Below are 56,545 nucleotides of genomic sequence, written 5' to 3' on the forward strand. Positions count from 1 at the left end.
GTGAGCAGAGTTGGAGCGATGGCCACGGTCAGAACGGCGGCGACCAGACCCCCGGCCAGGGCCACCGGCGTCCAGACAGCCTTCGGGCGGCGACGACCGGCCGTAGGCGCGGGCGGGATCAGATTGAGTTCGCCGAGCAGTTCGGCCCGCAGATCCCGCGTCTCGCGCAGCAGAGCCTTGGCGTCCTGATAGTCGGCGAGGTTCCGCGGATCGGCCGCCAGCCAGCGCTCGAAGGCCGCCAGGGTCGAGCGCGGCGCGTCGGGGCGGCCCAGGCGCACGACCCAGTCCTCCGCGGTGCGCGGCTTGGCTTCGAACAGGCTGGCGAGACGATCGAGCATCTTGGCGGTTAGGCTTTCCCAAAGAGCGGCGCGGCCCGGTCCTGCCCGGGGCGTATCTTCACAACGATCGTCAAGCCGAACACCTCAGGTCCCCCGCGCGGCTTTCAGCCGTCGTAGCGCTTCGGCCAGGTGCTTTTCCACCATGCTGACCGACACGCCCAGGCGATCGGCGATCTGGCGATAGCTGAGATCCTCGAAGCGGTGCAGCAGGAAGGCGTCGCGGCAGCGCGGCGGCAGCTCGCGGATGGCGGCGGCGACGCCGGCCAGGTCCTGGCGGGCGATCGAGCGGCGGTCGGCGGCGGGATCCTCGCTGGGGGCGTTCTCCCAGGCCGCGGTCGTGTCGTCGGTATCGAGCCACAGGGTGCGGGCCCGCTCGCGGCCGGCCTGCTTCCAGTGGTCCTTCAGAAGGTTCTTGGCGATGGCGAACAGCAGCGGCCGGCTGTCGGCCTGGCCGATCTCGTGGCCAGCGCGATGGAAGCGCGCGAAGGTCTCCTGGACGATATCCTCGGCGTCTTCCAGCGACTGGCCGCGCCGTTGGAGGAACACCACCAGTTCGGCGCGCAGGCCCGTCATGCCGCTTCCCCAGTCGCTCCCCTTGCGCGGACGCGCCGAAGCGCTCCCCCCGGCGAAGGGGGGAGCGCGCCCGGTGATGGCGTCCAGCGGGCTCAGAAGTTCATCCGAAGGCCGAGCGAGAAGCGTCGTCCCGACTTCTCGTACATGGTCGGGAAGGACGGATCCATCGTGTAGCCCTTGGTGACCTCGTCGGTGACGTTGATCCCCTCCAGGCTCAGCTGGATGCGCTCGTTGATGTTGTAGCTGATCGAGATGTCGGTCTGGCCGTAGCCCGAGCGCCAGATCGGATACATCTCGTAGCCGATGCCTTCGACGTACTTGCCCTTGTAGTTATAGGATACGCGCGCCTGGAACTTGTCGTTCTCGTAGTAGAGCGTGAAGTTGTAGGCCTTGTCGGCCAGGCCCACCGGCGGGGTCGGAATACCGATCAGCGACTGGCCGCTCAGCGAGCTGTCCAGGATCGTGTAGTTGGCGTTGATCCCGAAGCCCTTGGCCGGCTCCCAGAACAGGCCGAACGGCACGATGGCGACCATCTCGACGCCGTCGACATTGTACGAACCGGCGGCGTTGATCGGCTGGTAGACGTCGAAGTCGTAGACGCCGTCGATCGTGCCGTTGGCGTTGTACTTGGTGACGCCCTTGACCGTGCCCGTCAGGGCCTGGCGGACGACGCCCTCGATCTTCTTCTTGAAGTACGAGACCGCCAGCAGGCCGCCTTCCGGCAGGTACTTCTCAACGCCCACTTCGTACTGTTCGGCGAAGGTCGGCTTCAGGCCCGGATTGCCGTCGGTAAAGCGGAACGAGTTGAAGCTGGCGGTGCGCTTGTAGGCCAGGTCGGTCAGGGCCGGACGCATGAGGGTCTTCGAGGCCGCGCCGCGCAGCACGATGCTGTCGGTGATGTCGGCGGTGAAGTTCACGCTGGGCAGCAGCTTGTTGTAGCTGCCGTCGCTGGACACTGGCGCGGGGGTGTAGGTGGTGCCGCCGGTCGTCGTCTGCACCTGGTGGTAGCCCGACGAGGTGATCGAGGTGTCGACGTAGCGGACGCCGCCGTTCACCGCGACCGGCACGGGGCCGACGTCGAAGCCGAGGTCGGCCATGGCGTAGACGCTCGTGACCTTCTCATCGACCTTGTAGTAGTCGCCCGGCGTGAACGGCGTGGTGAAGCCGGCGTAGCGGAAGGTCTTGCGCGCGTAGTCGTTGGAGATCTGGCTCCAGTTCAGGTCGCGGACCGTGTAGTCGCCGCCTGGAACCAGATCGCCGATCGGGGTCAGCGGGCTGTCGGCCATGGTGCGGGTGTTGAGGTAGGCGCTGCTGCCCGGGCCGGGGCCCTGGATGTTCAGCGCGCCGTAGCGGCGCTCCTTCGATTTGTCGGTATAGCGGGCGCCGATCTGGATGGTCTTCAGCGCCGGGAAGAAGCCGATGGCGAACTCCTTCGTGTAGTCCGCCTGGGCGGCGTATTTGTCGTCGGTGATCTTCTCGAGGGTCGTCTCATAGGCCTCGAACAGGTACTTCGACGGCGAATTGTACATATCGATCGAGGCCGGGTTGGCGCTCTTGATCGTCTCGCCGCCGGTGGCCGTCCAGCGGGTGCGCGACGGGGCGTAGGCCACGTGCTTCAGGTTCGAATAGTCGAGCGTCTTCTTGGCGCCCGAATAGCCGGCCAGGGCGTGCAGCTTCCAGGTCTCGCCGCGCCAGTTCAGCTCCGAGCCGAACTGGGCGTAGTCGGTCTTGTTGATCTGCTCCTTGCTGAGCATCTCGTGCTGGGTCGCGGTGTAGGAGACGTCGCGCAGCACGACCATGTTGTAGTCGGCCAGGGTGGTCTTGTCGTAGCTGTGGATGGTCTCCAGCGTGCTCTTGCTCGAGGCCGAATAGGCCGCCGCGTCGTACTGGTCCTCGGTGGCGTCATAGCCGCCCAGCATCAGGTCGAAGGCGATGTCGAAATTGGCCGACGGCTTGTACTGCAGCGAGCCGGTGCCGCCCCACTGCTTCTGGGTGTTCATGTAGGCGCGGTCGCCGACCTTGTCCTGAAAGATGATGCGGCCGGTCTCGTCGCGATTGGTGTTGCTCTTGACCACGACGCCGGCGTCACGGGCCAGGACGGCGGCGGCCTGCGAGGCGCGCGTGCCGCCGGCTTCCAGGAAGCGGAACATCGGGCGGAAGTTGATGCCCGAGTTGGAGTCGGTGCGGTTCGAACGGCGCGCGGCCGAGAACGACACCAGGCCGCCCCAGTTCCCCCACGTGTCGCTGGCCAGGAAGGCGACCTTGGGGTCGGTCTTCTTGGAGATCGAGTTGTAGGCGCCTTCGGTCGAGGCGATCAGCTTGCGGCCGCTGTAGTCGAACGGGCGAGCCGTCGAGATGTAGACCGAACCGGCGATGCCGCCTTCCTCGTCGGCGGCGCGCGGCGACTTCTGCACCGTCACCTGCTGGATGACTTCCGAGGCGAAGATGTCGAACTCGACGTCACGGCCGCCGCTGCCCGAGGCCGTCGCCAGGTTGTTGATGGTGACGAAGGTGAACTCGCTGGGCAGGCCACGGACGCTGACCCGGCCGCCCAGGCCCTTGTTGCGCTCGATGGTCACGCCCGGCATGCGCTGCAGCGCCTCGGCCAGGTTCTGCTCGGGGAAGTTGGCGACGTCGGTGGCCACGATCGAGTCCGAGAAGCCGGTCGTCTCGCGCTTCATGTCCACGGCCTTTTCCAGGCTGCGGCGATAGCTGCCGGTGACGACGACTTCCTCGACCTGGGCGTTGTCGGCGGCCGCCGCGGCGACGGCCTGGGCTTGTGCGCCCGTCGCCGAGAACAGGCCGATGGCGGCGCAGCTGGTCATCAGCCAGGCCAGGCGGCCCGCACGGCCGCCGTTCGAGTTCAGTCCGATCATCCGCTCAATCCCCGAGGTGTTGTTTGCGACGGCGGCAGGACCGAACGCGCTCGTTCGGCCTACGCCCCCGACGGCTTCAACGACGGCCCCGGACGCCCCCTCAGCGGCGATATGTGGATTTCATCAAAACTTCACGGCCGGGCCGTTGAGGTCGCTTTCGCCCCGCCTTGGGAGAGGATCGAGTCCAGCTCGGCGCGCGCCGCTTCCATGTCACGACGGAAGTACGGCGAGACGTGCTCGGCGGCGTAGATCGTGGCGCCCGACTGCATGCCGGCCTCGGCGGCGCTGACGCTGTGCGAGCCGCAGATCCACCGGCTTTCGGCATAGTCGCGGCCCCGGGCGTACAGCGCGTCGGCGCGGCTGGGGGCCAGTTCGGCCAGGATCATCGCTACGTGCATGCCGAACGCCGAGTGGCCTGACGGATAGTCCGGATTGCCGGCCAGGTGGGCGCTCTTGGCCTCGCAAATGGGGGCGTCGGTCTTGCCGATATAGGGTCGCTTGGTCCCCCAGTGGGTCTTGGCCACACCGACCACCGAGCGATCATCGCCGGCGCGCTCCAGCAGGGCGGCGAGGATCGGGGCCTGGGTCGGGTCTATCGTCACCCCCAGCGCCTCAGAGAAGTGCTTCCAGGTGGAGCCGTCGACATCATCGGTGGCCCGCTGCCAGCGAGCGGAGCCCTTTAGGGCCCGGCTCTGGTCGAAGATGGCCGCGTCGGCGATGGCGCGCGGCGAACCGGCGGCCGGCGGGGCGGCCAGGGTCCTGGTCAGGTCAGGACGCTGGGCCGGGTTCAGATAGCCTTGAGCCGGCGCCCCGGCCACGCTGTCGAACGGCGCGTCGCAGCCCTTGGTCATGCGGACGGGATTGCAGGTCGCCGCCTCGCCGCCGGTCAGGCGCACCGTGTAGCCGCCCGCGAAGCGCGGGTCGGCCCACAGATAGTCGGTCGAGACGTACTGCGCGCCGCTGGAGAACGCGGCGCTACGCATCGTGACGTCGTTCTTGCGCGCCTGGACGGTGTCAGCGTCGGCGCGGGTGCGGACGATGAAGCCGGCCTTCACGGCGGCGGCGATGCGGGCGCGATCGCCGACCGGGTCGTTGAGGGTCAGGTAGGCGGCGGCTGGCGAGGCCTCGTCGGTGTTGACGAACATCGCCCGGCCTTCCAGCGACTTGCGCGCCCCACGATAGGCCGTGACCGTCTTTGGGCTCTCGTCGAGGGCGAAGAACACCTTGCCCCGCGCCGCGCCTAGCGCCGGCCAGCCGTCGGCCAGCACCGCCTCGCGCAGGGTGGCGCGCTTGCCCTGGACCTGGTCGGGCGTGATCAGTTCGGCCTCGGCGAATACCGAGCGGATCTCGCCGTCGAGGGCGTCGAAGGCCTTCTCGTCAAATGGCAGGGCCTCGACGCCGCCGGGGAAGCTGGACGGACCGTCCTTGGCGTTCAGCAGGATCAGGATCGGGGCGTGATCGGGATGAGCCTTCGACCAGGCGCGGATCTCCGTCAGGCACGCGACGAAAGTCGGGCAGGTCGTGCGGAAATCGACGTCCTGCATGTGCATGACCTTGTAGCCAGGCTTGGCCATGGCCGCCGCCCAGGCGGGGGTCGGAACGATACCCTTGCCGAATGCGGTCTTGGGCTGGGCGAAGCGCCCGCCTTGCGGATCGCGGACGACGTCCAGCTCCAGCTGACGGGCGCCGGCGTCCAGCTCCTCCGCCAGCGGACGATGGCTGTAGTCCAGGCCCAAAGCTCCCGGCCCGGCCGACGCCAGCATGGCCGCCATCTCCTCGGCCGGGATCGCGGCCTTGTAGGAATTGTGCGTGCCGACCGCGAGGATGTCGTTCATCCGCGCCGCCTGCATCTGCGCGGCTTGGGCGCTGGGTTCGGCCGCCACGAGGGCCAGAAGCAGGCTCAGCATCATTGTCTCCCGGTACAGTTCGAGGCGGACCCGTACTGCGGTTTTGTGACAGTCGTGCGCGAGCGCCTCGGCCCGCGCTCTGTCTTCGACCGCCGCGTTTCAGGGCGCATCCGTTCAAAAGGCGGCACGTCCCGCAGAGCGGAAAGCGGCGGCTGTCCGTAGCCTGAACACGCCTATTTCGTCACGGCCGACGAGAGCATTTTTAGAAACAATGGATTTCCATCATTTCCATTTATGCGTCGATGCGTCGCGGCCAAAGTGAGCTTGTCAGAACAACGGGGCGGCCGGGAACGGTCCTCCATACAACCCAAAAAAGGATAGTCCCATGACCCTCGTCGCCACGCCCACCGCCGGCCCGCAACTGCTGACCCCGACCGACCACACCCTGATCATGATCGACTACCAGTCGCAGATGGCTTTCGCGACCCACTCGATCTCGGCCACCGAGCTGCGCACCAACGCCGCCCTGGTCGCTCGCGGCGCCGCCGGCTTCGGCGTCTCGACCATCCTGACCACGGTCGCCGAGAAGAGCTTCTCGGGTCCGATGTTCGACGAGCTCAAGGACGCCTTCCCGGGCGTCGCCGCCCTCGACCGCACCTCGATGAACACCTGGGAAGACGCCAATGTCATCGCCAAGGTCAATGAGATCGGCAAGCCGCGCATCGTGCTGGCCGGCCTGTGGACCAGCGTCTGCATCGTCGGCCCGGCCCTGTCGGCCCTGGCCCAGGGCTTCGAGGTCTATGTCATCGCCGACGCCTGCGGCGACGTCTCGGCCGAAGCCCACAACCGCGCCATGGATCGCATGGTCCAGGCCGGCGCGCGCCCGATGACCTCCCTGCAATACCTGCTTGAGCTGCAACGCGACTGGGCCCGTTCGGAGACCTACGAGCTGACCACCGGCATCGCCCGCACCTACGGCGGCGCCTACGGCCTGGGCATCACCTACGCCAAGACCATGTTCGGCGCGTCGGAAGGCCACGCCGCCTGACGTCCGTTTCGAGGCGGGGATCTACAAGACCCCGCCTCCACTTCCCGTTCACGGATGTCGGCCATGAAACCTTACCTGCTCTCCCTCGGTGTCGGCCTGCTCGTCGGCGTGATCTATTCGCTGCTCGGCGTGCGCTCGCCCGCTCCGCCGGCCATCGCCCTGCTGGGCCTGATGGGCATGCTGCTGGGCGAACAGGCGGTCCCGATCGCCAAACGGCTGATGACCAGGACCCCGGTCGTGGCCTATCTGAAAACCCCTGAGTGCGCTGGTCAGGTCCTGGGTCCGCAAGCCGCCGCGGGCGACGGCCCTGACCCCAAAACTCCGGAGGGCCAGGCATGACCCTCGATCGTCGACAAGCCGTCGCGCTGGGCGCGGCATTTCTCTCAAGTTCCGCTTTCGCTGAAAGGCGCCCCATGACCGATCTGCTGCTCATCAACGGCAAGTTCACGACCCTGGATCGGAGCAATCCGCGCGCCGACGCCGCCCTGGTCCGCGACGGCAAGTTCGCCGCCGTCGGCGAGGAGGGCGAGGTCCGCGCCGCCGCCGGCCCGAACCCGACGATCATCGACCTTAAGGGTCGCCGGGTTATCCCGGGCCTGATCGACAGCCACATGCACATCATCCGCGGCGGGCTGAACTACAACATGGAACTGCGCTGGGACGGCGTGCCGACCCTGGCCGACGCCATGGCCATGCTGAAGAAGCAGGCCGCCAATACTCCGCCGCCGCAGTGGGTGCGCGTGGTCGGCGGCTTCACCGAGCACCAGTTCGTCGAGAAGCGCCTGCCGACCCTGGACGAGATCAACGCCGCCGCGCCCGAGACGCCGGTGTTCATCCTCCACCTCTATGACCGCGCCCTGCTCAACCGCGCCGCCCTGCGCGCCGTCGGCTACACCAAGGACACGCCCAACCCGCCGGGCGGCGAGATCCAGCGCGACGCCTCGGGCGAGCCCACGGGCCTGCTGCTGGCCCAGCCCAACGCCACGATCCTCTACGCCACCCTGGCCAAGGGTCCCAAGCTGCCGCCCGAGTACCAGTTGAACTCCACCCGCCACTTCATGCGCGAGATGAACCGCCTGGGCGTGACCGGCGTGATCGACGCCGGCGGCGGCTTCCAGAACTATCCCGACGACTACGAGATCGTCGAGAAGCTGCACGCCGACGACCAGCTGACCCTGCGCATCAGCTACAACCTGTTCACCCAGAAGCCGAAGGCCGAGCTGTCCGACTTCCAGTCATGGTCCAAGCAGGTCAAGCCGGGCCAGGGCGACGACAAGTACCGCCACAACGGCGCGGGCGAGATGCTGGTCTACAGCGCCGCCGACTTCGAGGACTTCCGCGTCGAGCGTCCCGAGATGCCGGCGAACATGGAGAGCGACCTGGAGCCGGTGATCCGCCACCTGGTAGAGAACCGCTGGCCCTGGCGGCTGCACGCCACCTATGACGAAACGATCTCGCGGGCGCTGGACGTCTACGAGAAGGTCAACCGCGACATGCCGTTCGACGGCCTGCACTGGTTCTTCGACCACGCCGAGACCATCAGCGACCGCAACATCGACCGCATCGCGGCCCTGGGCGGCGGCATCGCCGTGCAGCACCGCATGGCCTTCCAGGGCGAGTACTTCATGGAGCGCTACGGGGCCAAGGCCGCCGAGGCGACGCCGCCGATCAACAAGATGCTGAAGGCCGGCATCCCCGTCGGCGCCGGCACCGACGCGACCCGCGTCGCCAGCTATAACCCTTGGGTCTCGCTGAACTGGCTGGTCACCGGCAAGACGGTGGGCGGCACGCGCCTCTATCCGCCGGCCAATCGCCTCGACCGCGAGGAGGCCCTGCGCCTGTGGACCACCGCCAATACCTGGTTCTCGAACGAAGAGGGCAAGAAGGGCCAGATCGCCGTCGGTCAACTCGCCGATCTGGCCGTGCTGGCCGACGACTACATGACGGTCCCGGAAGACGAGATCCCCCACCTGTCGTCAGTGCTGACCCTGCTGGGCGGCAAGGTCGTCCATGGCCAGGGCGAGTATGACAAGCTGGCCCCGTCCCTGCCGCCGCCGATGCCCGACTGGTCGCCGGTGCGGACCTTCGGCGGCTATCAGGAGCGCTCGCGTGGTCACGCCCGCGCCCTGGCCAGCGCCTGCGGTTGCGCCAGCAGCTGCAACGTCCACGGCCATGACCACGCCTCGGCCTACACCCGTGAAGCCCCGACCAGCGATGCGCGCTCCTTCTGGGGCGCCATGGGCTGCGGCTGCTGGGCGGTGTGACCATGGCCACGCCCGCTCCCCTCTCCGCCCTCCTGCGCTCGACGGCGTTCGGAACCCTGGCCCGCGCGGTCCTGACCCTGCCCTACTGGTGGAGCGGGATCGCCAAGCTGACCGACCTGCACGGCGCCCTGGCCGAGGCCGCCCACTTCGGCCTCAAGCCGGCCTGGCTGGTCGTGGCCGCCACCGTGCTGGTGCAGCTGGGCGGCTCGATCGCGCTGATCCTGGGCCAGGCCGGCTGGCTGGCGGCCGGCGCCCTGGGCGTCTTCACCGCCTTCGCCACCCTGATCGCCCACCCCTACTGGACGGTCGCCGATCCGGTGGAGCGCTTCCACGCGCTCAACACCTTCCTTGAGCACATCGGCCTGATCGGCGGCTTCATGCTGGCGGCGATCCTGGTCGAGCGGGAGAAGCGGGCATGAGCGCGCCGTCTCCCTCCCTGAGCGCGGCCACTGGCATCGGCATGGCCCTGGTCGGCGGCTATGTCGACGTGGTCGGCTTCGTCCTGCTGTTCGGCCTGTTCGTGAACCACGCCACCGGCAACCTCGTCATGCTGGGCGTCTCCTTGGCCGGCGGCGGCCAAGGCATAGCGACCAAGCTGCTGTCCCTGCCGGTGTTCATCGCCGCGGCGGCCGCGACCTATGTCCTGATCTGCCGACGCCGGGCGCACGGCCAGGCCAGCGAGGCGGCGGTGCTGCTGCTGCAGGCGGCCATGCTGCTGGTCTTCATGCTGCTGACCGTCGCGGCCCTGCCGGCCGACAACGCCGACCAGCCGGCGGTGATGCTGGCGGGCCTGGTGGGCGTCTGCGCCATGGCCGTGCAGAACGTCGGTGCGCGGGTGGTGTTCAGCCACCTCGCCCCGACCACCATCATGACCGGCAACGTCACCCAGATCGCCATCGACCTGGTCGACCTGCTAACCTCGAAGAACGGCCTGGATGAAGCCTTGCGCGCCCGGATCGTCAAGACCTGGCCGCCGGTCGGCGCCTTCGCGGTCGGCGCGATCGGCGGGGCGGTCGGCGTGATCCTGGCCGGCCCCTGGAGCCTGCTTCCGGCGGCTGTGGTGGTCGCGATCCTGGGCGGCCTCTACGCCCGCGCGCCGCGCCCGGTGCAAGCATGAGGGCGGCGGCTCTGGCGGCGGCCCTGCTGACCGGCCCTCTCGCCACTGGGGCGGCCCAGGCGGCCGAGCCGCCAGCGTTCAAGCTGGTCCGATCCGACGAGGACTATGGCTACCTGAAGTCCGCGCCGAACCTGACCGGTCTCGACCCACTGCGCTACATCCCGCTGGGCCAGGAAGCCTATCTGTCGCTCGGCGGCGAGGCGCGCGTCCGGGTCGACACGATCGACGCTCCGCGCTTCGGCGTCGGCGGCGCCGAAGCCGACACCTTCGAACTCTTCCGGGGCCTGGTCAGCGCCGACCTGCATCTGAACTCCGCCATCCGGGTCTATGGCGAGCTTGGCCTGCATCGCGACCTCGACAAGCGCGAGGCGCCGGCCATCACTGACCGCGACGGACTGGACGCCCAGGTGCTGTTCGTCGACCTCACGCCCGCCGAGCACTGGCGCCTGCGCCTGGGCCGCCAGGAGCTGAGCTTCAACCCCACCCAGCGCTTCCTCTCGGTGCGCGAGGGACCCAACATCCGCCAGAGCTTCGACGGTGGGCGGCTGACCTATGCCGGCAAGGGATTGAAGGTCGACGCCTTCTACACCCACCCGATCGCGATCGAACCCGGCGCCTTCAACGACAGCTACAACGCCAGTCAGGTCTTCTGGGGCGTCTACGCCACCGCGCCGGTAGGCAAGAGCGCCAGCCTGGACGTCTACAGCCTGAACCTCGACCGCGACCGCGTCCGCTTCGCGACCGTCACCGGCGACGAACGCCGCCGCAGTGTCGGCGCCCGGCTGGCGGGCAGGACCGGCGCGATCGACTACGAGGTCGAGGGCATGGCCCAGCGGGGCCGCTTCGCCGGCCAGGACATCCGCGCCTGGGGCGGCTCGGCCGGCGCGGGCTACACCTTCGCCGCGCCCTGGAAGCCGCGCCTCTCCGTACGCCGCGACATCGGGTCCGGCGACGACGATCCGGCCGACGGCAAGCTGAAGACCTTCAACCCGCTGTTCCCCAAGGGGGCCTATTTCAGCGAGGCGGGGCTGGTCGCCTGGAGCAATCTCTCGGCCTGGCGGATCGCCCTGGGCGCAGCGCCCACCAAGTCGGTCTCGGTCGAGGTCAGCCACACCGGTCGCCGCCGGCAGGCCGGCCGCGACGCCATCTACCTGCAGCCGCTGGCGGTGCTGTCGGGCGGCGGCGCCTCGACCGCCAAGGCGGTCAGCGAGGACTGGCAGGCCGACCTCGGCTGGCAGGTCACCCGCAACGTCAAGCTCTCGCTGGAGGCCGTCCATGCCGAAGCCGGCGCGGCGGTGAAGGCGGCCGGCGGACACGACGTCGACTTCGGCATGGCCATCGTCCAGTTCCGCTTCTAGGCCCGAAGGCCGGGGCCCTCTTCCGTCTGTCCGCCGACCGGCTTTTTCGGGCGTCGACGCTTGGGCGTTCCGGCCGGATTGCCCCAGAAGGTCACCACCGCCAGCGACCCCAGCAGGGCCAGAGTCAGGCCCGAGACGGTCATCACCAGTCGATAGGCCAGCCCGCCGACCTTGGCTGCGTGCAGCGGGAAGTCGGCATTGGCGATGCGCGAGCCCAGCGGCAGGGCCTGGGCGTCGCGGCTGGCGACCATCGCGCCGGTGGCCGGGTCGAACCAGGCCATCGAGCGGCCGTTCGGCAGCCACTCCGCCCGGTGACGCAGGCGGATCGCGACCAGCCCGCCCTTCTTCTGGGGCAAGGCGATGGTCCGCACCTCCGCGTCGGGGAAGCGGGCCTGGGCGGCGCCGATGATCTTGGCCCAGTCGAGATCCTTGGCCAGCTTGCCGCCCTTGATCTTCGGCGCCGCCGAGGCCTTTTCCATCACCGCCGGCGGGGTGAACGGCGCGCGCAGGGCGTTGGAGAACCACTTCAGGTTCATCGCCGCGCCCGTTGTCAGCGACAGGATCAAAAGCGGAGCGATCAAGGCTCCAAGGTCGCGGTGATGATGGACGATCGCCGCCCGCTTCATCATCCGAGGCCACGGGCGGAGATGGAACATCCGCCGTGTCGGCCACCACAGGATCAGGCCGGTGACCACGAAGCCCAGGCCCGCCAGGCCGGCGATCCCGCCGATGACCTCGCCCGTGTCGCCGTTGAACAGGTGGTGGTGGAAGTCGAAGATCCACACCTCCGGCCGCGACCAGTTGGAGGTCCAGGCCTGGACGATGTCGCCGTCCTGGTCGGCGTAGGCGGCCTTCTGCTCGGTCTTGTAGGCCAGCTTGTGCAGACCCATCCGCTCCGTCGCCAGCACGATCGAGCGTGGGCGATCCTCGGCGGCGAAGACCTTGGTCGCCATCGCCCCCAGGGTCGCCGCGTCCTGCCGCTGGGCGTCGGCGGCGTGGGGCACGGTGGCGCGCAGGTAGGCGTCCTCGTGCACCAGCAACACGCCGGTGAAGCCCAGGAGCGCCAGCAGGAGACCGATCAGGCCGCCCGTCCAGCGGTGCAGCAGGCGCAGGGTTGTCATCAGAAGCGCGTTTCCCAACCCAGCGTCGCGGTGCGGCCACGGCCGGCGTAGAACTTGTCCTTGGCCGGCAAGGTCGTGTCCGAATTGTACGAGATGTACTGCGTGTTGAAGAGGTTCTGGACGCCCAGCGACACGGCCCCGACCGGCAGCCGGTAGCGTACGAAGGCGTCGGCGACCGTGTAGCCGTCGAAGTCGTCCTTCACCAGGGCCGCTTGCATGTCGCGCTTGATGTACTTCTGGACCTGCACGCGCAGGGCCCAGTTGCCCGTCTGGTAGTCAGCCGCGACGTTCAGGCGATCGGGCGAGATGTTGGCGCCGTCCAGGTCGGTGTCGACCTTGCCGTCGGCATTGGTGTCGGTCTCGCCGCGCAGGCGGGCATAGCCGGTGGAGACATCCAGACCCTGGATCGGGGTGCGGGCCTTCACATTGACCTCCAGACCTTCGATCTCCACACCCTGGCGTCGGACGTCGAAAATGCCGCCGGCGTTCTTGACCAAAAGTTGGCCCAGCTTCGACTTCGACCAGAAATAGGCGACGCTGGCGTCGAACGGGCCGCGCTTCAGCTCGGCCCCGACCTCGCGGTTATTGGACACGATCGGTTCGATCGACAGGTAGGTGTCGACGTCGACATTGGCGACATTGATGCCGCGCAGAATGCGGCCAACGTCCGGCACGGTGTAGCCCTCGGCATAGCTGCCATAGAGGCGCACACCTTTCACGGGTTCGAACACGGCGCCGCCGTTCAGCAGGGTGGCGCTGAATTCGGGCTCGCCGCCGCCCACCTTGCGCGAGCCGTAGGAGGCCAGGGTGGTGAAGTCGTCGACCTTCAGCTGAACGTTCTCGAAGCGTACGCCGCCGGCCAGGCGCAGCTTGCCGTCCAGCAGGGCGTAGTTGCCCTGGATGAACGGCGCCAGGCTCTCGAACTTGGTCGGCGGCACCCAGGCGCGGCCCGTGTCGATCAGGAGTTGCGCCGTGGTGTCGGTCAGGGCGTCGAGGCCGGCCGTGGCGGTCAGGCCTTCGATCCCTGGTACGGCGCGCTCGTAGCTGATCCGCGCGCCCAGCTTGCGCGAGCGGTTCGACGACTGGTCGAACAGGGTGTTGTTCGGGGCGATGCTGACGTCCTGGAACGTGACGTTCACGTCGCCGCCGAAGGTGTCGCGCGAGCGATTGAAGAACAGCTGGGCGTTCAGCACGCCGCCATAGAGGTCGTCATTGACCAGGGCCGCCGACAGGGTCTCGACGCGGTTGGCCGCCGGCTTGCCGGGCTGGACGCCGCGATAGGCCGTGGTCGGCAGGCGGGTCAGGCGATTGCCGTCGGTCGGCGCGACGGCCGTCCCCGTGACGGTCACATAGTCGCCGTCGCCCTTCAGCTCGAAGCGGTTGCCGACGATGTCCAGGCGCGTGCTGGGCGAGATTTGCCAACCCAGGCGGCCAAACAGCGACAAGGTCCGCGAGTCCTGGACGTCGCCTTGGGCGTTGTCCATGCCGATGCGGCGGCCGTTGGCGTCGTAGAAGGCGCCGCGGGTCTCGTAGGCGACGCCAGCGGTGGCGTCGAACGCCCCTCCGCGCCAGCCGACCAGGCCGGCGACCTTCCCGCCCAGCGTGTCGCCCAGGTCATGGCCGGCCGAGGCCTGGACCAGAGCCCGGCCCGAGATGCCATCCTGCTTGGGCGGACCGACGGTGACCTGGTTCACGACGCCGCCGGTGGCGCCGATGCCCTGCAGCGCATTGGAGCCGTAGATCAGCTCGACGCGGTCGATGAAGAACGGGTCGATGGTGTAGCCGTCGCGCGAGCCGTCGCGGATCGGCGTCGACTGCGGGATGCCGTTGATGGCGTAGAGCGGCGAGCGGCCGCGCAAGGTTTCCCCGCCCCCGACAGCTTCTGGCGGGTGGGTGAGAACGACGGCGACAGGGTCGAGACGGCGTCGACGATCGAGCCGCTGATCGCGACCTGCTGGCTCAGCGTCGCCTGGTCGATCACATCGACGGTCAGCGGCAGCGCGCTGGCGGGCAGGATGGTGCGGGCGGCGGTGATCACCACCTGGTCCACGTCCGTATCGCGCGCCCCGTCCTGAGCGTGAGCCGCCGTCATGGCCAGCAGGCTGAGTGTGGAAAGCAGCGCGCCACGCAAGCCGGCGCGCGAAAAGTGAAGTCGCATGGTCATCCCCGTCGAAGTGACGGGCTATGGCCTAATTGCGATTGACTTGCAATATCGTGCAAGCACAGTGGGAGCGCCGCGTCCGACGGGGGAGGAGGAGTCGGACGCGGCGCGCGAAGCTCGCGGATCCCGCCGCCGCCGGAGGGGCCGGCGGCGGATTGGGCGTCAGCCTTGGCCGCATGGGGGGATGGGCCAGGCTTCTCGGGATCGGCGCTTCGGAAGCCGCTTGCCGGGGATCGGTCGCGGCCTCGAGAGACATCCTGCTCGCGCCGGCCGCCCCCGCCTATAATATCTACGCATGGGGCCTATCTTGGGCCGGTCGCCCCTAACCCATACCTTAGTATCATGGTGCGCGAGGGCGGAGACGCGCAGGTCTTGGTCGAGTGCAGTACCGGCGCGCCGACGGGCGGGCCGACAGTGAAGAGGACACGCCTTGGGTCACGGTCAGACCATCTCAGTGATCGACGACGACGGCGAGGTTCGGGCCAGCCTGCAGAACTTCCTTCGCTCGGCGGGGATGGCCGTGCGCAGCTTTGCGGGCGCGCGCGAGTTCCTCGACGACACCGGACCCAGCGACTGCGTGATCACCGACCTGCACATGCCCGACATGGATGGCCTGGCCCTGCTGGACGCCCTGGCCGCGCGGGGCGCGACGCCCCCGGTAATCGTCATGACCGCCTTCCCGACCGAAGCCGCCCGAGCGCGCGCAGAGGCGTTCGGCGTTGTCGAGTTCTTGACCAAACCCGTTGATCCGGACGTGTTGTTCGAGGCCATCGAGGCGGCCCTCCGCAAGATCTGATGTCTTGAGCGCCCTTGGGGAGGAGGCGAGCATGAAGAACACCGACACCAACAAGCCGCTGGTCTGCGTGATCGACGATGACGCCGAGGTGCGCGGGTCGCTGGACGCCCTGCTGCGCTCGGCCGACTTCCGTGTGGGGACGTTCGCCAGTCCCGATGAATTCATGGCGTGCGACGAGGCCGACTCCGCCGCCTGCCTGATCCTGGACGTGCGCCTCAAGAACGCCGACGGCCTGGAGTTCCAGCAGGCCCTGCTGGAGGCCGACGCCCGCGTGCCGGTCATCTTGATCACTGGCCACGGCGACATCCCCATGACCGTGCGCGGCATGAAGGCCGGCGCGGTGGACTTCCTGGCCAAGCCCTTCGTCGACGACGCCCTGCTGACCGCCGTCAGCGAGGCGGTGAAGCGCGACCAGGAACGCCGCGCCCGGGAACACACCGACGACAGCCTCAAGGCCCTCTATGCCAGCCTGACCCCGCGCGAGCGCGACGTCATGGGCCTGGTCACGGCCGGACTGATGAACAAGCAGATCGCGGCCAAGCTGGCGCTCAGCGAAGTGACCGTGAAGATCCATCGCGGCAACCTGATGCGGAAGATGCGGGCGCCCTCGCTGGCCGACCTAGTCCGCATGGCCGAGACTCTGGGCGTGCGCGACAGCGGCGCCGCACGATATGGTCACGCCTAGCCCCTCAGGGCGCACATCGGGAAAGCTGCATGGCGGGCTCTGAGCCTCGGCGGAACGTCAATCGCTGGCTGATCGGGGTGGCGGGCCTGACCGCCGCCGGCATCTTCGCGGCCGACCTGCTCACCGCCCTGCAAGGCGCGGTGGCGGTGCTCTACATCGCCGTGGTGCTGCTGGTCGCCCAGACGGGCGGACGGCGCCTGGTCGTTTCGTCCGGCGTCATCGCCGCGCTGCTGACCATCATCGCCTTCGTGGCCAACCATCGCTCGGGACCACTGGACGGCGCGGCTGTCCGGTTCGGCGTCAGCCTGGTGGCGATCATCGCCACGACCCTGTTGTCGCTGCGAGACTGGTCGGCCCGCCTGACCCTGGCCGAGCAGGCGCGGATGCTGGAGCTGACCCACGACACGGTCATCATCCGCGATTCCCAGGATCGCATCGTCTATTGGAACGACGGCGCCGAGGCGCTGTACGGCTTCGCCCGCAAGGAGGCGGTCGGGGCGTTCGGCAATCAGCTCCTGAACTGCCAGTTCCCCGCTGCGGTCGTGACCGAGGCCCTGGAACGCGAGGGCCAGTGGTCCGGCCAGGTCGTCCGCACGCGGCGCGACGGCTCGCGCCTTGTCCTGGCCAGCCGCTGGCTGCTGCGCCGTGATCCCGACGGCCGGCCTGTCGGCATCATCGAGACCAGCGCGGACCTGACCGAGCAGCGCCGCGTCGAGGCAGAGCGCGAGATGTCCGAGCAGCGCTATCGCGCCATGTTCAACGCCGCCGGCTTCGCGGCCTGGGAGTCGGACTGGTCGGCCGTGCGTCGTCGCCTGCTGGAAACTTCCCCCGACCTGACGCAGCTGGCCCAGCGCCTGCCCGACGACCCGAACGCGGTTCGGGAGGCGGCGAGCCTGGCCAATATCCGCGATCTGAACCAGGCGGCGCTGGATCTGTTCGAGGCGGCCAGCGCCGAGGGGGTAATCGGCGGCAGCCTGATCAGCAGCTATCCGGAGGAAGCCCAGCACGCCCTGCACGACATCTTCTGCGCCCTCGCCGAGGGGGCGACCATGGCCGAGAGCGAGACCCGGCTGACCACGCGCACCGGCCGTCCGATCGACGTGGTGCTGCGGATCACCCTGGTCGAGGGCGGCGAGCCCTGGTCGCGCGTCTTGGTCATGGCTTTCGACGTCACCGAGCGCAACGCGGCCCGCGCCAGGCTGGAGCACGCCTCGGCCGAGCTGGCCCACGCCGGCCGGGTCTCGATCCTGGGCCAGCTGGCCGCCTCGATCGCCCACGAGGTCAACCAGCCCCTGGCGGCGATCATCAATTACGGCAAGTCGGCCAAGCGCTGGTTGAACCGCGACGCGCCCGAGGTGGCCGAGGCCCAGACCTGCCTCGACCACATCCTGAGCAACAGCGGCCGGGCCGCCGATATCATCGCCGGCGTCCGCAACCTGTCGCGCAAGTCCGCCGGCCAGGTGGAGCCGGTCGACCTGGCCCAGTTGCTGCGGGAGTCCCTTTCCCTCGTCCAGCGCGAGGCCAAGGCGGCGCGGGCCACGATCCGCAGCGTGATCGCCGACGAGCTGCCCTCGGTGATCGGCGACCGCGTCCAGATCCAGCAGGTAGTGGTCAACCTGCTGATCAACGGCCTTCAGGCCATGCAGGCCTCGCGGCGGCGCGAGCTGGACGTCACCCTCTCCGCCGACGGCGATTTCCTGCGCGTGGCGGTGACCGACAGCGGCCCTGGCATCAGCGGCGAACCCGGACGAATCTTCGAGCCGTTCTTCACCACCAAGCCCGACGGCGTGGGCCTGGGCCTGTCGATCTCGCGCTCGATCATCGAGGGCCTGGGCGGGCGAATTTCAGCGGCCAACAACGTCGGTTCGGGGGCGACCATCGCCTTCACCCTGCCCCGCAGCCCCGCCGCGGCGAATTAAGTCGGCCACCCCATACCTAGGGGTGAATTCCTTCTCCGACGAGGGGCGCCAGACTGCTTGCACGGTCGGAAGCGCAACGCTGTCCGATCTCGCCACACAGTCTGGAAGGTCCGACGGCCATGCACATTTCCACGACCCCGCCCCCGCTCACCGACGCCATGGTCCTGGCGAACTTCATCCTGACGCCGGAGATCGCCGACCGGCTCGATGCCCGCCTGCGCGACGAGCTGGCCGAGCGCGCCCGCCGGGTGCTGCAACAGGCGCCGCCGGTCCGGACCGCGCCGCACATTGGGGGCCTCGCCCCCTGGCAAGCCCTGCGGATCAAGGCGGAGATCGAGGCGCGCTGCGGCGAGTCCCTGCGGGTCTCCGACCTGGCCGCGCGCGTGGGCCTGAGCACCAGCCACTTCTCGCGGGCCTTCAAGATCAGCTTCGGCGCGTGCGCCGGCGACTATCTGCGCGCCCGCCGGGTCGAGCGGGCCCAGCGCCTGATGCTGGAAGGCCGCCTTGGCCTGGCCGAGATCGCCCTGCAATGCGGCTTCTCCGACCAGGCCCACTTCTCGCGGGTGTTCTCTGCGACGGTCGGCATGCCGCCGCACCGCTGGCGCCGGACCCTGGCCCTCGCCGCCTAGGCCTGCCGGCTGAAGTCGCGACCAGACAAGACCGACCATGATCGCAGCCTCCGATCTCCGCGCCCTCGTCATGGCGCCCGACACCGCCTTCGGCCACGCGGCCGGCAAGGCTTTGTCGCTGCTCGGCTTCGACCAGAAGCCAGCCGGCGAGCTGTCGCTGCTGGTTCTGCCGGCCTGGACCGGCGACAGCCTGTCTGAGAGCCGCGCTTTCGTCGCCGAGATCCTGAAAGCCACCGGGGATCTCGCGCCCGCCTTGGCCCGCTCCGGGCGCGGCGTGATCATCCATCCGCTCTCGCTGAGCGCCCTGGCGCCGTTCGGCGACGAGAACGACGCGGCCCACCGCGCGGCCCTGGCGGCGGCACAGCTGAACCGGGCCTGGTTCGCACCGCTTGGCGTGCGGGTCGCGCAGCTCTTCATCGACAGGCTGGACATGACGAGCAACCGCGCCGACCGCTCAGCGCAGATTGATCCGGATGGTGTCGACATCGGCCTGCGCCACGTGCTGGCCGGCGCTGACCAAGCCTTCCGCGACCCGGCCGCATTGGCCGTCTGGCAAGCGGTCAACGGCGACTGGTGACGGCGAACACCAAGATTCGCGTCGGCGCGGCCGGGTCGAAATTGTCGTCGGACATCAGCACCAGGGTCCGATGGCCCTCGCGCGATGGCCCCCAGGCCATGGCCTCGAGATTGCTGGTCGGGACGTTCGCGAGGCGATCGAAGTTGACCACTAGCCGCTTGATCAGTGGCCGGACGGTATCGTCCAGCCGCTCGCGGCCGGCCACGTCCCGCGCCCCCCGCACGTCCACGACATAGAGCCGGCAGTGATAGGCAAAGCGCCCTTTGGCGTCCTCGACGCCGGACCGCTCCAGCACCAGCAGGCGGTTGGCGTCGAGCGCCAGGATCTCGCTGATCCCGTTGTCGCCGCGCCTGGCGGGCGCGGCCTGGATCGGGTCGAGGCGGTAGGCGTATTGGGCCGCGACCTTGCCCTGGCGATCCAGCCGGGTGATCCGCGTCAGGCCGCCGCCGCCGACCGTGCTGACCGGTCCGTCCTGAACGAGCGGCGCCTCCATCGAGAGCCACAGCCAACGCCCGTCCGGCGAGAAACTCAGCCCCTCCAAGGTCAGGTTCGGCCGCGCGCCGTGGCTGAAGCGGAACGGTGTCGGGATCGCCTCCTTGGCCGCGCCCGCACGGTCCATGCGCCGCACGGCCGGATCGAAGCCGCGAGCGGAGTCACCCTCGGTGGTCCACAGCAGGTCGCCGCCCAGCGGATCGATCCGCAGCGCCTCGGCGTCCGCCCGTTCGCCCGCCGCGCTGGCGGTCGACGGGAAGGTCGAGCCGTCCTCGCGGCGCAGCGGGACCTGGCGCGTGACGGTCAGCCCCTGGGCGTCCAGCCGCCCGACGAAGATCCTCGCCGGGGCCTTGTCCGAGCGGTCGTCGGAGATCATCAGCCACGCGCCCGAGCGTCGGTCGTAGTCGACCCCGGAGATCCCGCCGAACGGCGCGCCGTCGACGGCCAGGCCTTGAGGGACTTCGAAGCTCGCCAGCAACTTCAGCGCCAGGGCGAGGCCGAGCAGCGCGCTCACGTAAGGACACGCACGCTGTCGCGCGAGATCAGCTCGACATTGAACACCACCCGCCGGCGCGGCTCGCCCCGGGCGCTCATCCGGCGGATCAGGGCCTCGACGGCGGCGGCGGCCATGTCCTCCACCGGCATGTCGATCGTGGTCAGGGCCGGCGTGTGCAGCTGGGCCCAGGGGATGTCGTCGAAGCCCACGACCGAGACGTCGTCCGGCACGACCAGGCCCATGCTCCGGATGTGGCGCATGGCCCCGATGGCGATCAGGTCGGCGCCGGTGATCACCGCCGTGGCCGTGCGGCTCTCCAGCGCCTTGGCGACCTCGGGCTCCAGGTCCAGCGAATAGGCGTTGTGGACGTGCCAGACGAGGTTGCCCCGCTCGCGCACCGCGCTGATCGCCGCCTCGGCCCGCTGGCGGGCGCTGGAGGCGGCGTGCGGGCCGGAGATCACCCCGATGTTCACATGGCCCGCCGCCAGCAGGTGCTCGGCCGCCAGCCGCCCGCCGTCGGCATAGTCAGCCTGGATGACGTCGTAGCCCGGCAGGTTGCGGTCGAGCACGACGGTGGGCACGCCCTCGATCAACTTGCCGACCGGGCCATCGTCGGCGATCGGAAACCAGATCACCCCGTCGACTCCATGGTCGATCATCAGGTTCACGGCCCGCTCCTCGGCCTCGGCCGAGCCTTCGGTGTCCGTGAGAAAGACGCTGTAGCCGTGAGCCCGCGCGGCCTGGATCACCACCTGGGCCAGGCTGGGGAAGAACGGGTTGGTCAGGTCCGGCAGGATCAGGCCGATGGCGCCGGTCTTGCCGGTCTTCATGGCCTTGGCGCTCTGGTTGGGCCGATAGCCCAGCTCGGCCGCGACCTTCAGGATATGCTCTCGCGTCGCCTCGCCCACCGAGCCCGCGCCATTGATCGCGTAGGACGCGCTGGCCAGCGACACGCCGGCGGCCTTGGCGACCTCTTTCAAGGTGGCGCGGCGCGGTAAGTCTTCGCTCTTGGCCATGCGGGGTTTCCGGCGGGAGATAGCCAGGACGTGAAACCTTTCATGGCCGGCGTCAAGAAATGGGTCAAGGATCGGGGCGGGTCTGATGACCCGCCCCTTCCGCAGGCGCTTAACAAGGGGAGAAAACGCCCGCGAAATCCTGCCTAGAACCGCGCTTTCACCGAGAAGGTGTAGGTGCGCGGCGCGCCGACGAAGTAGCGGTCCAGGGTGCGGTTGTTCGGCGTGGCGGCGGTGTAGCCGAACTCCGGCTGGGTGGCCGTCGAGCCGCTGACCGCGCCGATGTATTCCTTGTCGAACAGGTTATCGACGTTGAACTGGAAGCGCAGGTCCGGAACCCCGGCCCGCTTCAGGTCATAGGTCGCCGTCAGCCCGACCAAGGTGTAGGCGTCCAGCATCTCGACCCCCAGCTCCTGGAAGGTGGTCGGGGCGACGATGTGGCCGCCGACGCGCTTGCCGACATAGCGAACATTAGCGTCGATCTTCAGCCCGGCCAGCGGCTTCCAGCCCACCTGGCCGTAGACGCTGTCCTTGGGGATATCGCGCACGCCGGCCCCGCCGATCACGGCGACGGCGGCCAGGGCGGCCCGCGCGGCGCTGCCGACAGCCGGGTTGTCGTGCTTGGCGTCCTGGCGCGAATACGAGCCATAGAGGTCGACCACGCCGAAGTCGTAGTAGCCGGTCAGCTCGACGCCCTTGGTCTTGATCCCGGCGATGTTGACGGCCTTGGTCGCGACATTGCCGCGCACGACTTCCTGCGGATCCAGAGTCGCGGTCGGGTCGCGCGGCACGATGCCGACATTGTTCTTCAGCGCGACGTCATAGGCCTGGATCGAGAAGGCCATGTTCGGCTTCACGTAGCGCAGGCCCAGGTCGACATTCTCGGTCGAGACCGGGGTCAGGTCCTTGGGATTGATCACCGCCGTCGAGCCCAGGAAGGCGTCCTCCGGGATGCCGGCGAAGTTCTTGGCATAGCCGCCGAACAGCTCCCAGGCGTCGGCCACCTTGTAGGTCGCGCCGAGCTTGGGATTGAGGTCCGAATGCTGCGAGAACTTGACGTTGGCCTTGTACTCCAGCGGCGACTTGGCGTCGTACTTGACGTTGTACCAGGTGACGCCGAGGTCGACCTTCAGCCGGTCGTCGAAGGCCCGCAGTTCGTCCTGGGCGTAGAGCATGGTGGTCTCGACCGACGCACTGCGCTCGTACTCGACATAGTTCAGCTTGCCGCGGTCGTAGGCGATGCTCTGGGCCGAGTTGAGGATAGGGTAGAAGTTCCGCTTCTCCGTGGAGTCGCCGCCTTCCCACCAGCCGCCAAAGCGCAGGGCGTGGGCGCCGAACCGGGCCTTCAGCTCGCCGGTCACGCCATAGCGGTCACGGTCGCGGGGCGTCACCCGCATGTCGGCCGGACCGCCGACGACATTGCTGTTGCGGATCGTAGTCAGGGTCGGCCGCACAGCCCCGCCATTGGCGTTGTAGCTGGTCACGGCGCGCGGATCGCCGCCCGTCAGGACCCGCTGGCGGTCCTGGTAGCGGAAGGATTCGCCCTTCAGGTTCTGGTAGTATGGATTGACGTCCAGGCTGATCGCGTCGCTCAACACTACGTGGCTGTTGGCATAGGCCAGCCAGTCCTTGCGCCAACCACCCAGCGCGCCGCCGAAGTCGATGTCCTTGGCCGGTATGCCGGTGACGGCGTCCAGCGCCCGATCGCTGCGCGGCGCGGTATCGAATTCGCCCTTGGTGACGATATTGAAGTCGTTGTCGGTCTGGTCGTTGTACGAGACGCGAGCCTTCACGAACGAGCCGTTGTCGAAGTCCTTCACGACCTTCAGCTCGTAGTGGTCACGCTCAGAGCCCCGGCTGGCGCGTCCGGCCCAGACGTCGTTTTCCTGGTGCGAATAGGTGAAGTAGCCCGAAAGGCCGGGCGCGATCTCGCCGCTGTCGATGCGGGCGTAGATGCGGCGGAAGTCGAACGAGCCGAGGCCGGCCTCGACCGTCGCGCCGAAGTCCTTGCGCGGAGCGTCGGTGACGAAGTCGATGAAGCCGCCCAGGGCGAAGCGCGACGGCGCGCCGATGTCGCCTGCGCTCTGCGAGACGGTGATCCGGCCGATGTTGCTGCTTTCGATGAAGCGCTGCGGCGGCGAGCCGCCGTTGAAGCGGCTGTCGCCCGTAGGGATGCCGTCCAGGGTCAGGCCGACCTGCTCGTCGCTGAGGCCGCGCATATAGATCTCGAACGAGAAGCTGCCGCCGCGGCTGTCGCCGGTCGACACCTGCACGCCCGGAACCTTGACCAAGGCCTGGGTGATCTCGGCGCCCAGCGGACGCTCCTGGATATCCTCGGCGCCGATCGTGAACGTGGCGCGGGCCAGGCCCGAACCGAAGCGCTCGGCGGTGACCACCACCTCGTCGACGGTCTCAGGCGCCGGAGCGGTCTGCTGGGCCATGGCGGGCGCGGCCATGACCAGGCACAGCGCGCTCGAAGCCAGCCAGATGGACGTCTTCATGTTCAAGCCCCCTTCAGGCGACCCGCCCTCGGCGGCGTCGATACGATTTAGTGAAACGTTTCATATCCAAGTTCAATGACAATTTCATCACAGGGGGCGGGCATTCGGCGCGTGCTCGATTTGATCACTCACTTTGCAATTGCTGAGAATTTCCGGGCAGGTCTGCGGACTCGGGAGGATAGCGCGCCGAAACAGCTCAGTCGTGCGGCGTGTCAATCCAGCGCTATTTCCTTGAAACGTTTCACTCTATAGAGTCACACCACCGCCGTTGGAGGGGACATGCCGGACAACGAAACCGCGCGGGCGCTGCTGGGCGTCGTCGCTTTTCTCGCCATCGGCTGGCTGCTGTCGGAGAACAAGCGCGCCCTGCCTTGGCGGCCTGTGCTGGTGGGCCTGGCCTGCCAGGTCACCCTGGCCCTGCTGCTGACCAAGGTTCCGGCCATCACCGCCGGCTTCGCCGCCGCCACCCACGCGGTTGACGCCTTGCAGGCGGCGTCAAAGGCGGGCTCCAGCTTCATGTTCGGCTATCTGGGCGGCGGTCGCGCGCCCTTCAGCATGGCCGATCCCAGCGCCGCCTTCATCTTCGCCTTCCAGGCCCTGCCGGCCATCCTGCTGGTCGGAGCCCTGTCGGCGTTGTTGTGGCATTGGAAGGTGCTGATCGTCATCGTCCGCGCGGCGGCCTGGGCGTTCGGCAAGCTGTTCGGCGTCAGCGGCCCGGTCGGGGTCTCGACCTCGGCGTGCGTGTTCCTCGGCATGGTCGAGGCGCCGCTGCTGATCAAGCCGTTCCTGCCGCGCCTGACGCGCGCCGAGCTGTTCATCATCATGGTCGACGGCCTGTCGGTGATCGGCGGCTCGATGATGATCGTGCTGGGCTCGCTGATCGCGGCCAAGGTGCCCAACGCCTTCAGCCACCTCTTGATCGCCTCGCTGATCAGCACCCCGATGGCCATCGGCATGGCGCGGCTGATCATTCCCGGCGAAGCCAGCGCGACGAGCGAACCGATCGTCCTGACCAGCCCCTATCGCAGCAGCCTGGAAGCCTTGACCTTCGGCACGCTGGACGCGGTGAAGATGGTGCTGAACATCGCCGGCCTGCTGATCGTCTTCGTGGGCCTGATCGCCCTGATCAATATGGGCCTCGCCGCGTTCCCTCATGCTGGAGCGCCGCTTACGCTCGGCGGGATCCTGGGCTGGCTGCTGACGCCGATCATCTGGCTGACCGGCGCGCCGCTGTCGGATCTCCAGGCCGTCGGCGCGATCCTCGGCACCAAGGTCGCCGCCAACGAGGTGGTGGCCTACAGCGACATGATGGCCCTGCCGCCCGGCGCGCTTAGCGACAAGAGCCTGCTGATCCTGACCTACGCCCTGGGCAGCTTCGGCAATGTCGGCAGCGTGGCGATCCTGATCGGCAGCCTGTCGTCCATGGCCCCCGAGAAGGTCGGCGAGGTCGTCGAGCTGGGCTTCAAGGCCCTGGCGGCGGCGTTCCTGACCACATGCCTGACGGCGACGATCATGGGGATGATCGGGCGCTAGACCGTCACTCCTGCCACCAGGCTGTCAGGAGCAGTGTGGAACGAAGGACTTGTTCAACCTGGAAGGAACAAGGCGATGACCGCGCAGATCGTATTCACCGAAATCCCCGCCTCGGATCCCGAACGGGCGTGCCGGTTTTATGCAACCCTGCTTGGCGGCGAAGTCGTCCGCGAGGATGGCGGTCCCAATCCGATCTGGCTGCTGCCGCACGCCAAGGACGGGCACGCCGCAGGACACATCTATCCGGGGCAACCGGCGACGGACGGCGCCGGCATGACCGCCCATTTCACGGTGAGCGACGCCCTCGGCGACGTCATGGAACGGGTCCGGAAAGGCGGCGGTGAGGTCGTATCGGACGTCATCGACATTCCGGTGGGGTCGTTCTTCTACGCCAAGGATACCGAGGGCAACAGCCTGGGGCTCTTCAAGTATCGCATCTGATCGATCGCCTGAGCGCCAACAGCGCGCCCGCCGCGGCGATCCCCGCCTCGGCGGCCGCGCGGGGCGGATCGCCCGCGATCAAGGCCGCCAAGGTGGCGCCGGCGAAGGTGTCGCCGGCGCCTGTCGCGTCATCGACGGACAGCGGCGCGACCGGCAGGTCGAAGACCTCGCCCGCCTCGACGCGGACGCCGTCGGCTCCGCGCGTCTCGAACAGGATCTGGCCGGTCGGCGCGGGGTGGGTCCGGCCAGCCTCCAGCCAGGCGCGTTCGCCGGCGTTGCAGAACACCACCTCGGCCCGCGTCGTCAGCCGCGCCACCAGCTCGGGCGGGAAACAGACCGGGTCGTCCTTGGCGATCCAGGCCAGGCGCGGACCTTGGAGGTCGAGCAGGCGCGCGGTGATCGCTGGCGGCCCGGCCGCGATCACCAGCCATTCGGCTTGGGCGGCCAGGCGCAGTTGATTCTCGGTGAGCGCGGCGGGTCCCGGCCGCAACAGGCAGCCATAGCTTCCATCAGCGTTGTAGATCAGGAGGCACCGCGTCGACGGCGCATCCGGCGTGACCGCGACGCCGTCCAGCGACCCGCAGGCCGCGCGATAGGCCTCGCCGTCGGCGTCATCGCCGATCCAGGTCAGGGGCGCGGCGGCCACGCCCGCCTTGGCCAGCGCCGCGCTGGCATAGAGCGCCGCGCCGCCCGCGCGCGGCCAGGCGGCCTCGCGCATCAGCCGCGTCCCCCGGCCGGTGAAGTCCCCCTCGACCCGCACCACGTAGTCGATCGTCGCGAACCCCGCGACCGCCACCCGCCTCATCTCGTCACCTTCATTTCAGCGACTTGACTGAAACGTTTCACTAGATAGTTTGCAACGACATTCTGACCTTCGGATCACCTCATGCAGCCGCCAAGTTTCATCGCGTTCACCGGCGTCGACCGCCTCGAATTGCTGCCGGGCCTCAAGGCGCTGTCGGCCCGCTATCCGATTGAGTGGGGCGTGCTGGTCGATCCGGCCCAGGAGGACACCGCCCTCTTCCCGACGGCCGCGATCCGTGACGCCCTGCTGGCCGAGCGCGACCTGCGCTGGGCGGCCCATGTCTGCGGCGACGCGGCCAAGGCGATCGCGGCCGATCCGCTGAGCGCGGCCCCGCCGCCCGCCGGCGTCCAGCGCGTGCAGGTCAATCACAGCTTCAAGGGCAGCACCCCGGCCCAGATCGCCGCCGCCCGCGACTACGGCCGCCGCCTCGGCGTGCGGACGGTGCTGCAGTGCTCGGGCGCCTTCCCGCTGAACCAGACCGGCGTCGACTGGCTGTACGACGTTTCGTTCGGCACGGGCGCGCGGCCCGACCGCTGGCCCGCGCCGCCGCCGGCTGAGGGCCCGTTCTGCGGCTATTCCGGCGGCATCGGCCCCGAGACCGTGACCGAGATCCTGGCCCGCATCGCCGCGCCTGACGGCGCGCTGTACTGGATCGACATGGAGTCGGGCGTGCGCACCGATGGGGCCTTCGACCTGGCCAAGTGCGAAGCCGTCTGCCGCGCGGTCTACGGATGACCACCACGCCGAGGCTGGTGATCCTCGACACCGATCCGGGGGTCGATGACGCCCTGGCCCTGCTCTATCTACGCGCCCGGCTGGACCTGCGGCCTCTGGCGATCACTACAGTGTTCGGCAACGCGGACGTCGAGACCACGACCCGCAACGCCCGGTGGCTGCGCCAGCGCCTGGGCCTTGAAGCGCCCGTCCATCGCGGCGCGGGCGCGCCCTTGGCGCGGCCTCGCGGCGTCTCACCCGTGCATGTCCACGGCGAGAACGGCCTGGGCGACATCGACCTGTCCGGCCCCGTCCTGCCGCCGCCTGATACCGGCGCGGCGCATGAGAAGATCGTCGACCTCGTCCGCGCCCATCCCGACAAGGTGACGATCGTCGCCATCGGCCCGCTGACCAACCTGGCCCTGGCCCTGCGCGCCGCGCCCGACATCGCCGGTCTAGTCGCCGAGATCGTGATCATGGGCGGCGCCTTCGCGCGCGGCAACGTCACCCCGTTCGCCGAGGCCAATATCCACAACGACCCGGAGGCCGCCGCCGAGGTGCTGGCCGCGCCGTGGCCCGTCACCCTGGTCCCGCTGGACGCCACCCTGCCCTGCGTGCTGACCGACGCCACCGCCCGCGACATGGCCCAGACCGGCGAAACCGGCCGCTTCGTCCACGACCTCACCCGAGGATATGCGGCCACCTATGCCCGACACGAGGGGCTGGACGGCTGCGTGCTGCACGACGTCGCCGCCCTGGTCCGCATCACCCGCCCCGAACTGTTCAAGGTTCGGTCGGCGCCGGTCTCGGTGATCCTGGACGGCGAACGCCTGGGCCAGACGGTCTGGTCCGAGCAGGGCCCTATCCGGCAGGTCTGCGTGGATGCCGACGGCCCCGAACTCGCTCGGCATTTCCAACAGACGCTAGCCTAGGTCCGAGCATCCGGTTTAGCTGGCGGGCGCGTCCTCTCGGAGTCGTCCATGCCTTTGCTTGCCCTGCTCGCCGCCCTCGCCCTGTCGCCCGCCGTCGAGGTCCCCGCCCAGCCGGCCCTGACCCAGGCGATCGCGGCCCGGGACACCGCCCTGTTCGACGTGATGTTCGCCGGCTGCGATCCGGCCGCCCTGACAGCCTTGGTCACGGACGACATGGAGTTCTACCACGACAAGGGCGGGCTGATGGCTCACGACGCCTTCATCGCCGACTACGCCAAGAGCTGCGCGGCCAGGCGCGCCCCGGACGCCTGGCGATCGCGCCGCGAACTGGTGGCTGGAACGATGAAGGTCTACGCCATCCCCGGCTTCGGCGCTGTCGAGGAAGGCGCGCACTTCTTCTACGAGCGCAAGGGCGATGGCCCCGAGCGGCTGGCCGGCAAGGCGCGGTTCTCGATCCTGTGGAAGCTGGGCGCCGACGGCCAGTGGCGCATGGCGCGCACCTTCAGCATCGACCACGCCGCCGTTCCATAAAAAAAGGGCCGGCGCTTTCGCACCGGCCACGAGGGGGAGGCAGTTCGAACCTGGCGACAGGGGTAAGGACCCGCCGCCAGGCCGAGGTTCGACTAGAAGCGCGCGGTCACGCTGGCGTAGACCACACGGCCCTCGACGTCATAGGTCGCCGAGAACGTGTTGTTGGAGGGAGCCGACGAGCCGACGATCGCCGGATCCTTGTCGAACAGGTTGCGGACGCCCGCCGTGAACGAGAGATCCTTGGTCACGTCATAGCTGCCAGTGAGGTCGAAATAGCTCTGCGCCTTGATCACCGGGGTGGTCAGCGTCGCCTTGTCCGGGAACGCGGCGCCGAGACGCTTGGGCAGCAGGTAAGTATCGACCGTCACCTCGCCGATATAGCGGTGGCGCAGGCTGAGCGTCGCCGGGCCCGAACGCCAGGTGATGCGCGAGGCGCCCTTCCAGCGGGGGATCGGCTGGCCGCAGGTCGGGCCGAACGAACCGACGCAGTAGTTCTTGGTGGCCGGCAGCGCCTGGACCGGCGTAGCGGTGAACTCGTCGGTGTAGGTCAGGTTGGTGCCGATATCGAACCGGCTGTCGCCGAACGGACCCCAGGCCAAGTTGAAGCGGTAGTTGGCGTTGATGTCGACGCCCGAGGTCTTCAGGCCGCCGGTGTTGCCGTTTGTGGTGGTGACATAGCCCGGCGCGGCGATCTGGCCGGTCAGGGGATCACGGGTGATCGCCTTACAGAATGCGCTGCTGGCGTCCTGGATGGTGTTGTAGCAAAGGCTCAGCGTGTTCGAGATGCCGCCGCCCAGGGGCGCGATGGCGCCGTCCAGGTTGATCTTGAAGTAGTCGACGCTGACCATCAGGCCGGACACGAAGCGCGGCTGCAGCACGACGCCGAAGGTCGTGGTGTCCGACTTTTCGGGGCCGACATTGGGGTTGCCGCCCGAGACCTGGCTGATGAAGGTGTTGGGCTGCACCGCCAGGGTGAAGACCGAGGCGGCCGGCACGCCGGTGGCCACGCAGATAGCGCGCACGGCGGCGGTCTGCTGGGACGTCGGCTGACGGCTCGAGCAGGGGTCGACCGCCGAAGGGCCGCTGGTGGTGTTGCCGCCAAACAGCTCGCCCACGTTCGGCGCGCGGATGGCGTGCTGGAACTGGCCGCGCAGGGTGATGTCGGAGATCGGCGCGTACTCGCCGCCCACCGAATAGGTCCAGACGCCGCCGACGCCCGGGAGGTTGTAGTCGGAGTAGCGGAAGGCGCCATTGGCGCTGGCGCGCTCGCCCAGCGGCGAGTCCTTCAACAGCGGGACACGGACTTCGCCATAGACTTCCTTGACGGACTCCGAGCCTTGGGTCGGCAGCGCGGCGTTGAAGCCGGAGACGTCGCCGGAGGCCAGGAAGCTGTCGGGCACGAACCGCGCCGAGGCCTTGCGGTATTCAGCGCCGGTGCTGAAGTCGATCGGGCCGGCCCACGTGTCGAACAGCTCGCCGGCCAGGCTGGCGGCCAGCACCTGCTGCGAGGATTCGGTGTAGTTGGTCGACGCTACCGAAATCGAGCTGATGCCCTGCGGCGACAGGTTGGCGCCGAAGATGTTGAGCAGCGGCGCGGCGCCGTTCACCGACAGCAGACCGGCCTGGACCTTGCTGAGCGAGATGGCCCCGCCGGAGGTGCTGGTGTCGGTGGTCCGCGTGTAGGTGTAGTAGGCGTCGTACTTCAGGTTTCTCAGATAGCTGTCGGAGACGCTGCCGAGGTCGCCGCGCAGGCCGATCGCCGTCCGGAAGGCCGAGCGGTCGGCGGTATTGGTGCGGTTGCCGATCTCCGGGACGCGACGGTTGATGTTCAGGATCGCCAGGCCGTCGCCCGCCGTCGTGGTCAGGGACGACGTGCCGTTGATCGCCCGGACGGTGCCGACTTCCAGCTGGTCGAGCTGGCGCAGAACGTCCTGAAGCTGCGGCGTCAGATAGGGATTGTTGACGTTCAGCAGGAAATTGCCGCCGAAGCCGCTGGGGGCCAACTGCATCGAGACGCGGTTGTTGCTGTAGTTGGCCTCGGCATAGCCGGTCACGTGCGCGTTGAACTCATAGTGGCCGGACATGTTAGCCAGCCAGCGACGCTGCGGGATGACGATGTAGTTGGCCGGGGCCAGATCGTAGTCATCGCCCGGCGTCGTGGCCGGTCGGGCCACCTTGCCAGCGTTGTCGAAAGTGAAGCCCCGCGAGCCCAGGCCGCTCAGGCCCGCGGCCGCCAGGGCGGCGGTCAGGGAAGCGCTCGACGGCGAGCCCACCGTGACGAAGCGGCCGTTCGGAATGGTGCCACTGCCGCCGAAGATCAGGCCCGGACGGCCGCCGGCCGTCAGACAGGTCTGACCGGCCGGAATGGCCATCGGCGTCCCAGGCCGCGTGTCGCTGTAGCTGGCGGCGGTGACGCAGCCATCGGCCATGGTGGGCATGGCCCACCCGCCCCGGTCGGCGCGCGAGTAGCCGCCGCGATCCAGGTAGTTCAGCGCCACGACGACATTGCCGCGATCCTCGGCGAAGTTCGTGCCGAAGGTCAGGTCGGCCGTGTAGGTCTTGGTCTTGGTGTGCGTGTCCTGACGCGCCTCGGCGGTCATTTCCACGCCATGGAAGTCGTCCTTCATGATGAAGTTGACGACGCCCGTGATGGCGTCCGAGCCATAGACGGCCGAGGAGCCGCCGGTGACCGTCTCGACGCGCTTGATCAGCGAAGCCGGGATCGTGTTGATGTCGGTGGTCTGGTCAGGCCCGGTGATCGTGAAGCGGCGACCGTTGACCAGGACGAGGTTCCGCTGCGCGCCGAAACCGCGAAGGTTCAGCGTCGCCGTGCCGCCCGGCACGGTGTTGGCCGTCGGGCCATTGTTCTGCGAACCCAGGAACTGCGGCGTGTCGTTCAGCAGCGTCTCGACGTTCTGCGTGCCCGACAGGCCAATTTCCTCGGAGCCGATCACCGTGACCGGGGTCGGGGCCTTGAACCCGCGCGCCGACAGGCGCGAGCCCGTGACGACCACTTCGGTGACGGTTTGGTCTTCGGCCGGAGCCGGCGCCTGAGTCTGCGTGGCGGTCTGCGCAGTTGCCAGCGCTGGCACAAACAGGGCGGCGGCGATCGCAAGCGCCGTTTCGCAGCCCATGAACAAACGTTGCTTGTGGTTGGCGTTCATCGTCCCCTCCCGAAGGTACCGCTATCATCTGCGGCCGTTTCGAAGACGCTTAAAGCGAAATTCCGACATGTGCAATAGGTGTCCACAAAATGATACAGATGCGATAGTCGTCGAGACGAGGCGCTGACGCGCCCGCGGCGTGGCTTAGGAGGCGGCTTTGACGGTTCTGGATCTATCCCGGCGCGCTATGCTGGTGGCGGCCCTGGCCGCGCCAGGCCTCGCTCACGCGGCTGACGACTGGGTCAAGGCGGACGCGATCCGGCGATCGGTGCGCCCACCGGTCTTCCCCTCGCGAGTCTGGAACATCGTGGCGGCCGGCGCGGTCGAGGGCGATGTCGAGGCGACCAGCGCGGCGATCGCCGAGGCCATCGCGGCCTGCGCGGCGGCCGGCGGCGGACGTGTGCTGGTGCCGGCGGGGCGTTGGCCGAGCGGCGCCATCCGCCTGCGCAGCCGCGTTGAGCTGCATCTTGCCAGGGGCGCGACCCTGGTCTTCAGCACCGACCCGGCCCGCTATCCGATCGTCCCCACGCGGTGGGAGGGGATCGAGTTGATGAACTACTCGCCGCTGGTGTTCGCCCACGGCGAACACGACGTGGCGATCACCGGGCAGGGCGTGCTGGACGGCCAGGGTCCGGCTTGGTGGTCGTGGAGCAGCGGCCCGCAATTTGGCTGGCGCGCCGGCATGCCCAACCAGCGCAAGGCCCGCGAGACCCTATTCGACATGGCCGAGCGCGGCGTGCCGGTGGCCGAGCGCGTCTTCGGCGAAGGCTCGTACCTGCGGCCGATGATGGTGCAGTTCCAGAACTGCGCGAACGTCCTGGTCGAGGGCGTCACCCTGCGCGACGCCCCCTGCTGGACGCTGCATCCGGTCTTGTGTCGCAACGTGACCGTTCGCGACGTCACGGTGATCGGCCATGGCCCCAACACCGACGGCTGCGACCCGGAGTCTGTCGACGGCATGGTGATCGAGCGCAGCACCTTCGACTGCGGAGACGACTGCATCGCTATCAAGTCCGGCCGCAACGCCGACGGCCGTCGCCTGGCCAGGCCGACCCGAAACATCCTGATCCAGGACTGCGTGATGAAGGATGGTCACGGCGGCGTGGTGATCGGCAGCGAGGTCTCTGGCGGGGTCGAGAACGTCTTCACCCAGCGCTGCCACATGGACAGCGAGGGCCTGTGGTACGCCCTGCGCTTCAAGAACAACGCCATGCGCGGCGGCGTCATCCAGGACATCTACGCCCGCGACATCACCGTCGGCCGCGTGGCCCGGGCCGCGATCATTTGCGACTTCAACTACGAGGAAGGCGGGCGTGGCGGCTTCACGCCGGTGCTGCGCAAGGTCCGGATCGAGCGGATGCGAGCCAGCGCCGCCGTCCAGGTGGTCGACCTTCAGGGCCTGCCTGGCGCGCCACTGGGCGACATCGTGCTCAGCGACTGTCGCTTCGACGGAGTGACCAAGGCCAGCGTGGTGACGCACACCCACGGGCTGAGGCTGGAACGCGTCACGGTCAACGGCCGGCGCGTCCCCTCCCCCGCCTTGCTCAGCGCGCCACCGACCTGACGTCGACCCAGTCGAAATCGGCCACGCCCGGCTTGGCCTGGGCCGGATCGCCGTAGCTGAACAGCGCCGGCCGCGCGCCCTTCCACCAGCTGAAGCGCGGCAGGATCCCGCCGCCCATGTCGACGAAGGTCCGGCCGCCGTCGCGGCTGTAGCTGTAGTGCGCCGCCTGGTCGGCCACGGCCACGCGCAGATCGACCGCGCCGCTGGGCAGCGCCGGCCCCAGGGTGTCGACGCCCCTCAGCGAGAAGACGACGCGGTTCTGGCCGTCCGTGCGGATCACGCCGATGGCGCCGATCCCCGCGCCGAACATGGCCAGCCCCGCCCGCTGCCCCTCGACCAGCCCCTTGGCGTCGAGGCGCGTGGTGATGATCGCCGAACGGCTCTGCAGGGACTGGGTCAGGGTGTTGCGGGCGCTGACCAGATTGACCGCCGGCCCGCCCGTCAGCCGCAGGAAACCGGGCCGCGCCGTCAGGCTCCAGCGCTGGTCGTCGGGATTGTGGTTCCACTCCCACTGCGGTCCTAGCCTCGCGGCCGCGAACCCGTCGGAGGTCTGCGGCGAGACCGCCGGGAAGCGTTTGCCGACGTCGGGCATGGCGTGCTGGGCGACCGGCTGACCGCCCGGCGCATCCGGCCCTGCGCCGGGGATCGGCTCGCCGATGAACGGCCAGTCGTCCTTCCAGATAACGGGCTGCAGGTGGACGATGCGGCCATAGGCGCCGGCGCTGTTGAAGTGGATGAACCAGCCCTGGCCCGAGGGCGTCTCGACCCAGCCGCCCTGGTGCGGCCCCTTCAGGTCGCTCTTGCCTGGGACCAGCACCTCGCGGTGCTCGTAAGGCCCCCAGATGGACCTGGACCGCATTACCGCCTGCGGCCCGGTCTCGACCCCGCCGATCGGCGCGAAGATGTAGTACCAGCCGTTGCGCTTGTAGAGCTTGGGCCCCTCCAGCACCGGCAGTGCCTTGGCGTCCTCGACGATGACCTTGCCCTCGTCCAGCACCGACTTGCCGTCCGGGGCCATGCGATGCAGCACCAGCGGCCCCGCGCCGACCTTGCCATGCACCAGATAGGCCTGGCCGTCGTCGTCCCAGAAGGGGCACGGATCCTCGATACCCGGACCGGCCACCACCGCCACGGGTTCGGTCCAAGGCCCGTCGACCCTGGTCGCGGTCGACATGAAGATCCCCTCATAGGGGGTGGCGAAATAGACGTAGAACTTGCCGTCATGATGCCGGATCGACGGCGCCCAGACCCCGCCGGCATAGCGCTGGCCGGCGGTGCGCTGGTCTCGCGGCATCCGCGCCCCGGCGTCATTGGTCGGCACGGGTCCCGGCAGGTCGTATTCCGGCGCGAAGGGCAGCTTGGGCAGCACGTGGCCGGCGATCGTCCAGTGGACCAGGTTCTTCGACGTCAGGATCGGCACGCCCGGCGAGAAGTGGAAGCTGGACGCCACGAGGTAGTAGGTGTCGCCCACCCGGATGACGTCGGGGTCGGAATAGTCGGCCGGCAGGATCGGGTTGCGATAGACGCCCGCCGTCGGCGGTCTCGGCGCCGCGAGCGCCGGCCCGGCCAGGACCAGAGCCGTCGCCGCCAATAGTCCCAGCCGTTTCACGCGCATCACGAAGTCCTCAGAACGATTGGGTCGTCGTCTCGTCGATCCGGCGATCGGGCAGCCAGCGGCTGCCGAACGAGCGGAAGCCGGTGACCTGGTCGAGCAAGAAGCTGGGTCCCTTGGGCAGGCGCAGCCGGAAAAGATCGATCTCCTCGACATCGTTCAGCCAGAAGGCCGGACGCGCGTCCGCCGCCTCGGTGACGATCTCGACATTGCTCATCTCGATATTGCGGGCGTGGCGGATGAAGAAGCCGCTGGCCGGCAGGTCGCCGAACATGTCCGGATCGGGATAGGCCTTGTCGGCCTCGGGAGGCCGGCGCTTGGCCAGCTCGGCCGAGCCCCCGCCCAGCGAGTGGAAGTAGACGTCGCTGATCTTGACGTCCTCGACCGGGTGACCGGCCACGCCGGCGATGATCGAGGGCTGGGGCGTCGCGCCATGGCTGACGATGTTCTGGATGGTGATCCGCCGCAGCTTGCCCACCGGCACGCCGGCCGGACCGCGCATGCGGCTGCCCAGGCGCAGGAACAGCGGCGGGAAGCCCAGGCCCCGCATGGTGATGTTGCTGATGGCGATGTCTTCGGTCAGCGCCCCGTCCATCGTCTCCAGCGCGATGCCGTAGCAGTGGTCGAACACGCAGTTGGTGATGGTGACGTTCTTGAAGCCGCCGTTGGACTCCGTGCCCAGCTTGATGCGGCCATAGCCGTGGAAACCCGGCGGCATCTTCTTCCAGGTCCCGTCGATCACCGAGCCCATCTCGTAGTTACCGGTCAGCAGGCAGTCGGAGATCGTCAGGTTCTCGGTCGGGCGGGCATAGCCCAGCGCGAACGAGCTCTTGGGGCAGATGCCGTCGTCCCAGGGCGAGTTGATCGTGCAGTTGGTGACGCGGACATTGCGGCAGCAGTCGATGTCCAGGCCGTCGCGGTTGGTGTCGACGATCAGGTTGTCGATCGTCATGTTGTCGACGCCGGTGGCCAGCAGCGCGAACCACCCGCCTTGCAGGATCTTGAAATCGCGCAGCAGCACGTTGCGGCAGTTCTTCAGGGCGATGGCCTTGTCGCCGACGCCGGGGCCGGAAATGTCCGGCGGATCGTCGGGGAACCGGTGGCCGCGGGTCAGGCCCTTGCCCCAGATCAGGCCCGTCCCGACGATGGACACGTCGTGTAGCCCCTCGCCGAAGATCAGGCTGTTGTTCCAGTGGCTGTGGCCATAGTCCTGGAAGGCGTTGCCCGCTCGCGGGCCAGGATCGTCGTAGCCGTTCGGCGCGACGCCATTGGGCGCGGCGGCCAGGATCACGGCCCCTTCGCCCAGGTAGAGCGTGATGTTGCTCTTCAGGCGCAGGGTGTAGCAGGCGTAGGTCCCGGGCGGGAAAAACACCGTGCCGCCGCCCAGCGACGCCACGTGGTCGATGGCCTTGTTGATGGCCGGCGAGTCGATCGTCGCCCCATCGCCGACAGCGCCGAAATCGCGAACGCTGAACAGGTGCGGCGCGGGTCCTCGCCCGGATCCGGCCGGGGTCGCGGCGTGCGCGGCTTGAGGAGGAACCAGTACGGCGCCGCCGAGCATGGCCCCCAGCATCAGCCCTCGTCGATCCATGGTCATCACGCCCTCCCACTGCCCGTTCGTCGGGTCTGGCGGGAGACAAGCAAGCCGATCGCGATGGTGTCAACGACAATTTGTTACCGGTAGCATCGACAATGCCAGCGTTGGCGCCCTATCGTGCCAGCGCTGGCCATGCTTGATCGCGACCGGGATATCGTGACACTGGCCTGGCTGTTGGGGAGCCGCCAGAGTCTATGATCAGGATCGATCCGGCCGCGAGCATGGCGGTGACCATCGACGACGTCGCCAAGGCGGCCGGCGTCTCGATCCGGACCGTGTCGCGCGTGCTCAACGACTCGCCCAAGGTCGGCGACGAGACCCGCCTGGCCGTCCAGACGATCATCAAGAATCTCGGCTATAGCCCCAGCTCTCGGGCCCGCGCCCTGGCCTCGGGCCGCTCGTACCTGATCGCCGTGGTGCAGGACGATCCCAACGCTCACGTGATCGGCGTCCTGCAGCGCGGCATCGTCGAGGTCTGCTCCCAGCACGGCTATGAGCTGGTCGTCCACCCGGTGCGCTTCAGCGACCCGGACGTGGCCCTGGACATCGAACGGTTCGTCCAAAGCTCCCGTGTCGACGGCCTGATCGTCTTGCCGCCGACGTCCGAGATCGCGGCCATTCCCGAACGGCTGTCGGCGCTGGGCGTGCCCGCGGTCGGCATCGCCTCGATCGAGACGCCGCGCTATCCCAGCATGCTGATCAGCCAGGAGCGCGCGGCCACCGGCGAAATGGCTCGCCACCTTCTCGACCTGGGCCACCGGCGCATCGCCATGATCGAAGGCCCGCCCCACTTCCGCTCGGCGCAGGAGCGCAAGGCCGGCTTCCTGGCGGCGCTGACCGCGTCGGGCCTGGCGCTGGAGGTGAAGCTGCGTCCAGGCGACTACGGCTTCGAGAGCGGCCTGGCCGCCGCCGAGTCGCTGCTGGCGCTGGAACGGCCGCCCACCGCGATCTTCGCCTGCAACGACACCATGGCTGCGGCGGTCGTGAAGACGGCGCGTGAGGCGGGCATATCGATGCCCGACCAGCTGTCGGTCGCCGGTTTCGACGACGCGGACCTGGCCTCGATGATCTCGCCCAGCCTGACGACCATCCGCCGTCCGCTGCGCGACATGGCCAAGTCCGCGACCGAGCACCTGCTGACGATGATCAATGAGCGGCAGCCAACCCTGCCGCCCGAGGCCGTGGGTCTGAGCCTGATCGTTCGACGCTCTACAGCGCCTGTCGGCGCCGTTTGAAAGTCCAGCTGCCCCTCTGATCAAAAGGCCCGCGGCGCACCGCGAGGCCCTTGCGTGCGTCGTCGGCGCGAGGCAAGTTACTTGCATAACGATACGAACACGACCTGAGAGGCGGCGACGGCTCCAGGGCTGAAAGACCCGTCGCCTCAGGAGGAAGCCGTGCGTCCAAGCCCCCCGGAGCGTGTCGCGGAGTATCGCCGGCTGGGCTGGTGGAGCGGCCGCACCATCGACCAGCTGTTCGCCGACGCCGTCCGCGCCCGTACCGACGAGATCGCTCTGGTCGACGCCCCCAACCGCATGGCGCTGACCGGCTCCGCGCCCCAGAGCCTGACCTTCCGCGAGGCCAACGCCCGCGTCGACACGCTGTGCCAGGTGCTGGCCGGCGTGGGCGTGGGACGTGGCGACATCGTCTCCACCCAGCTGCCCAACGTCGTCGAGGGGGTGCTGTGCTTCCTAGCCTGCGCCCGGATGGGCGCGATCCTCAGCCCGCTGGCCATGACCTATCGCGCCCACGAGCTGCGCCAGATCCTGCCGAGCATCGATCCGAAGGTGGCAATCACGCTCGACCGCTTCCATGGCTTCGACCACGTGGCGATGATTGCCGGCTTGCGGGCCGAAGGCGCGACCTCGGCCCAGATCATCACCCTGTCGGACGGCTCGACCAACGGCGCGTATAGCCTGACCGACCTCGCCGCCAAGGCTTCGCCAGAGCCCTTTGCCTCGCCAGCCGACCTCGACGCCGCCGAGGCCCTGACCATCTGCTGGACCTCGGGCACCGAGGCCATGCCAAAGGGCGTGCCGCGCCACCACGACCACTGGGTGGTCAACGGCGAGGCCCTGGTCGAGGCCGCAGGACTGCGGACCGGCGACGCAATCCTCAACCCCTTCCCGCTGATCAACATCGCCGCGATCGGCGGCATGGTCATGACCTGGCTGCTGTGCCAGGGCCGGCTGGTCCAGCACCATCCCTTCGACCTGCCGCTGTTCCTGCGACAGATGCAGGACGAGAAGATCACCTACACCGTAGCGCCGCCGGCGGTGCTGACCATGCTGCTGCAGAACGAGGCGCTGCTGGCGAACCTGGATCTTTCCAACCTGCGATGCATGGGTTCGGGCTCCGCGCCGCTGCCGCCCTGGATGGTGCGCCGCTGGCAGGAACAGTACGGCGTGACGATCATGAACGTGTTCGGCTCGAACGAGGGCGCATCGCTGTTCTCGACGGCGACCGCCATTCCCGATCCCGAGCAGCGGGCCATGTACTTCCCACGCTTCGGCGCGCCGGGCGTGGACTGGCCAGCCGCATTCCCGGGCAAGATCCGCACCCGCCTGGTCGACCTGGCCACCGGCGAGGACATCGTCGCGCCCGGCCGCGAGGGCGAGCTGCGGATCTCCGGCGCCATGACCTTCGACGGCTACTGGAACGCGCCGGAGGTGACCAAGGCCGCGTTCGACGATGAGGGCTTCTTCCGCACCGGCGACCTGTTCGAGATCGCGCCCGACACGGACGATCGCTTCTATCGGTTCGTGGGCCGCAGCAAGGAGATCATCATCCGCGGCGGGCTGAACATCTCGCCAGCCGAACTGGATGGGCTGATCGAAAGCCATCCCGCCGTGCGCGAGGCCTGCTGCGCGGCCTATCCCGACGAGCGACTTGGCGAGCGCGTCTGCGCGGTCGTCGCCCTGCGGCCGGACCAGGCGCTGACGCTGGAGGAGCTCACCGCGCACCTCAGGGCGCGCGAGCTGGCCACCTTCAAGCTGCCGGAGAAGCTGCGCATCGTCGACGCCCTGCCCCGCAACGCCCTGGGCAAGGTGGTCCGGCGCGACCTGGCGGGGGTGGCGGCTACTTAAGCCCATTGGAGACTTGCATAAGCGCACCTGTTCCGCGACCCTGATCGTTGATTAGTCACGGTCAGGACACGGAGCGATGAGCGCCCCGAAATTCATCAGGACTTGCTCGATCTGGCGCGCGCTGGAGGTGGTCGGGGACACGGCGGTGCTGCTGATCCTCGAGGCCAACTGGATCGGCGCGCGACGCTTCGACGACCTGCGCGACCGCACCGGCCTGCTGCAATCCAAGCTCAGCGACCGCCTCAAGAAGCTGGTCGCCGCCGAGGTTCTGGAGAAGAGCGCCTATTCGACCAGCCCGCCGCGCTACGAATACCGGATGACCCGCAAGGGCCTGGACCTCTACTGGCCGGCTCTGATGATGCTGCGCTGGGAGCGACGCTGGTCGAACAGCCCCGGCAAGCTGCGACTGAACCTGCGCCACCGCACCTGCGGCCACCTGTTCGAGCCGGTCCCGACCTGCCTGAAGTGCGGCGACGAGATCAATCCGCGAGAGGTCGACTGGGCCGAAGGTCCCGGCGTGGGCTGGATGGTCCCGCTCTACAGCCGCCGTCGCCAGCAGCGCAACGCGGCCGAGGAGTCGTCCAGCCTGATGGTCGACGTCGCCCAGATCACCGGCGACCGCTGGGCCAGCCTGGTGCTTCGCTCGATCTTCACGGGGCTTCGGCGCTTCGACGAGATCCATCGCGACACCGCCATGGCGACCAACATCCTGTCCGAGCGGCTGGCCTGGCTGACAGCCCAGGGCGTGATCCGCGCCCACGAGCGGGCCGGCAAACGCTTCGAATACCGGCTGACCGAGAAGGGCCTCGACTACTACCCCGTCCTGCTGATGCTGCTGCAGTGGGGCGACAAATATTACGTCTCGCCCGAGGGGCCGCCGCTGATCCTGCGCCACAAGGTCGGCGGACACCTGCTGGAGCCGGCCGTGACCTGCTCGTGCTGCGGCCAGCCGGTCGAGCCGCACGACGTCTCGTTCGAGATCATCGAGGCCGAACAGCGCCCGCCCGAACGCGCGAATCCGGAGCCGGCGCACTAAGACGCGCCGGCCGTGGATTTCATACTTTCATAACGAGACTTACCGGGTTAGGGTCTCCTCAATAGGGAGGAGACATGACGTATCGCGTCATCCAGTGGGCGACGGGCGCCATGGGCAAGAGCTGCCTGCGGACGGTGATCGACCACCCGTCGACGGATCTCGTGGGGCTGTATGTCTATGGCGAGGCCAAGGCGGGCCGCGACGCGGGCGACATCGCCCGGCGCGGCGCCACGGGCGTGCTGGCCACCCGTGACATCGATGAGATCCTGGCGCTGGACGCCGACGTGGTGATCCACGCCGCCCGCCTGGCGCCGCCCTACGGCTCGCACGACGCCGAGATCCTGGCCCTGCTGGCCAGCGGCAAGAACGTCATCAGCATCAACGGTTACAGCGATCCCAGCCACTGGGGCGACGCGCGATTGGCCGCCCTGGAAGCGGCCTGCGCCAAGGGCGGCTCGACCCTGATGGGCGCAGGGCTGAACCCCGGCTTCGCGGCCGAACAGCTGGCGGCGGTCGCCAGCGGCGTCTGCTCCCAGCTCGACGCGATCGAGGTGATCGAGAGCGTGGATTGCCGCGCGGTCCGCAGCCCTGATTATGTCTTTGGGGTGCTGGGCTTTGGCCTCGATCCCACGTCGATCAATCCCAACGATCCCGACTGGGGCCCGGCCTCGTCGCTGAATGGCATGTACGCCGAGGCGCTGTCGGCCCTGGCCAAGCGGCTGAACCTGACGCTGGAGCGGATCGACACCGACCACCGCGTGTTCGGCGCCTGGCAGGACCTCTCGATCGCTGCGGGTACGATTGCGCAAGGAACGATCGGCCACGTCAACTGGCGCTGGATCGGTCGCGCCGAAGGCGGCCGCGAGCTGATCATCTCGATCCACTGGTTCATGGAGACGGCGCACCTGGAGAGCCAGGCCCCTCCCCTGTGGAGCGTGCGCCTGACCGGCCAGCCCAGCGTGCGCATCACCCTCGACCTGGACAAGCGCCCCGGCGACCAGACCCCGACCTCGGCCGAGCAGTGGGCCGTCGCCGGCAGCGTGATCAACGCCATCCCCCACGTCGTGGCTGCCCCGCCGGGCGTCATGACCCGCCCCCTGGCCACCCCGTTCGACGGAGCCTTGGCGCGAAGAGCCTGAGACTGAACGAGACCCACGTCGGCGACACGATCGACGGGAAACGAAGGAGGACACGATGAGCCAGCAAGACGGTCCGCACGCCGGTCGCGTCGTCATCGTCACCGGGGCCGGCAAGGGTCTTGGGCGCGCCTATGCGCTGGATCTGGCGCGCCAGGGCGCGGCCGTGGTGGTCAACAACCGCTGGGCTCTGCGCAGCGAGCCTTCCAGCGCCCAGCAGGTGGTCGAGGAAATCCAGGCCATCGGCGGCAGGGCGGTCGCGGACTTTGGCGAGGCCGAGAATCCCGAGACCGGGCAGTCCCTGGTCGACAAGGCGCTCGAAACCTTCGGCCGCCTCGACGCCATCGTCTCGAACGCCGGCGTGCCCCAGACCTGCCGGCTGCACCGCCAGAGCCCCGAAGCCTTCCAGTCGATCTTCGACATCAATTTCCAGGGCGCGCTGAGCCTGGTGCAAGCCGCATGGCCGGTGCTGTCCGAAACGGGTTCGGGCCGCATCGTGCTCAGCGCCTCGTCGGCCGGTCTCTATGGCGGCGACGGCATGGCGGCCTATGCCTCGTCGAAGGCGGCGCTGATCGGGCTGGTGCGCGGCTTGGCGGTCGAGGGGCGTCCGCGCGGCCTGCAGATCAACGCCATCGCCCCCTACGCGGCCACCGCCATGACCACGCCGCACCTGAGCAGCGCCCTGGCGCGACGCATGGACCCGTCCGACGTGGCGCCGCTGGTGTCGTGGCTGGTCAGCGAGGCCTGCGACGTCTCGGGCCAGACCCTGGTCTCCGGCGGCGGGCGCCTGCGCGCGGCCTATGCGGTGGAAGGCCCGCCCGTGGCCCTGGACGACGACATCGGCGCGGCGGTGGCTCGCGCCCTCACGGCCGAGCCGCGAGAAACCTACGGCGACGCCCACGCGGCGTTCGCCGCCTTCATGGACGAGCGGCCGACGGCCTGAACCGAATAACAATCGGCGGCCCGCGAGCCGCCCGGCGAGGAGACAGAGATGGTCTACATACTTGGCGGCTGGCAGACCGATTTCGCCAGCAACTGGGCCCGGCAGAACATGGACCTGGCTGACGCCTTCAGCAAGGTCGTCGGTAAGGGCCTCGACAGCGTCGGCCTGGATCCGAAGGACATCGAGACCGGCCACGTCGGCAATTTCGTCAGCGAACTGTTCGCCCACCAGGGCCTGCTGGGCGGCTTCTTCGGTCTCGTTCATCCCGATTTCGACGGCCTGCCGACCGCGCGCCACGAGGCCGCCTGCGCCTCGGGCAGCGTCGCCATCCTAGCGGCCACCGCCGAGATCGAGGCCGGCCGCTATGACCTGGCCTGCGTGGTCGGGCTGGAGCAGATGCGCAATGTCAGCGGCCAGACGGCGGCCAACTATCTGGGCGCCGCGGCCTGGACCGGCCATGAGTTCGCCGACGCCACCTATGTCTGGCCCCGCGCCTTCTCTGACCTGGCCGAGGAATACGAGCGCCGCTACGGCCTGAAGTACGAGCACCTGATGCGGATCGCGGAGATCAACTTCGCCAACGCCAAGCGCAATCCCAACGCCCAGACCCGCCAGTGGGCCTTCAACGCCAAGAGCTTCACGGCCGACGACGAAGCCAATCCGGTGGTCGAGGGCCGCACGCGCAAGCAGGACTGCGGCCAGGTCACCGACGGCTCGGCGGTGATCTTCCTGGCCTCGGAGAAGCGCGCCGCCGAATACGCCGCCAAACGGGGCGTCCCGCTGGAGAGCCTGCCCCGGATCAAGGGCTGGGGCCACCGCTCAGCGCCGATCTCCTACTCGGCCAAGGTCCGCGCCAGCGCCGACCAGGAGTACGTCTTTCCGCAGGTGCGCCGCGCCATCGAGGACGCCCGTCGCCGCGCCGGCGTCTCGGACCTTGGCGAGATCGACGTGGTGGAGACCCACGACTGCTTCACCACCACCGAATACATGGCCATCGACCACCTGGGCCTGACCGCGCCGGGCGAGGCCTGGAAGGCGATCGAGGCCGGTGACATCGAGATCGGCGGCCGCCTGCCGATCAACCCCTCGGGCGGGCTGATCGGCCTGGGCCATCCGGTCGGCGCCACCGGCGTGCGCATGGCGCTGGACGCCTTCAAGCAGGTCACGGGCCAGGCCGGCGACTACCAGGTCGAGGGCGCCAAGACCTGCCAGACGCTCAATATCGGCGGCTCGACCACCACCACTGTCAGCCTGGTCGTCGGAGTCTGACCATGGACCAAGCCGTGCTCGACAAGACGCTGGCGCCGTTCCGCCCCGCCGAGCTGATGCCGATCGACCTGGACGTGACGCACCGCGACGACGGGGCGATCCTGATCGCCTCGCGCATCCCCTTGGCGGCGTACAACGCCAACCTGCCCGACGCCTTCGCCGAGCGCGCGGCGACCAGCGGCGACAAGGCCGCCCTGGCCTTCCGCGAGGGCGAGGGCTGGCGCTACGTCTCCTATGCCGACCTCAAGCGCGACATGGACGCGGCGACCCAGTGGCTGCTGGGCGCGACCGCCGGGCCGGTGCTGATCCTGGCGCCCAACAGCGCCGCCTTCGCGGTGATGACCTTCGCCGCCCAGGCCTCGGGCCGCGCCGTCTGTCCGGTCAGCGTCACCTACGCCGCCCTGGGCGGGGATTTCGGCCGGCTGGCCCATGTCATCGCCAAGGTCCGCCCGGCCGTGGTGTTCGCCGAGGACACCCGCGCCTGCGCGGCGGCGCTACAGCACCTGGACCTGGGCGAGGCGGTGATCGTCACCACCAACCCGGCCGACCTTTCCAAGCCCTCGGTCGCCTATGCCGACCTTCTAGCCACGACGCCGACGCCCGCTGTGGCGGCCAGCATCGCGGCGCTGAAGCCCGACGACCGCGCGGCCCTGATGCTGACCTCCGGCTCGACTGGCCTGCCCAAGGTCGTGCCGATCACCTTCCGGAACCTGGCGGCCAACAGCATCCAGTGCATGCAGACCATCGGCAAGGCGGCCGGCTGGGACAATGTCATGCTGGACTGGCTGCCCTGGCACCACGCCGCCGGGGCCTTCGTCCTGCGCGCCACCCTGCTGGAAGGCGGGACGCTGCATGTCGACGAGGGCAAGCCCGTGCCGGGCCTGTTCGACGCCTCGGTGCGGAACCTGCGCGACGTCTCCGTCCGCTATTTCAACAACGTGCCCCTGGGCTACGCCATGCTGGCCGACGCCCTGGAGCAGGACGCCGTTCTGCGGAAGACCTTCTTCAAGGACATGCGCCTGATGCTGTATGGCGGCGCCGGCCTGTCCCAGACGGTCTACGACCGCATCCAGGCCATGGCCGTGCGCGAGACCGGCCATCGGATCATGATGACCAGCGGCTACGGCATGACCGAGACCGTCTCGGCCTTCATGGTCATCCACTTCGAGACCGACAAGGTGGGCCTAGGTCTGCCCGCGCCGGGGTCGCTGGTGAAGCTGTGGCCGGTCGGCGACCGCTACGAGGTCCGGGTCAAGGGTCCCCAGGTCACGGCCGGCTATCTGGACGAGCCGGAGAAGACGGCGGAAGCCTTCGACGAGGAAGGCTTCTACCGCACCGGGGATCTCGCCCTATTTCACGACCCCAGCGATCCCGCCCAGGGCCTGGTGTTCGCCGGCCGCGCGGCCGAGGAGTTCAAGCTGTCCAGCGGCACATGGGTCTATGGCGGCGCCCTGCGCGACGGCCTGCTGAAGGCCCTGTCACCGCATGTCACCGATCTGGTCCTGTGCGACGACGGCCGGCCCTATCTGGGCGTGATGCTGTGGGCCAAGCCCGATGCGCCGCGCACACTTCTCGAGGAAGGCCTGGCGGTCTTCAGTCGCAGCCAGTCCGGCGGCGCGGCGCGCGTGCGCCGGGCCCTGGTGCTGCGCGAACCGCCCAGCCCCAACGCCCACGAGATCTCGGACAAGGGCACCATCAACCGCCGGGCGGTCATCGACCGTCGGGCCGCCGAGGTCGAGCGCCTGTTCGCGGACGATCCCGACGCCGAGGTGATGGTCATTTCCTGACGCCATGGCGGCGCGCGGATCAGAACGCGCCGCCAATCACTTTCATAAAAAGATCAAGACGCGCGCCGCGGCGCGCCGAACGGGGGAAGGCGATGCCTGACTATATTCTCATTCCGCTGGTGAACGCCGGAGTCATCCTGGCCGTATTCGTGGCCGCCTGGGCCATCTGTGTGGCGATGCGCGACGTCACGCCCGTCGACAGCCTTTGGGGCCTGGGCATGGGCGTGGTGGCGATCGCGACCTACCTGCAGACCGGCGGCGGCACGCAGCGGCGGATGGTCATGACCGGCATCTGCGTCGCCTGGGCCCTGCGGCTGGGCGGCTACATGCTGTGGCGCTGGCGCGACCACGGCCCCGACGGTCGCTATGTGCGAATGTTGGCCAAGGCCAAGGAAGAGCGCGGCTGGGGCTTCGCCCATGCCGCCTTCCGCATGGTGTTCATGCTGCAGATGCCCTTGCTGTGGATGGTCTGCCTGCCCGTCCAGCTGGGCCAGATCGCCGATACGCCGACGCAGCTGGGCGTCCTGGGCCTGGTCGGCGCGGGCTTGGCGGTCTTCGGCCTGCTGTTCGAGAGCCTGGCCGACTGGCAGCTGGTGCGGTTCAAGAAGACCCCCGAAAACGCCGGCAAGGTGATGGACAAGGGCCTGTGGCGCTACACCCGCCACCCCAACTACTTCGGCGACGCCTGCGTCTGGTGGGGCCTGTTCCTGGTCGCGGCCGAGACGAAGCTAGGCCTGATCTCGATCATCGGCCCGATCTGGCTGGTCTTCACCCTGACCCGCTGGAGCGGCGTGCCGACGGTCGAGGGCCGCATGCGCCGCCGCAAGCCTGACTACGAGGACTATATGCGCCGTACGTCGGGCTTCTTCCCGTGGCCGCCGAAGCCGGCGAAGGCGGATTGAGCATGGCGCTTCCGGCCAACCTCCTAGACCGGCTGAAGGTCCCGGCGATCGCCGCGCCGATGTTCCTGGTGTCCGGGACCGACATGGTGCTGGCCGCCTGCCGGGCCGGGATCATCGGCTCCTTCCCGGCCAACAACGCCCGCACCCTGGATGACCTCGACGCCTGGATGAGCCTGATCGGCCGCGAACTGCCGGCCGACGCCCCGCCCTGGGCGATCAACATCATGGTCCACCGCTCCTACGCGCGGAAGGACGAGGAGCTGGAGCTGGTGCTCAAGCACAGGCCGCCGATCGTGATCACCGCCCTGGGCGCGCCTTCGGGCGTGGTCGACGCGATCCACGGCTATGGCGGCCTGGTCTTCGCGGACGTCAATTCGCTGACCCACGCCGAGAAGGCGGCGGCGGCCGGCGTCGACGGCCTGATCCTGGTGGCGTCGGGCGCCGGCGGGCATACCGGCCCGATCTCTGGCTTCGCCTTCGCCCCGGCGGTGCGCGAGATGTTCGACGGGACCATCGTGCTGGGCGGCGGCATCGGCAGCGGCCGCGCGATCCTGGCGGCCAGAGCGCTGGGCGCGGACCTGGCCTATCTCGGCACCCGCCTGATCGCCTGCGCCGAAAGCATGGCCCAACCGGAATACAAGCAGATGCTGATCGACTCCCGGGCCGAGGACATCGTCACCTCGGCGGCCCTGACCGGCATTCCGGCCAACTGGTTGCGCCAGAGCCTGATGGCGGCCGGCTACGATCCAGCGTCCCTGACCGGCCGCGCCGAGATCCAGCTGGGCCGCCCAGAGGACTCGGCCAAGCGCTGGCGCGACGTCTGGGCGGCGGGCCATGGCGTCGGCGAGGTCAAGGCGATCGAGCCGCTGGCCGCGATCATCGAGACCCTGGCCGCCGACTACGAACGCTGCCGCGCGACGGTGGGCGCCGACCGGCGAGCTTGATAGAGAGGGCGGCGCGATGGCTATCGACCTTCCGCCGCCCTCGCCAGATACGGGACCTCATGGCCGAAGACAGTCCGTCGGAAACGATCTCTCCGCGCCCGCTGAACCAGTTGGTGCAGGCCAATTCGGCTACGCGGGCCCTGAACGTGGTGGGGGATCGCTGGACGCTGATGATCCTCTATCTGGCGTTCCAGCGGGTTCGGCGGTTCGACGATTTCCAGGCGCGGATCGGCCTGGCGCGCAGCCTGCTGACCGACCGCCTCAAGCGCCTGCAGGCGGCCGGCGTCATGGTCCGCACGCCCTATGCCGAACGCCCCAACTGGTTCGAATACCGACTGACCGAGATGGGCCGCGACCTCTACAGCGTCGCGCTGGCCATCATCGGCTGGGAGAAGCGCTGGTTCTACGACCCGGCCAATCCCGGTCACCGCCTGCGTCATAGCTGCGGAGCGGAGTTCACGCCTGTGCTGGCGTGCGGCCATTGCGGCGAGGTCCTGACGGTCCGCAACGTCATCGTCGAGCCAGGCCCCGGCGCCGGCTATGAGCCCTCTGCCCCGCCGCGCGCCCAGCGCCGGTCGATCGTTCCGTCGGAGGGTCTGAACAAGGGCAATCCGATGCTTGACCGCGCCTTCCAGGTGCTGGGTGACCGCTGGACCAGCCATGTAATCGCCTCGGCTTTCGCGGGCCGGCGGCGGTTCGGTGACTTCCAGGAAGCGCTGGCCATCGCCCCCAACATCCTGACTGACCGCCTGGGACGGCTGGTCGAGCTGGGCATCCTGCAGCGGGAGCTCTACCAGACCCGGCCCGAGCGCTGGGAATACCGCCTGACCGATGAGGGCAAGGACCTGCACCCGCTGATCATCGAGCTGAACCGCTGGGGCGACCGCTGGCTGGCGACGGAAGCCGGACCGCCCACGCTGATGCGGCACCGCACCTGCGGCGCCGTGCTGGAACCGCGCATGACCTGCGACCAGTGCGGCGGGCCGGCGGACCTGACGACCGTCCGGCCGCCCGCCTAACGAGCCACCGGTCGGTCGATCATTTCCTTGACCTCGGCGGAGAACCGCTCGCCGTTCTTCATCGCCAGGCTGAGGCGGCCGTCGAAATATTCGCGCCACTCGCAGACCTTGTCGCCCCGGAACTCCAGGCTACCGGCATAGGGAATGGCGATGTGCTCGCCGGTGTGGAACCAGAACTCGTCGACGCCTTCCATGAACAGGCGATGGTCGTTCTCGGCGTGGTCGAAGATCCGCCAGTGGTTGGTTTTGATCTTGGACGCCATGGCCACCAGCACTTCGCGCATGGCCGCCTTGCCGCGGATGGCCGGGGCGAAGCCCCCCGAGTTGCGCCAGATGATGTCGTCGGTGACGTGGACCAGCACGCCCTCGACGTCCTGGCGACGCCAGGCCGCGATGATGGCTTCCAGGACCGGGTAAAGACGGGCCATGCCTGCGGCCTCCGCTGAAGTGATGGGAAGAAGGGCCAGGGCCGCGCCCAGGCCCACGAGATCGCGTCGCGCCAGGCCGCTCACCCGACGGCCTCCCGACCGATCAGCGCATCGACCTGGGCGGTAAACGGCTCGCCGGCCTTCTGCTGGGCGATGACGGCCAAATCGACATAGTCGCGCCAGCCGGTGATCAGGCCGTCGCGGAAGTCGAGCACGCCGGCATAGGGCACGGCCATGCGCTTGCCGTCGGTCGTGCGGTAGTCGTCGACGCCCTCCAGGAACAGGCGGTCGGCCGTCTCGGCGTGGTGGAAGATCCGCCACTGGATGTCGTGCATGTCGCTCTGGAACCTGACCAGCAGCTTGCGCGCCGCCGCCTTGCCCTTGATCGGCGGCAAGGCCGGAGCCGCATAGTGCCAGACAATGTCGTCGGACATGTAGCTCAGCACCTTATCGACATCCTTGGCCTGCCAGGCGGAGATGACTTCGGTCAAACGGGAGTACAGCGCGCCCATCGGCCCCTCAAAAAGAAAGCGCCGGACAGCCCCTAAGGCCGCCGGCGCCAGGATAGGGAGTTAGAACTTGGTCGAAAGCTCGACGCCGAAGGTGCGCGGCGCGCCGAACGACGACACCGCATCGCCCAGGATGTCGATGATGTTGGTGCGGTAGACCTTGTCCGTCAGGTTGCGCCCCCAGACCGAGACCGCCCACGGCTTGTCCGCCGGCGACAGGCTGATGCGGCCATCGAGCAGACCGTAGGGCTTTTCATACTGAACCGTGTCCGGGGCCCAGAACATCTTGCCCTGCTTCTTGTAGGCCAGCTTGAAGTGCAGCGCGTCCTCAAGCCCGAAGGCCGAGGTCGTGTACTCGGCGCTGGCCGACAGCTGGTACTTCGGCGTCCGCTGCATGAAGTTGTCGTTGTACGAGATCTTGGTCACCGGATCGACGAAGTCCGTGTACTTGGCGTCTAGGATCGAACCGCCCAGCGCCAGGCGCAGACCCTGCATCGGCGCGATCTGGAACTCCGACTCCACGCCCTTGATCTCGGCGGCGCCGGCGTTGGAAATCACGTTGCACAGGCAGGTGCCGTCGGTGCGCTGCACCTGCAGGTCGGTGTAGTCCATGAAGAACACCGAAGTGTTCCACCGCGCGCGGCGGTCCAGGAACTCCCACTTGTAGCCGGCTTCGTAATTGGTGACCGACTCCGGGCGGTAGGGTTGTTGCGCGGCGAACGCGTTCGGCGCGTCGTTCTGGAAGCCACCGCCCTTGAAGCCCACCGAGACCGTGGCATAGGCCATGAAGTCGTCGTTCGGCGTCCAGGTCAGGGTGGCCTGCGGGGTGACCTTCGACCACTTCTGGGCATAGGGCGTGAAGAAGCCGTTCGCGTCGGTCAGCGGGGTCAGCGGAACCTTGTCGTTGGGGTTCAGCTTGTCGCCCAGGGCGATCGCCCTGCCCTCCTGGGTGCCGCTCTTCTTGTCGCGCGTGTAGCGGACACCGGCTTCCAGCTTCACCGTGTCGGTAAACTTGTAGCCGAGTTGGGCGAAGACGGCGATGTCGCGGTTCAGGCCGTGGTCATCCCAGTAGCTCTCCCCCGACAGCGAGGGCAGCACCGTGCTCTCGCCCCAGAAGCGGTTGGTCTGACGCACCTTGTTGTGCAGGTAGAAGCCGCCGACGATCCAGTCGAAGCGGCTGTTGTCGTAGTGCGAGGTCAGGCGCACTTCCTGGGTGAACTGGGCGATATCCTCGACGAAGTTCACCGGCTCGGCGAACAGCAGCGGGGTGACGACGCCATAGCCGTTGCTCGGACCGACGCCCGACTGATCGTACAGCGTGAACGCCTGACCGCCTCGATAGCCGGTCACCGAGGTGAAGCCGACATCCGGGAAGATGTCCTTGTCGACCTTCAGGATGAAGCTGGCCGACTCGTGCTGAACGCGTTGGCGGGTCGGGGCGGCGTCGCCCTTGAACTGCGGCCACATCGGCAGGCTCTCGCGGATCGAGAGGCCGCCACGGATGGCGGCGATGGCCAGGCGGGCCTTGTACCAGGGCGCGAAGCACTGGGCCGGCGTGGTGCAGGTCGTCTCGCCCATGCCGACGCGGTTGGGGCCGTTGCTGGTATCCCAATTGTAGTCGGCGATGAAGTGGACGCGCAGGTCGCTGCCCTCGGGCTTGTAAAGCAGCTGACCGCGGATTTGCTTGGAGTCCAGGTCCTCCAGATCGACATCGTGCAGGATGTCCTTGGCGTAGCCGGAGTGGTTGATCGTCTGGAACGACAGGCGGCCCGCCAGGTTGCTGGTGATCGGACCGGTCACGTGGCCCGTGGTCTGTTGCAGGTTGTAGTTGCCGAAGGTCACGGCGACCTGACCGCTATAGTCGAACCGCGGCGCAGCCGAGATGACGCTGATGGCGCCGCCGGCGACGTTCTTGCCCAGCACCACGCCCTGCGGACCGCGGATCAGCTCGACCCGGTCGATGTCGTAGAAGGACGTGTTCAGGTTGCCCGAGCGGCTGACATAGACGTCATCGACGAAGGTCGAGACCGACTGGTCGGCGGTCGGCGCCGACAGGCGGGTGTTGACCACGCCGCGGATATTGAGCTCCAGCGCCTGGGGCGAGTTCTGGGTGAAGGACAGGCCGACGGTCGCGTGGCCCAGGTCCTCGGAGTTCATGATCTTGTCGCGCGCCAGGGTCTCGCCGCCGACGGCCGAGATCGAAAGGGGCGCCTGCTGCAGGTTCACTTCGCGCTTTTGCGCGGTGACCAGCAGTTCCTCGAGGGTGTTCTGCGGCGCGGTCTGATCGGCCGAAGCGGCGAGCGCGGGCGCGGCGAAACCGACCCCCGCGATGAGCGCGATGATGGAAGCGGATCTCTTGAGATGCATGTCATTCCTCCCCGGGGACCTGCGCCGATCGATCGGTCTTGGAGTCCCTTGTGTTGACGACCGGGCAAGCCCGGGTGGTTGCGGCTCGAGGGGGTGGCGCGCTGCTGGGGCGGTGTCGTGCTCGCGACGGCCGAGGCCATATAACGTTCGCTTGCATAACAGAAAGACATCGAATGGAACACGAGATCGCGGCGATCAGCACGACGACATCGTGAAAGCCCCTGTGAAGCGCTTCCCTCTCCTGTTTCAAGGCTCTTGAACGGCCTATGTGGCGAGAATTGATCTTTTAGTCTCGTAACGCAAGTGTCTATTTTGGGGGCCAGGACCACCGCCCTTCGCCCCACGGTCGGGGTCGACAGGCGCGCACGCCTGACATTAAGTACGGTTATGAAAGTTCAAAAGAACAATGCCGGCTCCAGCCAAGCTTGAAGCCGATTTCAGGGAGAGAACCATGCTGACCAATGAACAGAAGATCGCGCGCGGGCTTGAGATGGCCGACGCCTGGAAGCGCATGGACTGGCGTGGAATCGCCGACATGTTCACGCCCGACGGCGTTTTGCACTCGATGATGGTCGAACCCATCGTCGGGCGCGAAGCGATCTATGCCCGCGTCTCCGCGCTGGGCGACGGGCTCGAGCAGATCGAGCTGAAGATCCATCACATCGGCGTCGTGGATGGCCTGCTGTTCATGGAGCGCAGCGACGAGTTCACGATCCGGGGCAAGTTCGGTTCGGCCCCGGTGGTCGGGATCCTCGAATTCGAAGGCGACCTGATCAAGACCTGGCGCGAGTACTACGACCGCGCCCACCTGCTGAAGGCCATGGGCCTAGTCCAGGATTTCGACCAAGCCGGTCGCCACTAGCGCGACACAAAAAGGGCGGGCCCCGCGAAGGACCCGCCCCAGTCTCGCGGCGCGATAGGAAAGGCCGCGGATCTCTCGTCAGCGACCGAACGGACGCAGGGCCGCCGACTTGGCCGAGTCCAGATACTCGTCCAGCCGCGTGATCAGGCCGTTCTCGATCTTGATGACCACGCAGGCGTCCATCGCCCAGCGCTCGCCATTGGGCAGGGTGGCCTCCAGCACGTGCTGCTGCACAAAGCCGTCGGGCAGCGCCTCGACGCGCAGGACGCGATAGTTGCGGTCAGGCAGGGTCTTCACGAACCAGGCCAGCACCTTGAGGTTCTGGTCGACGGTCTGCTCGATATTGTCGGTGTTGTGCCACAGCTTGGCGTCGGGCGCGTAGAAGGCCCGGACGGCTTCACCGTCCCCGTCCTGGATGGCGGCCACGAAGCGCTTGGCGAAATCCACATAGTCCATTTTTGGGGTGTCGGGCTTGGACATGAACGCTCCTCAGCGGCCAGTGGTGACGCGCTCGCCCGCCAGGGAGCGCCGCATTTGAAGTTCGAAGCCCTTCGGATCGCGGGCCAGACTGGCGCGCACGTCGATGGCCATGAAATCGGTGTCAACCTCGTCGGCCTTGCGCTTGATGGCCTTCAGGCCCGCCTCGGCGATGGTCGCGGGCGTCTCCTTGAAGCCCTCGACATGGCTGGCCATCCGCGTGTCGACCGAGCCGACGATCAGGGCGACGACATTGGTGTTCTGCGGGGCCAGTTCGGCGCGCAGGCAGGTGCTCATCGCTCGCGCCGCGAACTTGGACGGGCTGTAGCCGCCCATGCCCGGCACCGCCACGAGGCCGCCGGCCGACAGCACGTTGACGATCGTGCTCTCCGGGCTCTTGGCCAGGATCGGCGCGAAGGCGCGGCTCATGCCCAGGGGGCCGAAATAGTTGACCTCCATCTCCAGCCGCGCGGTCTCCAGGTCAGGCGCCTTGAGCAGGGTCTGCATGCCGAACTGGCCGGCGTTGTTGACCACGATCGTGACGTCCTGGCATTGCGCGGCAGCGGCGGTGATCGTCTCGGGCTTGGTGACGTCCAGCGCGATGGCCACGACCTTGCCGCCGGCCTCGTCGACCAGATGCTGGGCGCTGGCGACGTCGCGCGCGCCGACATAGACCTTGGCCGCCCCGGCGGCGACGAACGCCCGCACGAAGGCTTCGCCGATGCCCCGGTTGCCGCCGGTCACCAGCGCGACGCTGTTCTTGATATCCATCTGAAACTCCTGGATTTCGACTCGTTCAGGCGGCGGCCACGCCGTCCCGGATGAAGGCCCGGTCGGCCCAGACGCTATGGGTGCCGCTGGACAGCTTGTGCGGCAGGGCGATCCGGACGACTGGCCCCTCCTCGAAGCGCTTGCAGTCGATCAGGATGCACTCGGACGTCTGCTTGTTCTCGTCGATGATGAAGCTGACGAGATAGCCGTCGTCCTCGTCCACCGCCCCGATGCGCGGCACGAACGGCGACTCGCTGGCGTAGCGCCCCTCCGGCAGGTTGACGCTCCAGGACTCGCCGGTCTCCAGGTCGTGCTTGACGAAGCCCGTGAACAGGAACCAGCCGGGCTTGGCGGCGGTCGAATAGGCGTAGCGATACGGCTTGCCTGCATAGCGCTGGTTGAACATGCCGAACTCGAGGATCCGCTCGTCCAGATGCTTCTCGGTGGTCTCGCCGGTTTTCAGGTTGAAGCGCCAGCGGTGCAGCTTGGGCTTGAAAGACTGCTCGTCCAGGAACGCCATCAGGTGGCCCATGCCCTCGGGCGCGTCGGCCAGCGGCGGCGGGGTCGGATCTTCCTGGAAGTAGCCGTCCATGACGATCTCGTCGCCGTCCTCATAGGCGTTGAGGAAGTGCAGGATGTAGGTCGGCGCGGCCTCGAACCAGCGGATCTCGTCCGAGCGTCCGTGGCGCGGAATGATCCCGAACCGTGACGGCAGGTGCCGGTGGAACCGCGTGGCGTGGATGTTGCGCTTCAGCAGTTCCGCGTCCCAGAAGACCGGCAGGTCGTTGAGGATCGAATAGTTGGTCGTGAAGACCATGTCGTGCGGCAGGCGCGGCCCGGGCAGGTCGATCGGCACGTAGTGGGTCGTCTTGCCGTGCCGGTCGACCACGCCGTAGTGCATGTACGGCGCGTGCTTGGAGTAGTTGAAGAACAATAGCTCGCCGGTGGCCTCGTCGATCTTCGGGTGGGCCGAGACGCCGTCCAGCGGTCCCCAGCTGGCCACGCCGCCCTGCTCCAGGGTTTCCGGATCCAGCCAATAGGCCTCGCCGCACTGGTAGAAGGTCGAGACGATCTTGCCGCCGTGCACGACGACGTCGGTGGACGAAGCGTCCTTCATGCCGCCATGGCAGCCGAAGCCCGGCCGCGTCGAGACGCCCGGACCATCCATGAGCCCGCCCCACAGCGAGCGGCCGGCTTCCTGCTCGGCCTGGAAGCCGCGGGTGCGAACGAATCGGTTGCGGTACTCGGCGCGCCCTTCGCGCAGGCTGATCATATGGACCATGCCGTCGCCGTCGAACGGGTGATAGCGGCCCAGCGGGCGGTGGACCGGGTTCTCGGTGTTGCGGATGTAGACGCCGTCGATGTCTGTCGGGATCGCGCCCTCCAGCACGGTCAGGTCGGTGGCGTTGACCTCCTCGTGCTGAGGCGTCCACGGCCCGGACATATAGGGGTGATTGCTTTGCCCAAGCGTCGTCAGAACGGGGGGCAGGCGCTCCAGCTTCATCGAGGGTCTCCCAGTGGCGAGGCGACGTGACCGCGCCTCTTGCCACGACCCTAGCACCATGGTCTTGTTATGCAAGTAATGTCGTAGCGTCATCCGGCGCATAAAAAATCTCGGGAGGAAATCATGAAGATCGCAAGCGTGGTCGCGTCGCTGACGCTCGCCCTGGCGATTGCGTCCCCGGCCTTCGCGCAGGACACCGACGCCAGCCGCCTGGCGGTGGCGCGCGACATGATCGCGGCCTGGAAGCACGCCGACTGGCGCAAGGTCGCCGACCTGTTCGCCGAGGACGGCACGCTGAAGTCGATGATGGTCGCGCCGGTCAAGGGCCGCACCGCGATCTACGATCGCATCGCCGCCCTGGGCAAGGGCGCGCCGGGCGGCGTCACCCTGGACATCGCCCACATGGGGATCATCGACAATCTGGTGTTCATGGAGCGGACCGACCGCTTCGTCTACAACGGCCATCCCGGCGCGGTCCCGGTGGTCGGCGTGCTCGACATCAAGGACGGCAAGATTGTGGAGTGGCGCGAATATTACGACCGCGCCAGCCTGGAAAAGGCGCTGAAGGGCGAACCCTGAAGCGCCCGCGGGCGCGGGACCTTCCCGCGCCTACCCTACCCGCTCGAGAACCATCGCCGCGCCGACCCCGACGCCGCCCGTCGCCACCACCAGGCCCGTCTCGGCGTCGAACTGGGCCATGTCGTCCAGCAGGGTCGTGGTCAGGATCGCCCCGGTCGCCCCCATCGGATGCCCCATCGCCAGGTGCCCGCCATTGGGGTTGAGGCGCTCCGTATCAACGCCGTA

50 protein-coding genes (2 of these 50 cut by a window edge) are annotated in these 56,545 nt (G+C 68.3%); 29 read left to right on the forward strand and 21 right to left on the reverse strand.

Features of this window, described 5'->3' with window-relative positions; translation table 11 throughout:
* The 4 genes from CSW62_RS18725 to CSW62_RS18740 all read right to left on the reverse strand — a co-directional run.
* Positions 1-338: the 5' portion of a FecR domain-containing protein gene (locus CSW62_RS18725; RefSeq protein WP_099580400.1), read on the reverse strand. It extends 664 nt beyond the left edge of the window; the window shows 338 of its 1,002 coding nt (coding positions 1-338); its start codon is at positions 336-338; the stop codon falls past the left edge of the window.
* Positions 339-422: 84 nt separating this feature from the next.
* Positions 423-911, reverse strand: a complete 489-nt coding sequence (locus tag CSW62_RS18730) for an RNA polymerase sigma factor (protein WP_099580402.1) — start codon at positions 909-911, stop codon at positions 423-425.
* A 92-nt stretch (positions 912-1,003) separates the two neighbouring features.
* Positions 1,004-3,787: a TonB-dependent receptor gene (locus CSW62_RS18735; protein WP_099580404.1), complete on the reverse strand. Its 2,784-nt coding sequence runs from the start codon at positions 3,785-3,787 to the stop codon at positions 1,004-1,006.
* Positions 3,788-3,918: 131 nt separating this feature from the next.
* Positions 3,919-5,694, reverse strand: coding sequence for a Ca2+-dependent phosphoinositide-specific phospholipase C (locus CSW62_RS18740; RefSeq protein ID WP_099580406.1), 1,776 nt, complete (start codon positions 5,692-5,694; stop codon positions 3,919-3,921).
* 325 nt (positions 5,695-6,019) lie between these two features.
* Here CSW62_RS18740 and CSW62_RS18745 point away from each other — a divergent pair, with 325 nt between their 5' ends.
* The 6 genes from CSW62_RS18745 (at position 6,020) to CSW62_RS18770 (ending at position 11,421) form a co-directional block, all read left to right on the forward strand.
* Positions 6,020-6,682, forward strand: a complete 663-nt coding sequence (locus CSW62_RS18745; RefSeq protein WP_099580408.1) for a hydrolase — start codon at positions 6,020-6,022, stop codon at positions 6,680-6,682.
* Positions 6,683-6,745: 63 nt separating this feature from the next.
* Positions 6,746-7,021 (forward strand): DUF1427 family protein, encoded by a 276-nt coding sequence (locus CSW62_RS18750; RefSeq protein ID WP_099582364.1) that lies wholly within the window; start codon positions 6,746-6,748, stop codon positions 7,019-7,021.
* Between the two features lie 74 nt (positions 7,022-7,095).
* A complete protein-coding gene (locus CSW62_RS18755) occupies positions 7,096-8,946 on the forward strand; it encodes an amidohydrolase (RefSeq protein ID WP_199170640.1) in 1,851 nt (616 codons plus the stop codon).
* Between the two features lie 2 nt (positions 8,947-8,948).
* Positions 8,949-9,365 carry a DoxX family protein gene (locus CSW62_RS18760; RefSeq protein ID WP_099580412.1) on the forward strand — a complete coding sequence of 139 codons (417 nt, stop codon included), beginning with the start codon at positions 8,949-8,951 and terminating at the stop codon, positions 9,363-9,365.
* The gene (locus CSW62_RS18765) at positions 9,362-10,063 is read left to right on the forward strand and encodes a YoaK family protein (protein WP_099580414.1); all 702 of its coding nucleotides are present in this window, start codon (positions 9,362-9,364) and stop codon (positions 10,061-10,063) included. The genes CSW62_RS18760 and CSW62_RS18765 overlap by 4 nt, the downstream gene beginning before the upstream one ends.
* Positions 10,060-11,421, forward strand: coding sequence for an alginate export family protein (locus tag CSW62_RS18770; protein WP_099580416.1), 1,362 nt, complete (start codon positions 10,060-10,062; stop codon positions 11,419-11,421). The genes CSW62_RS18765 and CSW62_RS18770 overlap by 4 nt, the downstream gene beginning before the upstream one ends.
* Here CSW62_RS18770 and CSW62_RS18775 read toward each other — a convergent pair.
* From CSW62_RS18775 to CSW62_RS27055, 3 genes are read right to left on the reverse strand one after another with little or no spacing between them, the layout of a single operon-like run.
* Positions 11,418-12,542: a PepSY domain-containing protein gene (locus CSW62_RS18775; RefSeq protein WP_099580418.1), complete on the reverse strand. Its 1,125-nt coding sequence runs from the start codon at positions 12,540-12,542 to the stop codon at positions 11,418-11,420. The genes CSW62_RS18770 and CSW62_RS18775 overlap by 4 nt on opposite strands.
* Positions 12,542-14,401: a TonB-dependent receptor gene (locus CSW62_RS18780; RefSeq protein ID WP_233206728.1), complete on the reverse strand. Its 1,860-nt coding sequence runs from the start codon at positions 14,399-14,401 to the stop codon at positions 12,542-12,544. Before CSW62_RS18780 ends, CSW62_RS18775 begins: the two co-directional genes overlap by 1 nt.
* Positions 14,284-14,700 (reverse strand): hypothetical protein, encoded by a 417-nt coding sequence (locus CSW62_RS27055; protein WP_233206729.1) that lies wholly within the window; start codon positions 14,698-14,700, stop codon positions 14,284-14,286. The genes CSW62_RS18780 and CSW62_RS27055 overlap by 118 nt, the downstream gene beginning before the upstream one ends.
* A gap of 433 nt (positions 14,701-15,133) precedes the next feature.
* Here CSW62_RS27055 and CSW62_RS18785 point away from each other — a divergent pair, with 433 nt between their 5' ends.
* The 5 genes from CSW62_RS18785 (at position 15,134) to CSW62_RS18805 (ending at position 19,309) form a co-directional block, all read left to right on the forward strand.
* Positions 15,134-15,499 (forward strand): response regulator transcription factor, encoded by a 366-nt coding sequence (locus tag CSW62_RS18785; RefSeq protein WP_099580420.1) that lies wholly within the window; start codon positions 15,134-15,136, stop codon positions 15,497-15,499.
* 31 nt (positions 15,500-15,530) lie between these two features.
* Positions 15,531-16,184, forward strand: coding sequence for a response regulator transcription factor (locus CSW62_RS18790; RefSeq protein WP_099580422.1), 654 nt, complete (start codon positions 15,531-15,533; stop codon positions 16,182-16,184).
* A gap of 29 nt (positions 16,185-16,213) precedes the next feature.
* Positions 16,214-18,103, forward strand: a complete 1,890-nt coding sequence (locus CSW62_RS18795) for an ATP-binding protein (RefSeq protein ID WP_099580426.1) — start codon at positions 16,214-16,216, stop codon at positions 18,101-18,103.
* 119 nt (positions 18,104-18,222) lie between these two features.
* Entirely contained in the window at positions 18,223-18,732 is a 510-nt protein-coding gene (locus CSW62_RS18800; RefSeq protein WP_099580428.1) for a helix-turn-helix transcriptional regulator, read from the forward strand.
* 37 nt (positions 18,733-18,769) lie between these two features.
* Positions 18,770-19,309 (forward strand): hypothetical protein, encoded by a 540-nt coding sequence (locus CSW62_RS18805; RefSeq protein ID WP_099580430.1) that lies wholly within the window; start codon positions 18,770-18,772, stop codon positions 19,307-19,309.
* On the opposite strand, the gene CSW62_RS18810 is transcribed toward CSW62_RS18805, so the two are convergent.
* From CSW62_RS18810 to CSW62_RS18820, 3 genes are all read right to left on the reverse strand, one after another.
* Positions 19,293-20,315 carry an esterase-like activity of phytase family protein gene (locus CSW62_RS18810; protein ID WP_099580432.1) on the reverse strand — a complete coding sequence of 341 codons (1,023 nt, stop codon included), beginning with the start codon at positions 20,313-20,315 and terminating at the stop codon, positions 19,293-19,295. The two genes, CSW62_RS18805 and CSW62_RS18810, sit on opposite strands and share 17 nt — an antisense overlap.
* On the reverse strand, positions 20,312-21,313 hold the full coding sequence (locus CSW62_RS18815) for a LacI family DNA-binding transcriptional regulator (RefSeq protein WP_099580435.1): 1,002 nt from the start codon (positions 21,311-21,313) through the stop codon (positions 20,312-20,314). The genes CSW62_RS18810 and CSW62_RS18815 overlap by 4 nt, the downstream gene beginning before the upstream one ends.
* A gap of 143 nt (positions 21,314-21,456) precedes the next feature.
* Positions 21,457-23,811, reverse strand: a complete 2,355-nt coding sequence (locus CSW62_RS18820; protein WP_099580437.1) for a TonB-dependent receptor — start codon at positions 23,809-23,811, stop codon at positions 21,457-21,459.
* 279 nt (positions 23,812-24,090) lie between these two features.
* On the opposite strand from CSW62_RS18820, the gene CSW62_RS18825 reads away from it, so the two are divergent.
* A complete protein-coding gene (locus CSW62_RS18825) occupies positions 24,091-25,344 on the forward strand; it encodes a NupC/NupG family nucleoside CNT transporter (protein WP_099580439.1) in 1,254 nt (417 codons plus the stop codon).
* Positions 25,345-25,419: 75 nt separating this feature from the next.
* Entirely contained in the window at positions 25,420-25,785 is a 366-nt protein-coding gene (locus tag CSW62_RS18830) for a VOC family protein (protein ID WP_099580441.1), read from the forward strand.
* Here the strand turns inward: CSW62_RS18830 and CSW62_RS18835 are convergent.
* On the reverse strand, positions 25,769-26,590 hold the full coding sequence (locus tag CSW62_RS18835; protein WP_099580443.1) for a carbohydrate kinase family protein: 822 nt from the start codon (positions 26,588-26,590) through the stop codon (positions 25,769-25,771). The genes CSW62_RS18830 and CSW62_RS18835 overlap by 17 nt on opposite strands.
* 81 nt (positions 26,591-26,671) lie before the next feature.
* On the opposite strand from CSW62_RS18835, the gene CSW62_RS18840 reads away from it, so the two are divergent.
* Genes CSW62_RS18840 through CSW62_RS18850 form a run of 3 tightly spaced genes read left to right on the forward strand, consistent with a single transcriptional unit; the run spans position 26,672 to position 28,767 of the window.
* Entirely contained in the window at positions 26,672-27,325 is a 654-nt protein-coding gene (locus CSW62_RS18840; RefSeq protein WP_099580445.1) for a phosphoribosylanthranilate isomerase, read from the forward strand.
* Positions 27,322-28,236 carry a nucleoside hydrolase gene (locus tag CSW62_RS18845; RefSeq protein ID WP_099580447.1) on the forward strand — a complete coding sequence of 305 codons (915 nt, stop codon included), beginning with the start codon at positions 27,322-27,324 and terminating at the stop codon, positions 28,234-28,236. The genes CSW62_RS18840 and CSW62_RS18845 overlap by 4 nt, the downstream gene beginning before the upstream one ends.
* 48 nt (positions 28,237-28,284) lie before the next feature.
* Positions 28,285-28,767 (forward strand): nuclear transport factor 2 family protein, encoded by a 483-nt coding sequence (locus CSW62_RS18850; RefSeq protein ID WP_099580449.1) that lies wholly within the window; start codon positions 28,285-28,287, stop codon positions 28,765-28,767.
* A gap of 92 nt (positions 28,768-28,859) precedes the next feature.
* On the opposite strand, the gene CSW62_RS18855 is transcribed toward CSW62_RS18850, so the two are convergent.
* Entirely contained in the window at positions 28,860-31,931 is a 3,072-nt protein-coding gene (locus CSW62_RS18855; protein ID WP_099580451.1) for a TonB-dependent receptor domain-containing protein, read from the reverse strand.
* 157 nt (positions 31,932-32,088) lie between these two features.
* Between CSW62_RS18855 and CSW62_RS18860 the strand changes: the two genes are divergently transcribed.
* The gene (locus tag CSW62_RS18860; RefSeq protein WP_233206730.1) at positions 32,089-33,495 is read left to right on the forward strand and encodes a glycoside hydrolase family 28 protein; all 1,407 of its coding nucleotides are present in this window, start codon (positions 32,089-32,091) and stop codon (positions 33,493-33,495) included.
* Here CSW62_RS18860 and CSW62_RS18865 read toward each other — a convergent pair.
* Positions 33,476-35,110: a glycoside hydrolase 43 family protein gene (locus tag CSW62_RS18865; RefSeq protein ID WP_099580455.1), complete on the reverse strand. Its 1,635-nt coding sequence runs from the start codon at positions 35,108-35,110 to the stop codon at positions 33,476-33,478. The two genes, CSW62_RS18860 and CSW62_RS18865, sit on opposite strands and share 20 nt — an antisense overlap.
* A gap of 10 nt (positions 35,111-35,120) precedes the next feature.
* The gene (locus tag CSW62_RS18870) at positions 35,121-36,704 is read right to left on the reverse strand and encodes a glycoside hydrolase family 28 protein (protein ID WP_255408372.1); all 1,584 of its coding nucleotides are present in this window, start codon (positions 36,702-36,704) and stop codon (positions 35,121-35,123) included.
* Between the two features lie 194 nt (positions 36,705-36,898).
* Here CSW62_RS18870 and CSW62_RS18875 point away from each other — a divergent pair, with 194 nt between their 5' ends.
* The 10 genes from CSW62_RS18875 to CSW62_RS18920 all read left to right on the forward strand — a co-directional run bounded on the left by CSW62_RS18875 (position 36,899) and on the right by CSW62_RS18920 (position 48,823).
* Complete coding sequence (locus tag CSW62_RS18875) at positions 36,899-37,939, forward strand: LacI family DNA-binding transcriptional regulator (protein WP_099580457.1); 1,041 nt, start codon at positions 36,899-36,901, stop codon at positions 37,937-37,939.
* A 159-nt stretch (positions 37,940-38,098) separates the two neighbouring features.
* Positions 38,099-39,787, forward strand: a complete 1,689-nt coding sequence (locus CSW62_RS18880) for a class I adenylate-forming enzyme family protein (protein ID WP_099580459.1) — start codon at positions 38,099-38,101, stop codon at positions 39,785-39,787.
* A gap of 76 nt (positions 39,788-39,863) precedes the next feature.
* Positions 39,864-40,823: a helix-turn-helix domain-containing protein gene (locus CSW62_RS18885; RefSeq protein ID WP_099580461.1), complete on the forward strand. Its 960-nt coding sequence runs from the start codon at positions 39,864-39,866 to the stop codon at positions 40,821-40,823.
* Positions 40,824-40,897: 74 nt separating this feature from the next.
* The gene (locus CSW62_RS18890) at positions 40,898-41,962 is read left to right on the forward strand and encodes a hypothetical protein (protein WP_099580463.1); all 1,065 of its coding nucleotides are present in this window, start codon (positions 40,898-40,900) and stop codon (positions 41,960-41,962) included.
* A gap of 55 nt (positions 41,963-42,017) precedes the next feature.
* Positions 42,018-42,902, forward strand: coding sequence for an SDR family NAD(P)-dependent oxidoreductase (locus CSW62_RS18895; RefSeq protein WP_099580465.1), 885 nt, complete (start codon positions 42,018-42,020; stop codon positions 42,900-42,902).
* A 48-nt stretch (positions 42,903-42,950) separates the two neighbouring features.
* Positions 42,951-44,171, forward strand: coding sequence for an acetyl-CoA acetyltransferase (locus tag CSW62_RS18900; protein WP_099580467.1), 1,221 nt, complete (start codon positions 42,951-42,953; stop codon positions 44,169-44,171).
* A gap of 2 nt (positions 44,172-44,173) precedes the next feature.
* Positions 44,174-45,958 carry an AMP-binding protein gene (locus CSW62_RS18905; RefSeq protein ID WP_099580469.1) on the forward strand — a complete coding sequence of 595 codons (1,785 nt, stop codon included), beginning with the start codon at positions 44,174-44,176 and terminating at the stop codon, positions 45,956-45,958.
* Positions 45,959-46,050: 92 nt separating this feature from the next.
* Positions 46,051-46,860: a DUF1295 domain-containing protein gene (locus tag CSW62_RS18910; RefSeq protein WP_099580471.1), complete on the forward strand. Its 810-nt coding sequence runs from the start codon at positions 46,051-46,053 to the stop codon at positions 46,858-46,860.
* A 2-nt stretch (positions 46,861-46,862) separates the two neighbouring features.
* Positions 46,863-47,804 (forward strand): nitronate monooxygenase family protein, encoded by a 942-nt coding sequence (locus CSW62_RS18915; protein ID WP_099582366.1) that lies wholly within the window; start codon positions 46,863-46,865, stop codon positions 47,802-47,804.
* Positions 47,805-47,863: 59 nt separating this feature from the next.
* On the forward strand, positions 47,864-48,823 hold the full coding sequence (locus CSW62_RS18920) for a helix-turn-helix domain-containing protein (RefSeq protein WP_099580473.1): 960 nt from the start codon (positions 47,864-47,866) through the stop codon (positions 48,821-48,823).
* Here CSW62_RS18920 and CSW62_RS18925 read toward each other — a convergent pair.
* The 3 genes from CSW62_RS18925 to CSW62_RS18935 form a co-directional block, all read right to left on the reverse strand.
* Positions 48,820-49,251, reverse strand: a complete 432-nt coding sequence (locus tag CSW62_RS18925; protein ID WP_099582367.1) for a limonene-1,2-epoxide hydrolase family protein — start codon at positions 49,249-49,251, stop codon at positions 48,820-48,822. The two genes, CSW62_RS18920 and CSW62_RS18925, sit on opposite strands and share 4 nt — an antisense overlap.
* Positions 49,252-49,331: 80 nt before the next feature.
* Positions 49,332-49,763, reverse strand: a complete 432-nt coding sequence (locus CSW62_RS18930; RefSeq protein WP_099580475.1) for a nuclear transport factor 2 family protein — start codon at positions 49,761-49,763, stop codon at positions 49,332-49,334.
* Positions 49,764-49,823: 60 nt separating this feature from the next.
* Positions 49,824-52,127, reverse strand: a complete 2,304-nt coding sequence (locus CSW62_RS18935) for a TonB-dependent receptor (RefSeq protein WP_099580477.1) — start codon at positions 52,125-52,127, stop codon at positions 49,824-49,826.
* 451 nt (positions 52,128-52,578) lie between these two features.
* Here CSW62_RS18935 and CSW62_RS18940 point away from each other — a divergent pair, with 451 nt between their 5' ends.
* The gene (locus tag CSW62_RS18940) at positions 52,579-52,989 is read left to right on the forward strand and encodes a limonene-1,2-epoxide hydrolase family protein (protein ID WP_099580480.1); all 411 of its coding nucleotides are present in this window, start codon (positions 52,579-52,581) and stop codon (positions 52,987-52,989) included.
* Between the two features lie 78 nt (positions 52,990-53,067).
* On the opposite strand, the gene CSW62_RS18945 is transcribed toward CSW62_RS18940, so the two are convergent.
* Genes CSW62_RS18945 through CSW62_RS18955 form a run of 3 tightly spaced genes read right to left on the reverse strand, consistent with a single transcriptional unit; the run spans position 53,068 to position 55,741 of the window.
* Positions 53,068-53,469: a nuclear transport factor 2 family protein gene (locus CSW62_RS18945; protein WP_099580482.1), complete on the reverse strand. Its 402-nt coding sequence runs from the start codon at positions 53,467-53,469 to the stop codon at positions 53,068-53,070.
* Between the two features lie 9 nt (positions 53,470-53,478).
* A complete protein-coding gene (locus CSW62_RS18950) occupies positions 53,479-54,237 on the reverse strand; it encodes an SDR family oxidoreductase (RefSeq protein WP_099580484.1) in 759 nt (252 codons plus the stop codon).
* Between the two features lie 25 nt (positions 54,238-54,262).
* A complete protein-coding gene (locus tag CSW62_RS18955; RefSeq protein WP_099580486.1) occupies positions 54,263-55,741 on the reverse strand; it encodes a carotenoid oxygenase family protein in 1,479 nt (492 codons plus the stop codon).
* Positions 55,742-55,864: 123 nt separating this feature from the next.
* Between CSW62_RS18955 and CSW62_RS18960 the strand changes: the two genes are divergently transcribed.
* Positions 55,865-56,320 carry a limonene-1,2-epoxide hydrolase family protein gene (locus CSW62_RS18960; RefSeq protein WP_099580488.1) on the forward strand — a complete coding sequence of 152 codons (456 nt, stop codon included), beginning with the start codon at positions 55,865-55,867 and terminating at the stop codon, positions 56,318-56,320.
* A 30-nt stretch (positions 56,321-56,350) separates the two neighbouring features.
* Here CSW62_RS18960 and CSW62_RS18965 read toward each other — a convergent pair whose 3' ends face one another.
* Positions 56,351-56,545: the final stretch of an acetyl-CoA C-acyltransferase gene (locus CSW62_RS18965; RefSeq protein WP_099580490.1), read on the reverse strand. Its footprint extends 1,014 nt past the window's final position; 195 of the gene's 1,209 nt are visible here — the last part of the coding sequence; its start codon lies off the right edge, out of view; its stop codon occupies positions 56,351-56,353.

The organism is Caulobacter sp. FWC2, from assembly GCF_002742625.1.
Taxonomy (GTDB): domain Bacteria; phylum Pseudomonadota; class Alphaproteobacteria; order Caulobacterales; family Caulobacteraceae; genus Caulobacter.

Bases quoted from the DNA above. Each gene is read 5' to 3' on its own strand.
- CSW62_RS18730 (WP_099580402.1), bottom strand. From the start codon at position 911: ATGACGGGCCTGCGCGCCGAACTGGTGGTGTTCCTCCAACGGCGCGGC.
- CSW62_RS18735 (WP_099580404.1), bottom strand. From the start codon at position 3,787: ATGATCGGACTGAACTCGAACGGCGGCCGTGCGGGCCGCCTGGCCTGG.
- CSW62_RS18740 (WP_099580406.1), bottom strand. From the start codon at position 5,694: ATGCTGAGCCTGCTTCTGGCCCTCGTGGCGGCCGAACCCAGCGCCCAA.
- CSW62_RS18745 (WP_099580408.1), top strand. From the start codon at position 6,020: ATGACCCTCGTCGCCACGCCCACCGCCGGCCCGCAACTGCTGACCCCG.
- CSW62_RS18750 (WP_099582364.1), top strand. From the start codon at position 6,746: ATGAAACCTTACCTGCTCTCCCTCGGTGTCGGCCTGCTCGTCGGCGTG.
- CSW62_RS18755 (WP_199170640.1), top strand. From the start codon at position 7,096: ATGACCGATCTGCTGCTCATCAACGGCAAGTTCACGACCCTGGATCGG.
- CSW62_RS18760 (WP_099580412.1), top strand. From the start codon at position 8,949: ATGGCCACGCCCGCTCCCCTCTCCGCCCTCCTGCGCTCGACGGCGTTC.
- CSW62_RS18765 (WP_099580414.1), top strand. From the start codon at position 9,362: ATGAGCGCGCCGTCTCCCTCCCTGAGCGCGGCCACTGGCATCGGCATG.
- CSW62_RS18770 (WP_099580416.1), top strand. From the start codon at position 10,060: ATGAGGGCGGCGGCTCTGGCGGCGGCCCTGCTGACCGGCCCTCTCGCC.
- CSW62_RS18775 (WP_099580418.1), bottom strand. From the start codon at position 12,542: ATGACAACCCTGCGCCTGCTGCACCGCTGGACGGGCGGCCTGATCGGT.
- CSW62_RS27055 (WP_233206729.1), bottom strand. From the start codon at position 14,700: ATGCGACTTCACTTTTCGCGCGCCGGCTTGCGTGGCGCGCTGCTTTCC.
- CSW62_RS18790 (WP_099580422.1), top strand. From the start codon at position 15,531: ATGAAGAACACCGACACCAACAAGCCGCTGGTCTGCGTGATCGACGAT.
- CSW62_RS18795 (WP_099580426.1), top strand. From the start codon at position 16,214: ATGGCGGGCTCTGAGCCTCGGCGGAACGTCAATCGCTGGCTGATCGGG.
- CSW62_RS18800 (WP_099580428.1), top strand. From the start codon at position 18,223: ATGCACATTTCCACGACCCCGCCCCCGCTCACCGACGCCATGGTCCTG.
- CSW62_RS18805 (WP_099580430.1), top strand. From the start codon at position 18,770: ATGATCGCAGCCTCCGATCTCCGCGCCCTCGTCATGGCGCCCGACACC.
- CSW62_RS18815 (WP_099580435.1), bottom strand. From the start codon at position 21,313: ATGGCCAAGAGCGAAGACTTACCGCGCCGCGCCACCTTGAAAGAGGTC.
- CSW62_RS18820 (WP_099580437.1), bottom strand. From the start codon at position 23,811: ATGAAGACGTCCATCTGGCTGGCTTCGAGCGCGCTGTGCCTGGTCATG.
- CSW62_RS18825 (WP_099580439.1), top strand. From the start codon at position 24,091: ATGCCGGACAACGAAACCGCGCGGGCGCTGCTGGGCGTCGTCGCTTTT.
- CSW62_RS18830 (WP_099580441.1), top strand. From the start codon at position 25,420: ATGACCGCGCAGATCGTATTCACCGAAATCCCCGCCTCGGATCCCGAA.
- CSW62_RS18835 (WP_099580443.1), bottom strand. From the start codon at position 26,590: ATGAGGCGGGTGGCGGTCGCGGGGTTCGCGACGATCGACTACGTGGTG.
- CSW62_RS18840 (WP_099580445.1), top strand. From the start codon at position 26,672: ATGCAGCCGCCAAGTTTCATCGCGTTCACCGGCGTCGACCGCCTCGAA.
- CSW62_RS18845 (WP_099580447.1), top strand. From the start codon at position 27,322: ATGACCACCACGCCGAGGCTGGTGATCCTCGACACCGATCCGGGGGTC.
- CSW62_RS18850 (WP_099580449.1), top strand. From the start codon at position 28,285: ATGCCTTTGCTTGCCCTGCTCGCCGCCCTCGCCCTGTCGCCCGCCGTC.
- CSW62_RS18855 (WP_099580451.1), bottom strand. From the start codon at position 31,931: ATGAACGCCAACCACAAGCAACGTTTGTTCATGGGCTGCGAAACGGCG.
- CSW62_RS18865 (WP_099580455.1), bottom strand. From the start codon at position 35,110: ATGCGCGTGAAACGGCTGGGACTATTGGCGGCGACGGCTCTGGTCCTG.
- CSW62_RS18870 (WP_255408372.1), bottom strand. From the start codon at position 36,704: ATGACCATGGATCGACGAGGGCTGATGCTGGGGGCCATGCTCGGCGGC.
- CSW62_RS18875 (WP_099580457.1), top strand. From the start codon at position 36,899: ATGATCAGGATCGATCCGGCCGCGAGCATGGCGGTGACCATCGACGAC.
- CSW62_RS18885 (WP_099580461.1), top strand. From the start codon at position 39,864: ATGAGCGCCCCGAAATTCATCAGGACTTGCTCGATCTGGCGCGCGCTG.
- CSW62_RS18890 (WP_099580463.1), top strand. From the start codon at position 40,898: ATGACGTATCGCGTCATCCAGTGGGCGACGGGCGCCATGGGCAAGAGC.
- CSW62_RS18895 (WP_099580465.1), top strand. From the start codon at position 42,018: ATGAGCCAGCAAGACGGTCCGCACGCCGGTCGCGTCGTCATCGTCACC.
- CSW62_RS18900 (WP_099580467.1), top strand. From the start codon at position 42,951: ATGGTCTACATACTTGGCGGCTGGCAGACCGATTTCGCCAGCAACTGG.
- CSW62_RS18905 (WP_099580469.1), top strand. From the start codon at position 44,174: ATGGACCAAGCCGTGCTCGACAAGACGCTGGCGCCGTTCCGCCCCGCC.
- CSW62_RS18910 (WP_099580471.1), top strand. From the start codon at position 46,051: ATGCCTGACTATATTCTCATTCCGCTGGTGAACGCCGGAGTCATCCTG.
- CSW62_RS18915 (WP_099582366.1), top strand. From the start codon at position 46,863: ATGGCGCTTCCGGCCAACCTCCTAGACCGGCTGAAGGTCCCGGCGATC.
- CSW62_RS18920 (WP_099580473.1), top strand. From the start codon at position 47,864: ATGGCCGAAGACAGTCCGTCGGAAACGATCTCTCCGCGCCCGCTGAAC.
- CSW62_RS18925 (WP_099582367.1), bottom strand. From the start codon at position 49,251: ATGGCCCGTCTTTACCCGGTCCTGGAAGCCATCATCGCGGCCTGGCGT.
- CSW62_RS18930 (WP_099580475.1), bottom strand. From the start codon at position 49,763: ATGGGCGCGCTGTACTCCCGTTTGACCGAAGTCATCTCCGCCTGGCAG.
- CSW62_RS18935 (WP_099580477.1), bottom strand. From the start codon at position 52,127: ATGCATCTCAAGAGATCCGCTTCCATCATCGCGCTCATCGCGGGGGTC.
- CSW62_RS18940 (WP_099580480.1), top strand. From the start codon at position 52,579: ATGCTGACCAATGAACAGAAGATCGCGCGCGGGCTTGAGATGGCCGAC.
- CSW62_RS18945 (WP_099580482.1), bottom strand. From the start codon at position 53,469: ATGTCCAAGCCCGACACCCCAAAAATGGACTATGTGGATTTCGCCAAG.
- CSW62_RS18950 (WP_099580484.1), bottom strand. From the start codon at position 54,237: ATGGATATCAAGAACAGCGTCGCGCTGGTGACCGGCGGCAACCGGGGC.
- CSW62_RS18955 (WP_099580486.1), bottom strand. From the start codon at position 55,741: ATGAAGCTGGAGCGCCTGCCCCCCGTTCTGACGACGCTTGGGCAAAGC.
- CSW62_RS18960 (WP_099580488.1), top strand. From the start codon at position 55,865: ATGAAGATCGCAAGCGTGGTCGCGTCGCTGACGCTCGCCCTGGCGATT.